This window comes from Chryseobacterium sp. WLY505 (assembly GCF_030846215.1).
In the GTDB taxonomy this organism is placed as follows: domain Bacteria; phylum Bacteroidota; class Bacteroidia; order Flavobacteriales; family Weeksellaceae; genus Chryseobacterium.
In genome coordinates this window covers 1-57,671 of the sequence record NZ_JAVCWI010000003.1, presented here as the reverse complement: position 1 = coordinate 57,671, position 57,671 = coordinate 1, and the positions used below count along the sequence as shown (strand labels likewise).

Annotated in this window: 47 protein-coding genes (1 of these 47 running past the window's edge); 20 read left to right on the top strand and 27 right to left on the bottom strand. The window is 36.8% G+C overall.

Going from position 1 to position 57,671, the window contains the following annotated elements; translation table 11 throughout:
* The 3 genes from RAH34_RS08720 to hemA form a co-directional block, all read right to left on the bottom strand.
* On the bottom strand, positions 1-458 hold the 5' portion of the coding sequence (locus RAH34_RS08720; RefSeq protein ID WP_306595865.1) for a uroporphyrinogen-III synthase. The gene continues 226 nt to the left of window position 1, outside the view; the window shows 458 of its 684 coding nt (coding positions 1-458); the start codon lies at positions 456-458; its stop codon lies off the left edge, out of view.
* Positions 459-522: 64 nt separating this feature from the next.
* Positions 523-1,431, bottom strand: coding sequence for a hydroxymethylbilane synthase (gene hemC, locus RAH34_RS08715; RefSeq protein WP_306595864.1), 909 nt, complete (start codon positions 1,429-1,431; stop codon positions 523-525).
* The gene (gene hemA, locus RAH34_RS08710; protein ID WP_034691745.1) at positions 1,418-2,692 is read right to left on the bottom strand and encodes a glutamyl-tRNA reductase; all 1,275 of its coding nucleotides are present in this window, start codon (positions 2,690-2,692) and stop codon (positions 1,418-1,420) included. The genes hemC and hemA overlap by 14 nt, the downstream gene beginning before the upstream one ends.
* A gap of 404 nt (positions 2,693-3,096) precedes the next feature.
* On the opposite strand from hemA, the gene RAH34_RS08705 reads away from it, so the two are divergent.
* The 6 genes from RAH34_RS08705 (at position 3,097) to RAH34_RS08680 (ending at position 9,443) form a co-directional block, all read left to right on the top strand.
* Positions 3,097-4,122 carry a rod shape-determining protein gene (locus RAH34_RS08705; protein ID WP_002982450.1) on the top strand — a complete coding sequence of 342 codons (1,026 nt, stop codon included), beginning with the start codon at positions 3,097-3,099 and terminating at the stop codon, positions 4,120-4,122.
* A gap of 28 nt (positions 4,123-4,150) precedes the next feature.
* The gene (gene mreC / locus RAH34_RS08700; RefSeq protein WP_114819765.1) at positions 4,151-5,005 is read left to right on the top strand and encodes a rod shape-determining protein MreC; all 855 of its coding nucleotides are present in this window, start codon (positions 4,151-4,153) and stop codon (positions 5,003-5,005) included.
* Entirely contained in the window at positions 4,998-5,504 is a 507-nt protein-coding gene (locus RAH34_RS08695; protein ID WP_114819766.1) for a rod shape-determining protein MreD, read from the top strand. Before mreC ends, RAH34_RS08695 begins: the two co-directional genes overlap by 8 nt.
* A complete protein-coding gene (locus RAH34_RS08690; protein ID WP_114819767.1) occupies positions 5,501-7,546 on the top strand; it encodes a penicillin-binding protein 2 in 2,046 nt (681 codons plus the stop codon). Before RAH34_RS08695 ends, RAH34_RS08690 begins: the two co-directional genes overlap by 4 nt.
* Positions 7,543-8,772 (top strand): rod shape-determining protein RodA, encoded by a 1,230-nt coding sequence (gene rodA / locus RAH34_RS08685; RefSeq protein ID WP_114819768.1) that lies wholly within the window; start codon positions 7,543-7,545, stop codon positions 8,770-8,772. Before RAH34_RS08690 ends, rodA begins: the two co-directional genes overlap by 4 nt.
* 89 nt (positions 8,773-8,861) lie before the next feature.
* A complete protein-coding gene (locus tag RAH34_RS08680; protein ID WP_114819769.1) occupies positions 8,862-9,443 on the top strand; it encodes a pentapeptide repeat-containing protein in 582 nt (193 codons plus the stop codon).
* A 174-nt stretch (positions 9,444-9,617) separates the two neighbouring features.
* Here the strand turns inward: RAH34_RS08680 and RAH34_RS08675 are convergent, their stop codons facing one another.
* The 4 genes from RAH34_RS08675 to RAH34_RS08660 all read right to left on the bottom strand — a co-directional run bounded on the left by RAH34_RS08675 (position 9,618) and on the right by RAH34_RS08660 (position 14,823).
* On the bottom strand, positions 9,618-10,328 hold the full coding sequence (locus tag RAH34_RS08675; protein ID WP_114819770.1) for a C40 family peptidase: 711 nt from the start codon (positions 10,326-10,328) through the stop codon (positions 9,618-9,620).
* A gap of 339 nt (positions 10,329-10,667) precedes the next feature.
* Complete coding sequence (locus RAH34_RS08670; RefSeq protein WP_114819771.1) at positions 10,668-12,863, bottom strand: glutamine synthetase III; 2,196 nt, start codon at positions 12,861-12,863, stop codon at positions 10,668-10,670.
* A 240-nt stretch (positions 12,864-13,103) separates the two neighbouring features.
* Entirely contained in the window at positions 13,104-13,508 is a 405-nt protein-coding gene (locus RAH34_RS08665) for a hypothetical protein (protein WP_114819772.1), read from the bottom strand.
* On the bottom strand, positions 13,498-14,823 hold the full coding sequence (locus RAH34_RS08660) for a hypothetical protein (RefSeq protein WP_114819773.1): 1,326 nt from the start codon (positions 14,821-14,823) through the stop codon (positions 13,498-13,500). Before RAH34_RS08660 ends, RAH34_RS08665 begins: the two co-directional genes overlap by 11 nt.
* A 171-nt stretch (positions 14,824-14,994) precedes the next feature.
* Between RAH34_RS08660 and RAH34_RS08655 the strand changes: the two genes are divergently transcribed.
* The 3 genes from RAH34_RS08655 to RAH34_RS08645 all read left to right on the top strand — a co-directional run bounded on the left by RAH34_RS08655 (position 14,995) and on the right by RAH34_RS08645 (position 19,393).
* Positions 14,995-16,686 (top strand): hypothetical protein, encoded by a 1,692-nt coding sequence (locus RAH34_RS08655; protein WP_076596443.1) that lies wholly within the window; start codon positions 14,995-14,997, stop codon positions 16,684-16,686.
* 193 nt (positions 16,687-16,879) lie between these two features.
* Positions 16,880-17,350: a DUF1572 domain-containing protein gene (locus tag RAH34_RS08650; RefSeq protein WP_306595863.1), complete on the top strand. Its 471-nt coding sequence runs from the start codon at positions 16,880-16,882 to the stop codon at positions 17,348-17,350.
* Positions 17,351-17,554: 204 nt separating this feature from the next.
* Entirely contained in the window at positions 17,555-19,393 is a 1,839-nt protein-coding gene (locus RAH34_RS08645) for a M1 family metallopeptidase (RefSeq protein ID WP_306595862.1), read from the top strand.
* A 46-nt stretch (positions 19,394-19,439) separates the two neighbouring features.
* Here RAH34_RS08645 and RAH34_RS08640 read toward each other — a convergent pair whose 3' ends face one another.
* Complete coding sequence (locus RAH34_RS08640) at positions 19,440-20,042, bottom strand: hypothetical protein (RefSeq protein WP_306595861.1); 603 nt, start codon at positions 20,040-20,042, stop codon at positions 19,440-19,442.
* A gap of 191 nt (positions 20,043-20,233) precedes the next feature.
* On the opposite strand from RAH34_RS08640, the gene RAH34_RS08635 reads away from it, so the two are divergent.
* Together RAH34_RS08635 and RAH34_RS08630 are read left to right on the top strand one after the other, a co-directional pair.
* Positions 20,234-20,992 (top strand): type III pantothenate kinase, encoded by a 759-nt coding sequence (locus RAH34_RS08635; RefSeq protein WP_114822315.1) that lies wholly within the window; start codon positions 20,234-20,236, stop codon positions 20,990-20,992.
* 68 nt (positions 20,993-21,060) lie between these two features.
* Positions 21,061-21,591, top strand: a complete 531-nt coding sequence (locus RAH34_RS08630; protein WP_114822260.1) for a GNAT family N-acetyltransferase — start codon at positions 21,061-21,063, stop codon at positions 21,589-21,591.
* A gap of 109 nt (positions 21,592-21,700) precedes the next feature.
* Here the strand turns inward: RAH34_RS08630 and RAH34_RS08625 are convergent, their stop codons facing one another.
* The 12 genes from RAH34_RS08625 to RAH34_RS08570 all read right to left on the bottom strand — a co-directional run bounded on the left by RAH34_RS08625 (position 21,701) and on the right by RAH34_RS08570 (position 36,982).
* A complete protein-coding gene (locus tag RAH34_RS08625; RefSeq protein ID WP_114822261.1) occupies positions 21,701-22,132 on the bottom strand; it encodes a nucleoside deaminase in 432 nt (143 codons plus the stop codon).
* A complete protein-coding gene (locus RAH34_RS08620; RefSeq protein ID WP_228412052.1) occupies positions 22,132-22,749 on the bottom strand; it encodes a hypothetical protein in 618 nt (205 codons plus the stop codon). Before RAH34_RS08620 ends, RAH34_RS08625 begins: the two co-directional genes overlap by 1 nt.
* Positions 22,750-22,802: 53 nt before the next feature.
* On the bottom strand, positions 22,803-23,723 hold the full coding sequence (locus tag RAH34_RS08615; RefSeq protein WP_114822262.1) for a YafY family protein: 921 nt from the start codon (positions 23,721-23,723) through the stop codon (positions 22,803-22,805).
* Between the two features lie 111 nt (positions 23,724-23,834).
* Positions 23,835-24,389, bottom strand: coding sequence for a hypothetical protein (locus RAH34_RS08610; protein ID WP_306595860.1), 555 nt, complete (start codon positions 24,387-24,389; stop codon positions 23,835-23,837).
* An 8-nt stretch (positions 24,390-24,397) separates the two neighbouring features.
* Positions 24,398-27,130: a hypothetical protein gene (locus RAH34_RS08605; RefSeq protein ID WP_306595859.1), complete on the bottom strand. Its 2,733-nt coding sequence runs from the start codon at positions 27,128-27,130 to the stop codon at positions 24,398-24,400.
* Positions 27,131-27,192: 62 nt separating this feature from the next.
* The gene (locus RAH34_RS08600) at positions 27,193-31,005 is read right to left on the bottom strand and encodes a hypothetical protein (protein WP_114822265.1); all 3,813 of its coding nucleotides are present in this window, start codon (positions 31,003-31,005) and stop codon (positions 27,193-27,195) included.
* A gap of 7 nt (positions 31,006-31,012) precedes the next feature.
* On the bottom strand, positions 31,013-33,196 hold the full coding sequence (locus tag RAH34_RS08595) for a hypothetical protein (protein ID WP_306595858.1): 2,184 nt from the start codon (positions 33,194-33,196) through the stop codon (positions 31,013-31,015).
* A gap of 12 nt (positions 33,197-33,208) precedes the next feature.
* The gene (locus RAH34_RS08590; RefSeq protein WP_306595857.1) at positions 33,209-33,967 is read right to left on the bottom strand and encodes a leucine-rich repeat domain-containing protein; all 759 of its coding nucleotides are present in this window, start codon (positions 33,965-33,967) and stop codon (positions 33,209-33,211) included.
* Positions 33,968-33,975: 8 nt separating this feature from the next.
* Positions 33,976-34,617 (bottom strand): leucine-rich repeat domain-containing protein, encoded by a 642-nt coding sequence (locus tag RAH34_RS08585; protein ID WP_306595856.1) that lies wholly within the window; start codon positions 34,615-34,617, stop codon positions 33,976-33,978.
* 227 nt (positions 34,618-34,844) lie between these two features.
* Complete coding sequence (locus RAH34_RS08580) at positions 34,845-35,015, bottom strand: hypothetical protein (RefSeq protein WP_162800971.1); 171 nt, start codon at positions 35,013-35,015, stop codon at positions 34,845-34,847.
* 237 nt (positions 35,016-35,252) lie between these two features.
* Positions 35,253-36,290: a patatin-like phospholipase family protein gene (locus RAH34_RS08575; protein WP_114822269.1), complete on the bottom strand. Its 1,038-nt coding sequence runs from the start codon at positions 36,288-36,290 to the stop codon at positions 35,253-35,255.
* Positions 36,291-36,481: 191 nt separating this feature from the next.
* Positions 36,482-36,982: a M15 family metallopeptidase gene (locus RAH34_RS08570; protein WP_114822270.1), complete on the bottom strand. Its 501-nt coding sequence runs from the start codon at positions 36,980-36,982 to the stop codon at positions 36,482-36,484.
* Positions 36,983-37,217: 235 nt separating this feature from the next.
* Here RAH34_RS08570 and RAH34_RS08565 point away from each other — a divergent pair, with 235 nt between their 5' ends.
* Positions 37,218-38,801, top strand: coding sequence for a Na+/H+ antiporter (locus RAH34_RS08565; RefSeq protein WP_306595855.1), 1,584 nt, complete (start codon positions 37,218-37,220; stop codon positions 38,799-38,801).
* An 81-nt stretch (positions 38,802-38,882) separates the two neighbouring features.
* On the opposite strand, the gene RAH34_RS08560 is transcribed toward RAH34_RS08565, so the two are convergent.
* The gene (locus RAH34_RS08560; RefSeq protein WP_306595854.1) at positions 38,883-39,683 is read right to left on the bottom strand and encodes a LexA family transcriptional regulator; all 801 of its coding nucleotides are present in this window, start codon (positions 39,681-39,683) and stop codon (positions 38,883-38,885) included.
* Positions 39,684-39,744: 61 nt separating this feature from the next.
* Between RAH34_RS08560 and dinB the strand changes: the two genes are divergently transcribed.
* The 6 genes from dinB to RAH34_RS08530 all read left to right on the top strand — a co-directional run bounded on the left by dinB (position 39,745) and on the right by RAH34_RS08530 (position 47,161).
* A complete protein-coding gene (dinB, locus tag RAH34_RS08555; RefSeq protein WP_306595853.1) occupies positions 39,745-40,893 on the top strand; it encodes a DNA polymerase IV in 1,149 nt (382 codons plus the stop codon).
* 16 nt (positions 40,894-40,909) lie between these two features.
* The gene (locus RAH34_RS08550; RefSeq protein ID WP_306595852.1) at positions 40,910-43,966 is read left to right on the top strand and encodes a DNA polymerase III subunit alpha; all 3,057 of its coding nucleotides are present in this window, start codon (positions 40,910-40,912) and stop codon (positions 43,964-43,966) included.
* An 87-nt stretch (positions 43,967-44,053) separates the two neighbouring features.
* Complete coding sequence (locus RAH34_RS08545) at positions 44,054-44,329, top strand: hypothetical protein (RefSeq protein WP_306595851.1); 276 nt, start codon at positions 44,054-44,056, stop codon at positions 44,327-44,329.
* A 224-nt stretch (positions 44,330-44,553) separates the two neighbouring features.
* The gene (locus RAH34_RS08540) at positions 44,554-45,414 is read left to right on the top strand and encodes a hypothetical protein (protein WP_306595850.1); all 861 of its coding nucleotides are present in this window, start codon (positions 44,554-44,556) and stop codon (positions 45,412-45,414) included.
* 11 nt (positions 45,415-45,425) lie between these two features.
* Positions 45,426-46,238 (top strand): hypothetical protein, encoded by an 813-nt coding sequence (locus RAH34_RS08535; protein ID WP_306595849.1) that lies wholly within the window; start codon positions 45,426-45,428, stop codon positions 46,236-46,238.
* Positions 46,239-46,249: 11 nt separating this feature from the next.
* The gene (locus RAH34_RS08530; protein WP_306595848.1) at positions 46,250-47,161 is read left to right on the top strand and encodes a hypothetical protein; all 912 of its coding nucleotides are present in this window, start codon (positions 46,250-46,252) and stop codon (positions 47,159-47,161) included.
* Here RAH34_RS08530 and RAH34_RS08525 read toward each other — a convergent pair whose 3' ends face one another.
* The 3 genes from RAH34_RS08525 to RAH34_RS08515 are packed head-to-tail and all read right to left on the bottom strand — an operon-like array spanning position 47,162 to position 50,484.
* Positions 47,162-48,721: a helix-turn-helix domain-containing protein gene (locus RAH34_RS08525; protein WP_306595847.1), complete on the bottom strand. Its 1,560-nt coding sequence runs from the start codon at positions 48,719-48,721 to the stop codon at positions 47,162-47,164. It lies immediately after the preceding gene.
* 12 nt (positions 48,722-48,733) lie between these two features.
* Positions 48,734-49,345 (bottom strand): YdeI family protein, encoded by a 612-nt coding sequence (locus RAH34_RS08520; protein ID WP_306595846.1) that lies wholly within the window; start codon positions 49,343-49,345, stop codon positions 48,734-48,736.
* A 5-nt stretch (positions 49,346-49,350) separates the two neighbouring features.
* Positions 49,351-50,484: a serine hydrolase gene (locus tag RAH34_RS08515; RefSeq protein ID WP_306595845.1), complete on the bottom strand. Its 1,134-nt coding sequence runs from the start codon at positions 50,482-50,484 to the stop codon at positions 49,351-49,353.
* Between the two features lie 99 nt (positions 50,485-50,583).
* On the opposite strand from RAH34_RS08515, the gene RAH34_RS08510 reads away from it, so the two are divergent.
* Positions 50,584-51,912, top strand: coding sequence for a M48 family metalloprotease (locus RAH34_RS08510; RefSeq protein ID WP_306595844.1), 1,329 nt, complete (start codon positions 50,584-50,586; stop codon positions 51,910-51,912).
* Between the two features lie 67 nt (positions 51,913-51,979).
* On the opposite strand, the gene RAH34_RS08505 is transcribed toward RAH34_RS08510, so the two are convergent.
* From RAH34_RS08505 to RAH34_RS08495, 3 genes are all read right to left on the bottom strand, one after another.
* Positions 51,980-53,509: a hypothetical protein gene (locus tag RAH34_RS08505; RefSeq protein ID WP_306595843.1), complete on the bottom strand. Its 1,530-nt coding sequence runs from the start codon at positions 53,507-53,509 to the stop codon at positions 51,980-51,982.
* A gap of 104 nt (positions 53,510-53,613) precedes the next feature.
* A complete protein-coding gene (locus RAH34_RS08500) occupies positions 53,614-54,447 on the bottom strand; it encodes a hypothetical protein (RefSeq protein WP_306595842.1) in 834 nt (277 codons plus the stop codon).
* Positions 54,448-54,555: 108 nt separating this feature from the next.
* A complete protein-coding gene (locus RAH34_RS08495) occupies positions 54,556-56,097 on the bottom strand; it encodes a glycine--tRNA ligase (protein ID WP_306595841.1) in 1,542 nt (513 codons plus the stop codon).
* A 301-nt stretch (positions 56,098-56,398) separates the two neighbouring features.
* Between RAH34_RS08495 and RAH34_RS08490 the strand changes: the two genes are divergently transcribed.
* On the top strand, positions 56,399-57,106 hold the full coding sequence (locus RAH34_RS08490; protein ID WP_306595840.1) for a pseudouridine synthase: 708 nt from the start codon (positions 56,399-56,401) through the stop codon (positions 57,104-57,106).
* The last annotated feature ends 565 nt before the right edge of the window (positions 57,107-57,671 follow it).

The following is a 57,671-nucleotide window of genomic DNA, read 5'->3' as shown; positions in this document are numbered from 1 at the left end:
TTGATTTCCTCAGTATTATAAATGGTAACTTTTTTGTACTTAATGTTTTGTAATGGAAGGTCTTTGTCCAGAACATTGATGGCAAGATTGCCGCAGAAGTGCAGGAACTGCTCGTGCTGGCACTTCCCGATAATGAATCTGGAAAGAGTTTCAGCATTTTTCAGTACCTTAAATGTCCCAAAACCATGTTTCCTCAGCTCTCTTTTGGTCTTTTCTCCTACACAATAGATCTTGTTATAATTTTTGGCTGTAAAATTCTCATTGGGTTTGAATTTGTTTTTAAAAAAAGCAGCAACTCCATTGGTACTGGTGAAAATCAGAGAATAGTTTTTCAGCTCAAAAGGACTGATCATGATGGGTTTGGTCTTAATTACCTCAACACAGTCAACCAAAATATCCTCTCCTAATTCTTTGGATATAATTGTCTGGTCTATATTTTTGGTAAATAAGATTTTCATGTCTGTAAAATTAAGAAAATGAAAAAGTGTGGCTAAAGGAAGGTAAAAATGTAAATCTGAACTATCAGATCTGGCTTTTGATTTCAGCCATTAATTCTTTTCCTCCGTTTTCAAGAACAACTTTTGCAAACTTTTCTCCAAAATTATCTGTTGGAGTGTACACAAAGTTCTCATCTACAGCAATGCAGTTTTTCCCATCCAAAGAACAAAGTGCAGCTTTGAAACGGATCTGATCGCCGATGATTTCTGCAAAAGCTCCGATAGGTGCAGTGCAGCCTCCTTCTAGAGTACTCAGGAAGTTTCTTTCAATCTCTACACAGATTTGTGTCTGTTGATGATTGATCTGTCTTACAATTTCGTTTATTTCCGGTTTGTCAGTATGTCCGGCTACAGAGATTACCCCTTGTGAAGGCGCAGAAATCATTAATGGAAGCATTTCGTAATCAATTTCCATTTTCATTCTTTTGATGCCTGCCAAAGATAAAATCGTAGCATCGAAATCTCCATCTTCCAGTTTTTGAAGTCTGGTCTGAATATTTCCACGGATATCCGAAAAATCAGTCGTCGGATAATTTCTCAGCCAGAAAGCTCTTCTTCTCAAACTGCTGGTAGCAAGTTTAAGCTCATGGAATTCTTTATTCCTTGCAGATTCTTTTCTGATCAGGATGTCCTGTGGATAATCTCTTTCCAGGTAAGCGATCATCTCAATATTTTGAGGCAATTGAGTGGGAACGTCTTTTAAAGAATGTACGGCAATATCAATTTCATCATTCAATAGGGCAATATCAAGGTCTCTTGTGAAAACCCCGGTAATTCCTAAAGAATAAAGCGGTTGATTAAGATTCTTATCGCCAGAAGATACGATAGGAACAATTTCCGTTAAATAATTGTTGTTCTGAAGGTGCCTCGCAACCTCTCTAGCCTGCCAAAGTGCAAGTGCGGAATTTCTCGTTCCGATTCTAATGCTTTTCATTGAATTCGTTGTTTGGTTGTTCAACTAATATTTCGTGCATTAATTTACTAATTTCTTCGGCTTTTAAAGGATTATCGATGATATATTTTGCAAAACGGTTGGTGATTTTCTGGATCATTTTATCAGAAAGTTCCATGTCCGTGATGTTTATGTATTTATTCTTTTTGTAAAAATTATGCATTTCATTGCGTTCCATATTCTTCAGAACTGCTTTGAAATGATGAATATTGGGTGCCAGCTTTCTCTTTTTCTCCCACTCAATAAAGTCTTTCATCAGTTCCTTAATGATTTTTTCAGCTTTCGGGATTTCTCTTTCTCGCTGTTGAATCGTTTCCTGAATCTGTTTTGAAAGCTCATCTACATCAATCAGTGTTACGTTTTTATTTTCGGTAACATTCTTTTCAACGTTATGAGGAATAGAAAGATCAATGATCAGTGTTTCTTTTCCGTTCGGGAAGTGAGACTGGTTAACAATAGGATGCTTGGCTCCTGTTGCCACAATAAGAATATCTGTGTTTTTTAATTCCTGGTCAAAATCAGAATAATCAACGTGAGGAATATTATATTTCTGGGAAATCTTTTCAGCTTTCTCCTGAGTTCTGTTGGCGATTTTAATTTTCGGCTGGTAGACATGTTTTACCAGATTTTCAACGGTATTCTGCCCTATCTCACCTACACCTAAAAGAAGAATGTTTTTTTCAGTAATTCTTTTCTGGCTGTTTAAAATATAATGAACTGCAGCATAAGAAACAGAAGCTGCTCCATTGGAGATGCCCGTTTCATTTTTTATTCTTTTCGAAATCTGAATAGCTGCATTGATGGCTCTTTCCAGATAAGGATTAGAATTCTGTCTTTCTTTTTTGAAACGGCTGTATGCTTTTTTTATCTGCCCAATAATTTCAAAGTCTCCGATAATCTGACTTTCAAGACCTGCCGCTACTCTGAAAAGATGAATTAAAGCTTCCTCTTTGGTAAGAATATTGGCGAACTGAAGAAAATCCGTAAGCTGTACTCCAATGGTTTTGCAGTACTCTTCCGCGACTAAAAGGTAATTGGGAGACGTGGTATAAATTTCGGTCCTGTTACAAGTGGAAACAACAAATGCATCACCCAGGTCTTCCTGATGGACTCTGGAAACAAAATTTTTGATGTTCTCATCAAAGAATGCAAACTTTCCTCTCGTTTCTACGTCGGCTTTCTCGTAGCTTATTGAAAGCACGGCAAAATTTGACGTCCGATGAATGTTGGAATACTGTAACATAAGCAGTCGCAAATTTACGATTTTTTTAATTAACCTCTCTCAGATAGTGTATATGATAATTATCGTAAAAAACTATAAAAGGAAAGAAAAGGCGTTTCTGGCAGAAAGACAAAACGGTACAATGATAAAATTCCATGTTGGAAAATATTTTTTGGCGTTTCTAGGTTTTTGTTTTGATCTTCAATGCCGTATTTTTTTAGTCTTTTTACCCTTTTGTAATTACCCTTTTTTGCCTATTTAACACGCCATTAATTTTAGTTGAAATCAAACTCTGTAAATATCTAAATTGAAAGTTAATAAAGAATTATAAATTTTAATAAAATTTTAACCAAATTAAGTTGTTGGGAAATTTCTTTAGTACTGTTAAATTTATATCTTTGTAAACTTAAAATCAGAAGAAAAATATGAGTTTATTTGATATGTTTACGCAAGAAATTGCGATAGACCTTGGAACTGCTAATACCCTAATCATCCATAATAATAAAATTGTTATTGATCAACCTTCAATTGTTGCAATTGAACGTTCATCGGGTAAGCCGATTGCCGTCGGAGAGCAGGCCAAGCATATGCAGGGTAAAACTCACGAGGATATCAAGACCATCCGTCCACTGAAAGATGGGGTTATTGCTGATTTCCACGCTTCTGAACATATGATCAAGGAATTCATCAAAAAAATTCCTGGAATCAAAGGTAAATTCATTCAGCCAGCATTACGAATTGTAATCTGTATCCCTTCTGGTATTACTGAAGTTGAAAAAAGAGCAGTAAGAGATTCTGCTCAGAAAGTAAACGCAAAAGAAGTAAGATTGATCTACGAACCAATGGCAGCAGCAATTGGGGTTGGGATTGACGTTCAAAAGCCTGAAGGAAATATGATCATCGATATAGGTGGTGGTACTACGGAAATTGCTGTTGTAGCTTTAGGAGGTATCGTATGTGATAAATCTGTGAAGATTGCAGGAGATGTTTTTACCAATGATATTGCTTATTACTTAAGAACTCACCATAACCTTTATATCGGAGAAAGAACTGCTGAAAGAATCAAAATTGAAGTAGGTTCTGCAGTAGAAGATCTTGATGTAGATATCGAAGACATTCCGGTACAAGGTAGAGACCTTATTACAGGTAAGCCTAAAGAAATCATGGTTGGATACAAAGAGATTGCCCGTGCATTAGATAAATCAATTATCAGAATTGAAGATGCCGTAATGGAAACATTATCTCTTACACCACCGGAATTGGCTGCTGATATTTACAAAACAGGTATTTATCTTGCTGGAGGAGGAGCGCTATTAAGAGGTCTTGCGGACAGAATTCACAAGAAAACAGGTCTTCCTGTATTTGTAGCTGAAGATCCGTTGAGAGCTGTAGTTCGCGGAACAGGTATTGCCCTTAAGAATATGGACAAGTTCAATTTCTTAATTAAATAATTTTAACTTTTTACGACTTTATATCTGAATGGGATTTTTGCTGAGATTATTTTCGAAGAATACTCTTTTCGTCTTCTTTATATTCCTGCAAATTATTGCTCTGGTTTTGATATTCTCAAGAAATGCCATGCAGAGATCCTGGGTTGCGGGCCAAACGGCTGCGTTCAATTCCTGGGTTTCCGGATATATTGATGAAGGAGTTTCTTATCTGAAGCTAAAACAGATCAATGAAGATCTTGTGGTTCAGAATAAAGCCCTTATGACTGAGCTCTATGGAAAAGACGGAGGCAAAAATCCCGTTTTTAAAAGAGTTCATGATACCATTGGTGGAGGGCAGATCTATACTTTTGTTGATGGAGAGATTGTTTTCAACAGTATCAACAGAAGAAACAACTATTTTACAATCAACCGCGGCCGTAGAGATGGAGTCTTTCCTCAAATGGGAGTGATGGCACCAAGAGGTATTGCGGGAATTGTAATCAATTCTACAGATAGTTATGCATTGGTTCAATCCGTGTTAAGTGTTAACAAGATCAGAATTAATGCAGCACTTAAAAATTCAGGGTATTTTGGTACTTTAACATGGAATGGAGATAACTCCAGGGTAATGCACCTGGCGGATATTCCGAAATATGTTGCCTTAAAAGTAGGGGATACCGTCGTTACAGATGGTAAATCTGCTATTTTTCCTAAAGGAGTTACCATTGGTACCATTGCAGGATATTCTGTAGACAATAAAACCGGCTTCTGGGATATTTCCGTTGAGCTGAGTGAAAAAATGGGAGCGTTGAATAAAGTGTATGTAGTGAAGAATCTTAAGAAAGCAGAAGTGCAGAAGATTCAGGACACTATGCAAGCTGTAATAAAAAAGGAAAATGATTAGCAGGACTTTATTTACCGATATATTGATCATGATCTTTCTTGTTGCATTACAAATATTTGTATTGAACAGGATTACGCTTTTCGGGAAATATACTCCGGTATTATATCCTGTGTTTGTCATGTTCTATCCGTTTTTCAGAAATAAATTTCAGTTCCTGGCATTGAGCTTTTTGATAGGGCTGGCTATTGACGGCTTCCTTAATTCATGGGGGATCAATGCATTTGCAACAACGTTAATCGCCTACTTCAGAACGTTGATCTTCAGGACTTCCACAGATACGTCTACGGACTTTTTCTCATTCCAGTCCCTTCAATGGGCGCAGTTTTTGCTGTTTTTATTTTCAAGTATTTTCCTGCATCAGCTTTTAGTACAGTATATCGAGTTCTTTAAGTTTAGCAGGTTTTTTGAAATATTATTTAATGTGTTGGTGACAAGTGTAATTTCATTTATCTTTATAGTCATCTACGCATTAATATTTAAAATCAAACAAAAAGTTTGAACACACGTTATTTAAAAATTTTTTCCATACTCGTTATCATCGCCCTTATTTTTGTGGCGAGGCTTGCTTATTTGCAGTTGTTTACAGACCGTTATGCCTTAAACGCGGCCAATACCTCCATTAAAACAGAATATGTTATTCCACAGCGTGGAGTAATTTTTGATAGAAATGGTAAAATCATGGTAGGTAACCAGCCTGCTTATGAAATTTCATTTACCCAGGCATTGATGAAACCTGATTTTGATACGCTGGCTTTTTGCAGTTTAATGAAAATTACAAAGCAGGATTTTATCAATAAAATCAATGTGATCAAAAAGGAAAAATATTATTCCAAGCTGACCCCGATGACTTTCATCAAAGACCTCAGCAGAGAAGATATTGCAAGAGTTCAGGAAATTATTTTTAAGTATCCCGCATTTAATATCGTATCAAGACCTCAGCGTCAGTACGAAGTTTCCACATCCGGAAACCTTCTTGGATATACCAGTGAGGTAAATGAAAGAGATATTAAAAAAGATTCTCTCTACTATTTACCGGGAGATTTCATTGGGAAAACAGGGGTTGAAAAATCCTACGAAAAAGAACTCCGGGGAATAAAAGGAGTGAAGTATATCCAGAAAGATATCAGACTCAGAAATATCGGCTCCTATAAAAACGGATCTTTGGATAAAGATGTGATTACAGGTAAAGATATTACTTTAACCATTGATTACGATCTTCAGAGAACAGCAGAAGAAATGCTTGTCAACAAACACGGTGCAATTGTCGCTTTAGATCCTAATAATGGAGAAGTTTTAGTGGCTGCAACCGGTCCGGATATTGATCCAAACCTTTTTACCGGACCTAATAAATCAAAAAACTTATACGCCCTTTCAAAAGATACGCTTTACGAAAATAAACCTACTTTTGATCGTGCTTTACAGGCGGGATATCCTCCGGGATCAACGTTTAAATTGTTGACAGCTCTAGCTGCTATGCAAATGGGAGTAATGGATGAAAAAACTATTTTCCCGTGTGGAGGAGGATTCTTCTATAAAGGAAAAAGAATTAAGGGTCATGGTGGAGCAGATCCGCTTATTCCTTCCATTCAGGTTTCCAGTAACTGTTTTTTCACCTACGCCTTTATTGCCATTATCAAAAAATATCCTGGAAACCCTTCAAAAGGAGTTGATGAATGGAAAAAAATCATGAGCAGTTTTGGAGTGGGAGAGTTTTTAAATAATGATTTTGCCGTTGGTGCAAGAGGTAGAATACCTTCCGGAGATTTTTACGAAAAAAGATTTAAAGCCATCATGAAGGCAAGCGGTTCTCAGAGAACTGATTTTAAAAACTGGGATGAAATGTCCACCGGTGCTATTTATAATGGAATGGGACAGGGTGATGTTTTGGTAACTCCTATTCAGCTGGCCAACTATGTAGCTGCTATTGCTAATAAAGGATGGTATTATACACCTCATATCGTAAAAGGAATTGACGGAAAACCTAATCCTGACCCGAGATTTAAAGTGAAACATAAAACTCTGGTAGATCCAAAGCACTTTGAACCTGTACTTAAAGGTATGGAAGCTGTAGTGTTGAGAGGAACAGCAAGAGGACTGAAATCCAATGACTTTACACAATTGGCAAAAACAGGAACAGCACAGGTTCCACAAGGGAAGGATAACTCTATTTTTGTATTGATTGCGCCTGCTGATAAACCCAAGATTGTTGTAGTAGCCGTAATGGAACATGCCGGATTTGGTGCTACATGGGCAGGGCCAGCCTGTACCGTGATTGCTGAGAAATATATTACCGGAGATTTGAAAAGGGAAAATCTTTACAAAAAAATGATTACCTCGAGTTTCATGCCTGAATATAAAAGACAATGGATTGCAGATTTGAAACGTAAAGGACTATATGTTGATCCTAAACCTGATTCCATCAAACAAAAAAGAATAAAGGATAGTCTGGAATTGGTAAAACAACAAAAGGCTAAGCTGCAAAAGAAAATAGAAGAGGACGCTAAAAAGAATAACACTGCTAAAAAACCTGTAAAGCAATGAAATGGACAGAAGGAATAGATAAACTGGGCCTTGGGCTGTATTTCCTGCTTTGCATTTTTGCCATTGCAAATATTTACAGTGTAGACCAGAAACTAGGAGAGAAGCAATTGGTTTTTTTCTGTATTTCTGTATTTGTAGGGCTTGTTATATTCGTAGGAAGAAGCAAATTCTTTGAGAATATGGCTGGTATTATTTACATTGGAGGAGTTTTACTTTTGATAGGTCTTTTCCCGTTTGGTAAAGAAATTCTGGGCCAGAAAAACTGGTATAAGTTTGGAAGTTTTACGATGCAGCCCGTTGAGTTTGCAAAAATAGGTACCGCCTTGATGCTCGCCAATTTCGTTTCAAGCCCGGATTTTAATATTAAAAATAAAAAATCTATCTGGACTGCCCTTGCTATTATAGGAATTCCGGCGGCAGTCGTTCTGGCTATTCCGGATGTAGGTTCTATGCTTGTGTTCATCGCATTTTTCATCGCATTATATAGAGAAGGATTGAGTGGTCTTTTATTCGGTATCGGATTTATTTTTGCCGGAGTTTTTCTGATTTCCCTGGCAATTCCTCCTATTTATGTTGCGATCGCAGTTTTAGTGATTGCCGGAGTTCTGATTGCTATGAATTATCATAGAATGTCATGGGATGTGATTTCTATTTCAGGAATTGCAGGTTCTATCCTTATATTGTGCGGACTGGCTTTCGGGTCACCTTATATTTTAGAAAAACTGCCAAAACACCAGAGAGAAAGAATTGAGGTCCTTTACAAGGGTGAAAAGGCATTCAGAGATACTTCCGGGTACAACTTATTATATTCAAAAACAGCCATCGGATCAGGTGGAATCTGGGGGAAAGGATACCGTGAAGGATCCGTTACCCAGGGGAAATTTGTTCCCGAACAGGAAACAGATTACATATTTTGTACCGTAGGAGAAGAATGGGGCTTCGCAGGAAGTGCAGTTCTTATCCTGTGTTACATGGTCTATATCGGAAGAATCTATTATCTGGCAGAACAGCAGAAGTCTACTTTTAACCGGGTGTTTGGATATTGTTTTGCCTCGATCCTGCTGATGCACTTTTCAATCAATCTAGGGATGGTTATGGGGCTTTTTCCTACCGTAGGGATTCCGCTTCCTTACTTCAGTTATGGAGGAAGTTCTTTATTGGCTTTCTCGATGATGACTTTTATCTTCTTTAAACTTAATTATTCAGATAAGAATAGTTTGGTGTAAAAGAGAAAGGTTGGAAGCTGGATGATGGAAGTTTATCATTGTTCTGCTGATCATTCGTCTTTAAAATCAACTTCATCAACACATTTTTTATGAAACAATCCTATTTCTCAGACGAAGATTTCGAGAGCAAAGACTTCACGCAACTTCCTTTAGAAAAAAGTGAGTACGAAAACTGTACGTTCAGAAACTGTAATTTTGAATACGGAAATCTGTCCGGCTTCAGCTTTACAGATTGTGAGTTTATCGAATGCAATCTCAGTATGGTAAAATTGGTAAAAACAGCTTTTCATGAGGTTGTTTTCAAAGAATGTAAAATGTTCGGTCTTCAGTTTAATGATTGTAATCCGTTCGGACTCTCTTTCAAATTTGATGGAGGTTCTTTGAATAATTCAGTTTTTTATCAGACATCCATTAAGAAAACACTTTTCAAAAATACCCAATTAATTGAGGTTGATTTTAGCGAATGCGATTTGTCAAATGCAGTCTTTAGCAACTGTGATCTGTCAGGCGCTGTTTTTGACGCTACAAACCTCGAAAAGGCAGATTTCCGGACATCGGTTAACTACTCGATAGATCCGGCTTTAAATAAGCTTAAAAAGGCCAGGTTTTCACTTTCTGAAATCTATGGACTATTGTATAAACTGGATATTGAAATTGATAAGAACAGTTGAGATCCGCAGTTGTTTAACAATTGGCATATTAAAATATCAATATTGAATCAATAGGAGCGGGTTTTAACCTGCTTTTCTCTTATTTTGGATTGTGTTGAAATAGCCCAATTAAAGTATATAAAAAAGCCATCAGATGTCTGATGGCTTCATTATTTAAATCAATTATTTATAAAATTAAAAATTTGCGGGTGTAGGAAGAGTAGCTGCTGCTAAGTTATTGTAAGCTTCTCCTTCTTCGTTGATCACTCTTTTTGCGAATCTGAATTTAGGACCCCAATAAGAATCATTCAGTGAAGAAATCATTACTCCTTTTGATGTTGCTGCGTGGATAAATTTAATCTCACCCTCTTCAGTAACACTTTCTACAATACCTACGTGAGAAATTCTTCTTCCGTGAGAAAAGAAGATTAAGTCTCCTTTCTGTAGCTCTCCTTTTTCAATTCTTTCCCCTTCCTGAGCCTGAGAAGCCGCTACTCTAGGTAAGCTAAGACCTGCTGCTGCTCCGAATACAGAAAGAACAAAAGCTGAACAATCGATACCGTTTCTGGTTGTTCCTCCATATCTGTAAGGAGTTCCAAGGTATGTTTCAGCTTCTTCAAGGATACCGTCAATGGTTTTATTATGTTTGATTGCTTTTGCAATCTCAGAATTCTTAACTGCTTTTTTAGCACTAGCGATAGATGCAGCCTTTTCCGCAAGGAAAGAGTCGATAAGTTTTTGCTTATCCTGCTCCATTTTTTTATTATCTATAGAAGCTAGTTTGGCATCTGTTTTGTATTCTTTTGTGTAAGTTGCTGGTTTTGAAACCACATAATTTGTAGCGCACGATTGCAATGAAACTGTAGTAACTATAGCAACTAAATAAAACAAAACTCTTTTCTTCATATATATTTGATTATCCGTGTTAAAAAGGAATATTTATTTTCAAAAGCATTACAAAAGTAGAGATTCCGAGCAAAAGACCCCTGATATGATAATTGTCAGGATCTTATTTTAACACATTTTAACATATAATTTACATATGTTAAAGAAAAATAAACCGCAACAGCCTGTTTTTGGTAAGTGTGCGGTTTTTTTTATTAAGATTCTTTAACAAACCTAATCGACTTTCTTCTATATATCAGGGTTTATGATTTAAAACTCTAATTTTCAGTATTGTTAACAAAACAAAAAAATTCCCCGGAAAACCGAGGAATTTAAACTAATATGGAACTTTACAGGACGTTATTTTGTAAACAACATTTCTCTGTATTTTGTCATCGGCCAAAGCTCATCGTCCACCATCATTTCCAAAGCGTCAGAAGCTTCTCTGATCGGGTCGAATAATGGTTTTACTTTATTACAATAGCTTTCTGCCTGTTTTTGGCTGTCTGAGATACCTTTTGCAGTTTCTCTGGCTTTTAGAAGTTCTTCAACCCCAAGTTTAATTTTAGAAACATTTTCAGAAATGCTTGTAATTAAACTCATCTGTTCTTTTGCCAAAGATTTGAACTCTTTATCACCGAAGATTTCTTTAAGACCTTTTACATTTTCAATTAATCTGTTCTGATAATTTAATGCAGAAGGAATGATGTGGTTTCTTGCAATATCACCCAACACTCTTGATTCGATATCAATTACTGTTGAATATTTCTCTAATTTGATTTCGTTTCTCGCTTCTACTTCTCTGTGGTTGAAAATTCCCATTTCTTCATACAGATCTAAGAACTTTTTATCCATTTCCTGTTTTAAAGCTTCAGGAGTGGTTTTAAGGTTGTTTAATCCTCTTTTCTTAGCTTCTTTCGCCCAGTCATCAGAATATCCGTCTCCTTCAAACATAATGCTTTTACACTGCTTGATGTATTCTCTCAATACGTTGAAGATGGCTTCGTCCTTCTTAAGGCCAGTTTCAATTAAAGCATCCACTTCTTTCTTGAAATCGTTAAGCTGTTTCGCAGCAATTGTGTTCATTACCGTCATAGACTCTGCACAGTTTGCTGAAGAACCTACCGCTCTGATCTCAAATTTATTTCCTGTAAATGCAAAAGGAGAAGTTCTGTTTCTATCTGTGTTATCTAATAGAATTTCAGGAATCTTTCCAACTACATTTAATTTTAATTCTGTTTTTTCTTCCGGAGATAGTTTTCCGTTGGTTACCTTTTCAAGTTCTTCCAATACGCTGAACAACTGACTTCCGATAAATACGGAGATGATTGCAGGAGGAGCTTCATTGGCACCAAGTCTGTGGTCATTGCTTGCAGAAGCGATACTTGCTCTTAAAAGATCTGCATATTCGTGAACCGCTTTAATCGTGTTAACAAAGAATGTTAAGAACTGTAAGTTTTTCTTAGGATTTTTTCCAGGGCTTAAAAGGTTTTCACCAGTATCTGTTGCTAAAGACCAGTTGTTATGTTTTCCGCTTCCGTTTACTCCAGCGAATGGTTTTTCGTGGAAAAGAATATGGAAGTGGTGTTTGTGTGCTACTCTTGCCATGATGTCCATCAACAAAGAGTTGTGGTCTACAGCAACGTTTACTTCTTCAAACATTGGTGCAAGCTCGAACTGGTTTGGAGCCACCTCGTTATGTCTTGTTGTTGCAGGAATACCCAATTTCATACATTCGATTTCCAGCTCTTTCATGAAGTTCATTACTCTTGTAGGAATAGAACCGAAATAGTGGTCATCCAATTGCTGTCCTTTTGCAGGAGAATGTCCTAATAAGGTCTTACCTGTTAATACAAGATCTGGACGAGATTGGTATAATGCTGAATCAACAAGGAAATATTCCTGCTCCCAACCCAAAGTAGGAGTTACCTTCGTTACGTTTTTGTCAAAATACTGCATTACATTAGTAGCCGCTTCATCTACAGCATTTAAAGCTCTCAAAAGAGGTGCTTTGTAATCCAGTGTTTCTCCTGTATAAGAGATGAAGATGGAAGGGATGCATAATGTAGTTCCCATAATGAATGCCGGAGATGTAGGGTCCCAAGCTGTATAACCTCTTGCTTCAAAAGTATTTCTGATACCTCCGTTAGGGAAAGACGATGCGTCTGGCTCCTGCTGGATAAGCATGTTTCCACTGAATCTTTCAATGGCTCTGCCTCCTTCGATTGGAGTGAAGAAAGAATCGTGCTTTTCTGCAGTAGTACCTGTTAAAGGCTGGAACCAGTGCGTGTAGTGTGTTACGCCTTTGCTCATTGCCCAGTCTTTCATGGCTACAGCTACCTGGTCTGCAATATGTCTCTGGATCTTAGTTCCTTTTTTAATCGCATCCATGATAGAACCGAATGCTTCTTTTGTTAAATATTCTCTCATGGTTTCTTCTGAGAAAACATTTTTACAGAATAGCTCTGATAATTTCGCAGGGATCTCAACTGAGTTGTCTTTTCTGAAATCCTTAAATGGAAGGGTTTCTAATGCTTTGAATCTTAAGGTTGACATAATTGGGTTGATTTTTTACAGGGCAAATTTACAAAAAAAATGAATTGAAAACATTTTACCCCTAAAAAAAATAGGGGTGTTTTGAAAATTTATATAATTCAAACAAATGTTTAGCGTTTTTTAAGAGGGGCGTGGTGGCTCCTATTTGAAATATTGCTTAAGTAGAGACACAAATTGCGCAATTTGTGCAAAAAAATCTATGTGTATGTACACCAAATAAATATACAAAATTATTTTAAACTAATTTTTGAGATTCTTTCTGAAAATAAATAAAAAGATAGGCAGAAAAATAAAAAATGAATAAAGAAAGGGTTTAAAATAATCCATATCATAAATATCAAATACATAGAACAAAACGTGAGTTCCAAAAGTTATGATAAGATAAGGGATTACTTTTTTAGAAGAAATTACTTTGTTTACAAAGAACATGACAAGCATTTGAAGGAGAATTACCAAAGGAAACTTATCAAATAATCCATAAATTCCTGCAAAAGGGGATATTAAAATTGATTTAATAATTTGGGTAAGGTCTGGTGCTTCATCAAGCTGAAACAAAAAAAATAAAGCTCTAACAGGAAAATATATAAAGATATGGCAAATCCATATTTTCCAAAAAAGAGAAATTCTGCTTAATTTATTTTTCATAAGGTTTAATAATTTTTACAATTTCATTATTCACGGTTCCATCAGAATTTAGTTTGCCTTTAAATCCATACCATTTTGGTTTATGCTTGTATAAATATAGCATTAATAATGGTAAGTCTATTCTAAATTGTGAATCTGTTACTTTAGCATTAGGTGTAAAATCATCGAATGCCGGAACAATGTCATTAAACCAACTGATTGCCTGAGCTCCGGCTCCATGCCATCCCCCCTGAGGGTCTTTGTCTGCCATATTCTGAAATCTGGATATAGTAGATGAACTTGTTTTTCCATAAATAGGCGGTGCGACAACCCCTTGCTCATGTTGGATAAATTCTTTATCCCAGAGGTAAGCGGCGTCTCCCTTTAAAGGAGTTTTCGCATATTGACCATACATAAGCTCATGAAATTTGGTTATTGCAAAATCACAGATCCCTAAATTTAATTCATTTAAAATAGTTTCAACATCATTTGCTAGAAAACTATTCCCTCCTTCCAGTGAGTTTGATAATGCTTTTACCAATCCCTTAGCGCCTTTGCACCATTTTACATCATGCCCGAATCGATTTTTGATATTCCAGTCCACGCCTTCATAAAAATCATAAATTTGTTTGAAAGGCGCAAGCCTTCCTGGTATTTTGTGCTCAATAATATAAGAATAGGCTCTTCTCCAGGTATCATTATTTTCTGCCCTGTCTTTTGTCAGCCATGAACCATCCTGTCCCTTCCAGTCTTCTATTTTTATAGCTTTGTTTCGTAAAGCAAGTTTGTATGTTTCATAATCGGGAAATTCTCCTCCGATATATTTTTCTACAGAATTTTTGTTGGTGAGGAAATCATACATCAGCTGAGGAAAATTATTACCAACATAATTCTTGGGAAGGAGTATTTTAATTTTGCCCCCATCAATATTAATGTATTTTGAATGATGTATGGCAGAATCAAAGTATTTTACTCTAGAAGATCCTTCTACAATTTCTATAACAAGTGGATTGATGTTTTGCTCCACATCTTTTACTCCTGCATAGTTGAAAAGAATATTAATTACCGGAAATATTTTTCCTACAATAAAGACTCTTTCTTTTGGGAAAATATCTGTAGAATAATCAGATAACTGAATGGGCTTAATATATTTTCTGTAATGATTTGCATTACGAATCTGAAAAAGAGTTTTTACCGTATTAAGTTCTGTTTTATTGAGAAAGAGAACATCTGCTTCTTCCTTGTCTTTTACTGTTAATATTTCCTGTTCTGCAAGACTTGAAATACTCATCGATGGATATTGGGTATGTAACCCTAATCTTTTTGGATAGCTCATCTGTATATGTTTTAATATGAATATGACAAACTTAGCCTTGGAAGACGCCAAATCTCGACGTATTAAAAACAAATAGGCATCAGCCTGAAGGATATGTTTTTAAACGACTTGTTAAAAGACAGTTAAAATAAAGTGGGCAAAGATTTTGTATATTTGTGTGAAATTTATTTTATGACAAATTCTAGAGCAAGAGAAACCACAGAGGCTATTGAAAGACTATATATCTCTATGAGACACCTATTTTATAGAGGATTTTTCAAGCCGGGCGGAGTTTCAGGAGAGAGTATCAGAAGTTTGTTGAAGACCATCAATCCGGAAATCTACGGAACCATGAATATTCCAAGCAAATTGGAACTTGACGGTTTGATGTATGTACTGGACAGACTTCCGGAAGGAATTGAAGAATGTGCTTTTATTCATCTTACATCTGATGAAGGGTTTGATAAAGGAAGTTTCGAACCTATTGTTCCCAAGAAAAGAAGAAGAAACTGCTATAGAATAGACGAACACCAGATGAATATTGAGGTTCTTTTGGGCCGTTCCGAAATTTATGACATTCTTACCCACCTTACCTTCCTTTTTATAGAAGCTGATAAAATCCGTAATCTGGCATTCATCCAGGACGAGAACTGGAAGCCGACACGTGCCTTCAAAATTATTGAAGAAGTGGTGAAGGGAGAAAAGAAATTCAGCAGAAAAGAAAAAGAAGTGGCACTTATTCATCTTTCTTCTTTAATAGGAAGATCTTTTGATGAAACTTTAAGAGCTTATAATACTTTTGGCGATGATCACAACCCTGACCGTCTGTTCAAAATCATTTACAACTTAGCAAAAGTAAGTCTTGATGATGCAAAGGGAAGCAGAGAAAGAGAGATTCATTTCAGTTCTATATTAAAAGAAAGAGTAGGTCACCATTATTTTGGAGAAAAATGGGCGAACAAAGTGAAAGAAGTTTTATTTGAAAACAATCTTCACATGCGTCCGTTACATATTATTTCAGCCAATATGCACTCGGTGAAAAATATGCTGTATGCTAATAATGCTCTTAAAAAGAAGCAGCATCATGAGGTGGATTATAAACTGTACGAAGAGATTTCAAATAAGAAAGAACTTCGTGATAAAGTCTTAAAATATGCTTTGGAGGAAGGGATGATTCATATTGCAGATAAGAGTGGAAGTAATATTGATGTTCAGATCATAGACCTCAGCAAAACAGACCTGAAGAATACACCTTTTGCAGACTGCAAGTTCGGAGGAGATGATGTAGTAATGGTTTTTGACTACGCATTCGGAGAGCAGGCTTTCGAAGTAATGGATGAATTACTCAGACCTTTTGAACATAAAGGAGAAGTGTATATGATGCATGTAAAATCTGTTTCCATTATGGGGAAAGCAGGTATTCTTACGGGAGAGAAAGGTGATATCATGATTCCTACTTCTCATATCTTTGAAGGAACTGCAGATAACTATCCTTTTGAAAATGCTTTAAAACTTGAAGATTTTAAAGATGATGAATTAAAAGCTTTTGAAGGGCCAATGATTACTGTTTTGGGAACTTCTCTTCAGAATAAAGATATTCTATTGTACTTTATGAATACTTCATGGAAAGCAATTGGTCTTGAAATGGAAGGAGCACACTATCAGAAAGCCATTCAGGTAGCATCCAAGATCAGACACCATATTTCACCGGATTTGTTTGTCATGTATGCTTATTATGCATCGGATAATCCGTTGGAAACGGGAAGCACACTGTCTTCAGGAGGCCTGGGTCTTACAGGAGTAAAACCGACGTATCTAATCACTTTAAGAATCCTTGAAAAGATTTTAAGAAGTGGTAAAAAAGAAGCTTCTGCTAAAAAATAATTGTAATTCAATATTATAATATCAACCTCAGATGTATTTTGCATTTGAGGTTTTTTTGTAATTAGTTAAACACAAATATCACAAATTTATTTGCACAAATTGCACTATTTTATTGTGTTTAAAATAGTGGTTTTCATTGGTGAAATTTGTGTTTAAATAAAAACCTATCTTTAGGAAACATAAATAAATATCCATGAGCTCAGTTTCACAACTTGCCAAAAGATTCAGAGAAGTACTGCTGGATGGTTTCTGGATCGCCAATACCAATTTTAAAGATCAGCTTTCAGAGGTGAGCTGGGAGCAGGCGGTAGCAAAAGTAGATGCTTTAAATACCATTGCGATGCTCACTTTTCACATTGATTATTATATTGCAGGAATTGTCAATGTCTTTGAAGGTGGAGCTCTTGAGATCAAAGATAAATTCAGTTTTGATCTTCCTCCCATAGAATCTCAACAACAATGGGAAGATTTGTGGAATAAACTCTGGAGAGATTCTGAAAAATTTGCTGTATTATTAGAACAGATGCCGGATTCCAAACTGGATGAGGTTTTCGTTGATGAAAAATATGGAACTTACCGAAGAAATATCGACGGAATGATTGAGCACAGCTACTATCATCTGGGGCAGATTACTTTAATTAAAAAACTTTTGAAAAACAGCTGAAATTACATATCCTATCCTCAAAAAATATCCTTGTCAAGGTTTTAAACCTTGACAAGGATTGTTGCAAAAGAGCTCAAAAAAGAATTTAACCATCCGTATTAAAATCCATCTAAAAACATAACAAACAGAATAAAAACCTCAAAATAACTCCTATTTGAGGTTCTTAGTTAAATTACCTACCTTTAAAAAAAAATAAAATTTTAAATGAGAAAATCGGCTGCAATCATTTTTGCGTTTATCATTTCACAATTTCAGGCTCAGCAAGGAGCTTATTATCAGCAGGCTGCGAAGTACAAGATGGATATTGATGTCAATGCTGAAAAATTTACCTATCAGGGAAAACAAACTTTAGAATACACCAATAATTCTCCGGACGAGCTGAATGTGGTTTATTTCCACTTATACTGGAATGCTTTCAAACCAAATTCTATGATGGATCAGAGAGTGGCTTCACAAGGGAAAAATGGTGATGGAAGGCTGCAGAAAGATGGGATTTCAAGACTTGCTTCCATTCCTAAAGATCAGGAAGGAACTCAAAATATTCACTGGATTAAACAAAATGGGAAAGACCTGAAATTTGAAGTTCAGGAAACCATTATGAAAGTATATCTGGCAGAACCTATCAAGCCAAATTCTACGACTACATTTACCATGGATTGGGATGCTGTAATACCTCAGCAGATCAGAAGAAGCGGAAGAAACAATAGAGAAGGAGTGGATATGACCATGACCCAGTGGTATCCTAAAATTGCGGAGTACGATTATGACGGCTGGGCCACTTTCGATTATCTGGGAAGAGAATTCCATGCGCCGTTCTCCGATTTTGATGTTACCATTAAGATCAACAAAGATTATGTCGTAGGAGCAGGAGGAATTCTGGAAAATCCAACAGAAGTAAAAGGCTACGATGCCAATGCCAAAATAAAAACAGAAAAAGACAAAAAAGCAATCTGGAAATGGACAGCAAAGAATATTCTTGATTTTGCATGGAGCGCAGACAGAGATTATTCTGTAGAAAGCTTCAATGTTCCGGAAGGTCCAAAAGTATATCTGGTTTATCAGAAAAATGATAAAACTAAGGCATGGGGTGAATCTCAGCCTTATATTACTAAGTATTTTCAAATCATGAATTCCCACTTCGGAAAATATGTATATCCAACTTATGCATTTATCCAGGGAGGAGATGGAGGAATGGAATACGGAATGTGTACCATGATTTTAGGAGAAGCTAAAAGCGTTAAAGATTTAATGGGCTTAATGGCTCACGAAGGAGCTCACTCATGGTATCAGCAGATGCTTGCTACGAATGAATCTGTACGTCCGTGGATGGATGAAGGTTTCACAAGCTATGCGGAAGGATATACGATGTATCAGCTATTTCCTGAAGATTTACCAAATCCTTTTGTTGAAAGATTAGATGCCTACAGAAACTTTGTTAAAAAAGGAATTGAAGAACCTGCCGTTTGGCTGGGAGACCATCATGATAACGGTACTGCTTATACTTATGCATCTTATGTAAAAGGGGAATTGTATCTGGTGCAGCTTGGGTACATTATGGGGGAGCAGAAACTGGCAGAAACCTTAAAGCAGTATTATGATCAATGGAGCATGAAGCATCCTTCAGACAGAGATTTCCTTCATATTGCTCAGAAAGTTTCGGGGATGGATCTGAAATGGTTCCATAACTATTGGATCAATACCACAAAAACAATTGATTACGGAATTAAGGATGTGAAATATGATGCCAAGTCTACCACCATTACCTTAGTCAACAATGGCCAGGTTCCGATGCCTGTTGATTTTGGAGTGATGACTGCGGATAAGAAAGTAATTACTTATCAGATTCCAATGAATATGACGCATACATGGAAAGAAAAGGATGTGTATGGAGAGTTTAAAACAATGCCTTACTGGCCATGGACTCAGAAAGAATATACGCTTACCATTCCTTACACAAAATCTCAATTATCTGTTCTGGGAATTGATTTCAGCCAGAGAATTGCAGATGTGAATATGGAGAACAATTTTGTTGAAGTGAAATAACAATAAATAGATATAAATAAAATCCACAGATAAGTCTGTGGTTTTTTTATTTTATTCCAAATTGCTGCACCATCCAGTGATACGGATGATTTTTGATAAGGTCCTGCCTTAAGGTTTCATCTTTGGTATTTAAATAACTGTAAACTTTTAAAGGAATAGAATCCGGATATTCTTTTAAGCCGTTTGCAATCGTAATTTGTGCTTCTTCTTTTTTTGAGCCGCTATCTAAGGCCTCTGCTTTAAAAATGTGAATGATTGCCGGGAGTTTTCCATATACTTCTTTTGTTTCACTTTCCAGAAGATGCATAGTTTCTATCTGAAACACAGGATTGGGACTTTTCCCTTCTGCTACTGCCTGGCTGATATGCTGCTGATACATCAGAAAAAGATAAAGCAGATGTATATTTTTGGTATCCGGATCAGAAACTGCTTTTTGAAATTTTTGTGTAAACTCGGGAGTCATTTCATCACTATCTGCCTGAAGATTTTTTTGATAAAACTCATCCATCAGATCATACACCATTCTATCCTTAGTGTCAATTTTTGACTGACTCTTTATTTTTTGTAAAATGTTTGCCATTGAATTCCCGGATTGTGCAAAAATGGAGACGCTGAGGCATAGTAAAGTACCGATGATCAGTTTTTTCATGATATGTTTTGAATAATTGTATTGTGAAATTAAATATACAGATTTGTTCCCAGGAAAGAAAAAATAAGTGAGTCATTGTAATTTAGTTTGATAATGACAGGTTCTTTTTCTTAAAATTATTAAATTTATTGCCTCAAAATTAAGCGGAAATTTCAATTATATATCGTGAATTTCTTCTGAAAAATATGTCAATGAATTCAATTGTAATAAATGTAGGAAACAGCAATATCAGATTTGGTCTTTTCAATGGTGATAATTGTGATATTTCGTGGGTAATCAATACAAAGCCTTACAGAACGGCAGATGAACTTTATGTACAGATGCTGATGCTATATCAGACCTATAAAATTGATCCCAAAGAGATTGATAAGGTAATTATCGGATCGGTAGTACCTCAGCTTACCAAAGTAATGAGCTCAGGGATCAAAAAAATTCATGGAAAAAATCCTGTCATTGTGGACCGGAATACCCCTTCCGGAGTGCAGGCAAAATCCAAGCAGATGGGAACTGATATTTATGCAAATCTGGTAGCTGCACACAATTTGTACCCGAACAGAAAGAAAATTGTCATAGACTTCGGAACAGCCCTTACCGCAAGCTGTGTGGCTGAAACAGGAGAAACTTTAGGGGTAATTATCGCTCCGGGAATTGTAACGTCTCTGAATTCACTGATCAACCAGACTGCACAACTTCCGGATATTGAACTGAAGAAACCCAAATCTGTTTTGGGACTGGATACGGTAACCTGTATGCAGAGTGGGATGGTATATGGCTTTCTTGGCATGGTAGAAGGTTTTGTAACCCGCATCAATGAGGAAGTAAATGATGATTGTTTTGTAGTAGCAACAGGAGGTGTTTCCCATGTCTACAAACCTCTGACGGATAAGATCCATGTGATGGACAGGCTTCACACCCTGAAAGGTCTTTATTTTCTGGGGAAAGATTTATAAATTTAAATAATTATGGTTGAGGTTGAATCCAGCTGATACTTTAGTTTCTCAATCTTACTATTAACATAATGGAAAAATTTCCCGTACTACAAACCGAAAGACTGATTCTTTCACCACTGCAAGAAAAGGATATCCCTTTTATTGTTGAACTTCTTCAGCATAGGATTTTTTCTGATCTGACCTCCAATATTCCTTATCCCTACATGGAAAATGACGCCCGATCCTGGGTGAAAATGTCAAAAGAAGCTTTTGATAACCATACCGGATATACGTTTGCGGTCCGGAATAAAGAAAATCAGATCATAGGAGCTATCGGGCTTCATGACAGGGATGATGATAAAGCCGAACTTGGCTACTGGATAGGAATCCCTTACTGGAATAAAGGCTACGTTACGGAAGCTGCAAAAGCAATAGTAGATTTTGGTTTTAATGAAGTGAAGTTTAACAAAATTTTTGCTACTCATTTCCTTCACAATCCCGCTTCGGGGAGAATTATGGAGAAAATAGGAATGGAGAAAGAGGCTGTTCTGATAAAGGAAGTGAAAAAGGACGGAGAATATTTTGATCTGGTGAGATATTGTATTTTGAAAACGGACTAGAAAGAATTGTAACATTTATAAAAACAAAAGCCAGAGAAATTTATCCTCTGGCTTTTTATATGTTATTATTTCAACCCAAATACATTTGATTTTTTCGAATGACTCCGGGTTATCTTTTACTTTTAAAAAATTCTTTAACGATAGAAGAACATTCGGTTTCCATAATTCCTGTAATCACTTCTGTTTTCGGATGGAGAGAAAGATGTTTATTGATAAAACCTCTTTGTTCATCCCGCGCTCCAATCACTACTTTCGAGATCTGAGACCAGGAAAGTGCACCTGAGCACATCACACAGGGTTCCATGGTTACATAAAGCGTGCAGTCTTTCAGATATTTTCCTCCCAGGAAGTTGGCTGCTGAGGTGATGGCCTGCATTTCAGCATGGGCGGTCACATCATTTAATGTTTCGGTGAGGTTGTGGGCTCTTGCAATAATTCTGTTGTTGGAAACTACAACGCACCCGATAGGAACCTCATCTTTTTCTAAAGCGGCTTCTGCTTCCTGCAGCGCCATTTTCATATAATATTCGTCGGTAAACATTAATCCGTTATCGTTAAAGTTAAGGGAAGTGTAAAGCGGTAAGTAGTAGGGTCACCTTTCAGCATTGCCGGGGAAAACTTTTCTGCGAGAGAATATAAAGCTATTTCTGCCTGTCTGTTGAAGGTGAAATTATCTCCCTGCGCATGAACATTACTGACTGTTCCATCTTTCTCAACAATAAAATCCACATCCGTCTTTATCAATTTTTCCTGAGAATAGACGCCATCAACATAGAGCAGATTGGCTACTTCCTGTCTCAAAGAATTGATACCTCCGGGATAATCTGCAATCTTTTCAGCATCTGCAAACTTTTCAGATGAGGTAAAGCGAGGACTTTTGATGGTTTGAAGGTCTTCCAGATTTCTGACTTTTAATAAAGCCCCGATCAGGGCATTGTTTTCAATGCTATCCATTTTTTTCATAAAAAAAAGGAAGTCCCCTTTTATTGCAGCTTTTTTTACCGTATTGGGTTCGGCATCAAATTTCTTTTTGAACTCCTTATTCAACATATTTCTGTGTTGGTTATAGTAGCTCTTTACAAGTCTGAACTCTTCTTTCTGCTGAGCAAGAAAAAAGGAAGAGATAAAGCAACAGATGCCAATGAATAAAGTTTTCAATAAGGGTATATTTATGTAAATATAACAAAAAATATGAAATACTTTCTCTATGATCAGTTTTCAAGATAACGGTTTAAAGATTCCTGCAAATGATTGCGGATGTCATCAACTAAACCTTTCGGTTCCAGAACAGTAACTTCTTTTCCAAAAGAAAGAATTTCCTGCATGAAATCATAAGTAGGGTGGAGGAAGAACTCAAAATAGATCTCTTCGGGAGTCTCTTTGGTTTCTTTCTGCGACTGATGAAGAGGAAAACTTCTGATGTATTCTCCCTGATGGCGGCTGCATTTTAATACAATGTTCTGTGGTTTCTGTTCTGCCAGGTTCATCACCCCAAATGCATTTTTGAAATGCTCTCTGAAGTTGTATTTGTACTTTTCCCTGAACTGATTTTTGGCTACATCCAGATAATTAATTCTGTCCAGCCCGAATGATTTTAAAACTTTGTCTTTGGTATCAATAGCAATAAGATACCATCGGTCTTTAGATTCTTTTAAAGCCAAAGGATGCACTTTTCTGGAGGTCATCAGTTTGTTCTTGTAATTGTAGTGTTCAAAACTTACCACTCTTTTATTTCTGATGGCGAAGAACAGATCATAAAAATGTTCTACACCGGTAGGTTTTCTACTTTCAAAAAAGATAAAATCTGAAAAATCAGGGTGGGTATTCATCGCGTTACTCACCTGAAAAGATTCGAGTAACTTTTGGTTGTATTCATCCACTTCCATAATGGGGCGGCTTTCAATATAATACCGGTTGTCGCCCTTTTTTTTGTTGTGGATAGAAAGGTTGAAAAGATCGGAAATCTCCCGGATATCCCTCTGCAGGGTACGGATAGAGTAGCTCTTGATTCCTGCATCCTGGAATTCAAAAGAGTTTAAAAGATAGTCCTCCAGCTGTGAATAGGTAGCCGGAGAACTTTCTAATCTTTTAATTATTAAGGCATATCTTGTCAGATAAAAATCTTTCTTCATTTCTCTATTTTTAGGGTGCAGCAGCGCTGCGTTTCATGGTAAAGTTTTATAAGACAAATATATGCGGTTCATGCGACAAAACGTGTCGTGTTTTATTTTAATATATCTTTTTTAAAGAGATATATTTTCTTGGTCTTCAATAGGAGCTACTGTAATATATAAAGGGTAACCTTCCTCGAAACTACTTTTTAGATGATTATAAAAAAGCTGGAAATAATATAAATTTTTATCTCTGACATTTTCCCGAATATTATAATGATATAATTCACCAAGAAATTCTTTAATATCCTCATAAAAAACAGAACGATTTGTCATCGGGTCAAAGTGCTCGTTTTTATAAGTTTTCAGATATTCCATAGGATTTTTGGTATGCTCTTCCGGTACTTTCTTCATTGTTTTCAGCACATCTCTAATTTTATTTTCGAGTGCATCAACAACAAATTCCCATGTGTTGGGTTCATAGTAAAAGTCTTTCTTCCCAAAGTCTTCTCCTAAAAGTTCTTCAAAAACTTCTTTTTTGAAATCAAATTCATTCCATTCAGGATTTTCTTTATAGTCCTCCGTGCGTATATCAAAGCCTACATAGGTTCCATCTGGATTATACAATCCATTTTTTTTTACATCTGTTAATGAAATTATGATTTTATCTATTTTTTCTTCTTTCATAATAATGGTTATTTGTGATATATTACTTTTAGTTCTTCTAATTTATTAATATCCCCTAAAAGATCATTAAATTCATTCATAGGAGTTTTCAATTCAATCTTATCAAAGCCTTTTTCTTTTGCCCATTTATAAGGTGTAATTTGTTTTACGGCCTCTATAATATTATCTTTTGTAATAGGTTTTCCTTGCATGGCTTTTTTAAATCGGGTTAAATTTACAGATTCTCCTCCATATGCAGCATAAGCAGAATTCTTTTGGTAAAGACCATAGATTCCGTCAAACTCCTTTCCAAGGTCCATCTGTAGTGAGACAAAACCGTCATCATACATCGTTTTCCCCAGGCTAATGTCAGAAAGGTCTGCTTTATTAGCCCTTAAAGTTGCATTTAGAGCTGGAGGAATAAAGAAGTCACCTGAATATAAGTTTTTACCATTATCTTTTACTACATATACATCACATAAGAATTGATCTTCTTTTATTTTATCATATACGGTCCAATTTTTCTTGTAATGTAATGTAGGATTTAATTCGTGAAGTTCATAGAAATATCCTTCTCCATTTTTCTTTTTAATTAAATTCCCTACATGTATATCTCCTGGTGGTAACTGGGAATGTAAAATTCTTGTTCTTTCGGAAGCTTGTTTTGCAAAGAAGAAATTTTCCATGGCTGCTTGCCCTTCATTTTTATAAACTACTACCGCGGCATCCATAAATTCTTTCGCAGCAGATTTACTACCTGAAAAAATTTCAGCTCCTTTAAAGAAAATGGTAACATCTGTTATTGATTCCTTTATTCCTTGTAAATAAAATAACAGCTTCCGTCCTCCTTGTGCTACATAAAGTGCTGGAATAGCAGGTGGAATAACACTAAGCAATCCAATAGAAAGCGGTTGATATGTTTTTTTTGTTCCTTTTACAACTCTTACTCCATCTATTGTTGCTTCATAGGGCTCAAAATTAATTTTCTTTGCATTCATGGAAGCTCTGAGTTCTTGTGATAATCCTTTTACATTAATGAAATCGGTTGCTAAACGTGCCCACATTGCATAATGGATGTATTTTGTAATTACAGGATGGTCTTTTTTAAATTCTTTAAACAATGTAGCTCCAAAGCCAGCGTCTATTACTACACCCGCTGCAGAATAAGCCACACCAATAGTGCTTCCTGCTTCTATTGCTGCCATAATTTCTCCTACACCCAGAAGACAGAATGCTAGCTGTATCGTAACTTCTGCGGCAAGTATATTGGTTTCCCATGTTTCTTCATTATATAGGAGATACACAAAACAAGCAGGAAGTAAATAGATTTCACCTTTTTTCAGTTTATATTTTTCAATATCTTCTACAGGAGTGATGCTTATAATATCAAGAGGATTACAGGAAATAGGTTTTTGCAAATCTTCTCTTGTCATATTTGATAGAAAAGGAGCAGCAAGACTCATTTTTCCAACTTTTATAAAAAGATTGAGATCTGTTGTGAATTTTAATTTGTTGTGTTTTGTATCAAATTCTTCAATATTACGATTCCCGAAAGTTCTGTTATCAAATAAAATCTGTCTGCCAAATTCAAGGGAATCTGCATACTTTTTGTACATCTCTCCCTTTTTAATGTAAGTCATATAGACCCCTGTGATAATAGTACATACTTGGGAAAATGCCTGAAATTTTAAGTTATTAAGCAAATGAAAGAGTTTTCCATCTTGCTCTAAACAGATTATAATATCAAAAAGCTCCTGCTTATTAGAACATGTTTTAAATAATGCGGCAACAATATCTCCATTAGAGATTCCTCCTGAAATACTGAATCTTGGGAAAGCTGATTCTTCTCCACAATACATTTCGATGTATTTTTTCCTGGTTTCCATATCCAAACTGAAGAAAGGAGTATCAATGAACCATTTGAACATACTTCCCCCAGCAGTAAGATTTTGCTCTACAAAGGAATTCATATCTTCAATATTGGTGATTCTTCCGTCTTTAAGCTCCCCCATATTCTTTTTATAATCTTTCAGTTGGGCAATGAGCTGTTTCAGGTCTTTTAGAGAAATATCTTTATTATTGTTCAAGTGAATTCCAAAATAATTGTAGGGATCTGCTTTAGAAATGATCCACTCATTATAGGCATGTTTTTCTTCCGCTCTCATTTTGGCAATGGTTCTGTTTACTTCCTGTAAAGCCTTTATAGTACCTTGCTCTTTTAAATTTACTTTGTTTTTTAAAACCTGGCTTGGAATGGCGAATCTGGATTCCTGCTTAGTATTTTGTTCGCTTATAATAAATTGATAATCTGATATCGCATCATCAATAGCTGTTGAAATTTCATCGTGAGAAAAAGAAAATCCTTGTTGTCTGTCATTAATGATATTATTGATAACATATTCTTTAAATGTTATATGATCCTTAAATCCTTCATATTTAAATTCTTGTTGAGAGCTTAATAATTTATTGTAATCTTTTGATCTCCCGGTAATGGTAATATATAATTCATTTTTGCTTCCAAGTAAGTAAAATATTAATAGATCAGTATCGTTATGATCTTTTAGAAATTTGGGATCATTATATTCTTCCACCAATTTATTTATATCTCCATAAGCTAAAAATTTGTGGTAATAGGTAAGGCCACTTCCATTTAAATGACCATATTTATTTTCAGGCGAAAGTCCCAAGCCACTTATTTTGGTGATTTTAGGCATCTTTAATGAAGCTATGTCATGAGTTCCTAATGCTTTTATTGATTTCATTTTATAAGTGTTAAGTGTTTAAAAAGAAATGGCGGCTTTATGCCACCATTTCATTGAATAGTTTAATCTAAGGTGCTTGTTTCCTTATCTCCATGCTGTAATTGTGCATCTTCATCCAATCTGAAGCTTGTTTCAAACTCCAGTTCTGATGGATTTTCGCAATTCTTAGGATCATTTTCCGGGAAAATCGGTAATGGCTGATTTACTGGAAGTCCTGTGGATTTATCCTGAAGAATCGTTAGGGTAGTAGGGATTCTGGTAATCCAGTATTTACCCTGAGGTTCTCCGGTTGGCTGTCTCATTTCGTCCACGATACTCATGTACATTGGATCTCCGATTACCGGAACAGAACCGCCATTCCAGATGATTCCTGTTTCAAGGAAGAACTGAACGGCTGCTTCGAAACCTGGTTTTACGGTAACGATAATTCTTGCCATACCTGCCTGCAAGAAACTTCTGAACAATGGATCCATACTTTCGCTGATGTAGAATTCCTGCCAGCTCTTACGGTTGGCCCAATAATATGGGTAGAAGGTATAATCCATAATTTCCCATTCAAATGCCTGTTCCATAAACTTGGCAAGGGCTGTATATCTGTCCAGATTTTCATTCAGGTATACCTGGAAATTATCCATGGTTGTTTTCTCATCGGCACCGTTGGTTGTTTCCTGGCCTAATGTATAAAGGTAATCCTGTAATAAATAAGCGATACAGTTGTGCTTTAAGACATCATGTTCCATATATCGGTAGAAAGTATCCTGTCTTTCTTTAAGCTGAGCTTCTTTTTCTTTTTGCTCTGCGTCTAATCTTGCCTGATCTTCCTGGAATTTGGCATAAGCAGCTTCGTAGGCTTTAATAATATCGTTGAAACTGTCCGTTTTCCACTTGTTGATAAAGGCATCGCTCAGTTCACAGTTTACCACTACTTTGATGGTATAACTTCTTACGTTGTGGCCCTTCACCTGGAAAGTTATATTACCTGTAATATTGAAACCAGATGATCCATCGTCAAAATTAAGGTCTCCACCACGTTCAGAACGGCCAATCATATCTCCTTTTAAGTTAGAGAACATCACTTCAGAATAACGTGACCCTGACCATCCACCACCTCTGTTTCTTGTTGATCTGCAGGCGAAACTTGCATTTTTACCAGCATAATTGTCTGGGATGGTAAATTGTGTATGATCAATTCCAAAATCATCATTTGTCTGAGGAACGCTGGAAGCAGTATGAATTACTTGTTTGGTTGCTTCCGGGAATGCCTCTAAAGTTACTCCGTATTCCTGAGCCCAATGCTGGATCTGTACAATCGTTGCCGATTTTGGATCTGCCATTAACCATGGTTCTGGTGCCTTTCTTGGATCTACAGGAGCCTTAAGTACCTGAGCTTTGGCAACAGTAAGAGCCAGACGGTGTAATCTTGAAGGTTCAGGAACCATAAATTCAAACATCGTACGTTTACCATAGTTGTAGATCTGGTTTTTCATTTTCTTGTCGATCCATCTGTAAACTCCGGTAATGTGCTTAGGTTGTGCTGCTTCAGCGTTATCAGTGTTGGTTACTTTTCCTCTGTTGTCATATTCATGAACATTGGTTTCTGTATATTCCTTGATGATTTTCTGTACTCTTTCTTCTGAAATTTTAGTAAGAACTCTTTCCATTGCTCTTTCTGTAATTTCCTGAGATTTCATTACGGCTTGTCTTGTACTGTCGTGCTGTGCAGTATTATTGGCATAGTCTGCCCCAATTTCAAACTTCATAGCACTGTCATTTCCATAGCTGAATCTGGTGTATGCAGAAATACTTTGCTGCTTCTCAATTTCTTTGGCAACTTCAGTTTGCATATCTGTTCTTGAAGTTTTGGAAGTGTCTGACATCTTCTCTGTTTCCTGAGATTTGGAAGTTGTGTCTGTTACTTCAGAATATTCTCTGGAAACGGAAGATTTGTGTCTCAATTCGCTGGCCATAACGTTCTCAATATTGGAAACTTCTCCAGGAACGTAAGCATGAACACTTTGCACTACTTTCATATAATCTGCTACTCCCAATCTTTTGATCCCGAAATTTTTACGTTTTTGGGTGGTGCCTGGTTCAGGTGTACCCGGGTTTTCCACTGCAGCACGCTTCAAAGTCAGCATTCCGGTAAGGTTTAAGTCTTCTTTCAGATATTGTGTGGCAATTTCTCCATACGCCTGGCTTCCGTTATCAAAAATGATTTCTATTTTGAAACTAAAGCTGGTTCTGAATCGGTCTACCAAGGCCGCAGGTAAAGTAATCTTATTATCTACCACAGGAATATTGCTGTAGTTTTCCTCGAAGGTTCCGGCTGCATCTGTTGTGGCTGTAATTTTAGCATTGGCAACGCTCCATGACACATCTTCAACTTCAAAAGAAAAATTAACAAATCCTCTGCTACCAGAGACCCTGTAAGCACTGTGCGCATATAAGCTGTATGCCATTGGTGTTCTGGCTGTATTTTGGATAAGAGGCACTGAAGCTCCGCCAATATTGGCATACTGCTGTTCCGGGAGAGGGCTGTTTTGAAGAGCGGTCTCCATAGAAGAAGAAATATTGTTTCTTACAACAAGTAAAGCATCAGTGTAGCTTTCTATCTCATCATCAAGAATAATGGTCTGGGCTCCTATTCTTAAGGTGTCATGTGAAAGGATCTGAAGACTGTCTGTATCTTCCGCCACAGAAGTTAGGCTGGTTGTAGATTCGCCGAAGAGTTCTACAAAAAGGTCGAAAGATTCCGGAGAAAGCTTTGCCTGTAAATCTTCTAAATTAATTTCATTTTTGTATGTAAATACAAACGGAGCCACTTCATACTCTTTCAAAGTGCTGTAAAGACGTTCTTTTTCTTCCTCAGACATGTCCGGAGTAATTTTACTGTCTATTTCAGCCAGCTTTCTGTCATACAGTTCTAAACGCTCTTTGTTTTCTGCCATATATTTGGAATACTCATCCTGGTATGCCTGATGTCTGGATTTATGGAATTTTTTCTGAAGTTTTTCCAGTTCAGAATTCAGTTTGTTCAAAGATTCTTTTCTATGGATGGCTTTGCTGGATACAAAAGATGCTCTTGCTTCAGATTCTAGTCTTTGAATCGTTCTTGCCCCCAAAACTGGTTCAGAACCTTCAGCACTTCTTGAAGCCACTGAAGAAACGTTTTCAATATCTTCTGAAAACAGGACGGAAGGCAATATAATTTTCCCATCCAATGCTTTTTCCAATGGTTTTTCTCCATTAATTTTGATGATCTCCTGATCCGTAAGATCCTGATTGCTTGCAAAACCAAGCTGAATAGCCATTAGAACGTGGCTGATTGCCTCCTTGATATAGAAATCGCCCTGGGTAACAATCTGATGAATATAATTATTCCAAAGCTGTGAAAATATTGCAATTCCTTCTGCGTTCAGCTGTCTGTTGGTGTTAATAAGGCTTTTGTAATAATCTGTAACGAAAGCCCAGTCGGTACTTTCTAATGTTTCTTTTTTAGAAAGCTTTCTTCCAATCACAAGAAGATCTTTAAATGCTCCTTCTTCGATTTTCTTTTCGCTTTCGAACCCAGCATTGTTAAATTCGCCGGCAGCTCTTTTCATGGCTGCAAATTTTAAGGTTTTGGCAGGTCTTCCTGCTACAGCAGTATCAAAAACACCGGTTACTCCTTTTGGTCTGTGGATAAATCCTAAGTTTTTATCTTTAATTTCTGTTAATTGCGGGTTTCTAAGACTTACAAATCTGAAAAGTGATTGTGATGCGTTATTGGTTGTATTCATAGAGTTTGTTTCTTTGTAGTTAATAATTCCTTCTCCTATTAAGGATTTTCCGACGGTGAATGCGGATTTTGCTGTTGATGTATTGTTTGTTGGCATTTTGTACTTATTTTTTGGTGTATTCAAGGGTTAAAGTAAACGAGTTGATCACAGAATAATCATAATCAGGTGTACCTAAAAGTTCTATAATAGCTCTTTCTTTTTCGATCGTGATGTAAACTTTTGTTCTCCATTGATTCCCGGCAAATGCGGTTTTAAGATCATACCATTCTGTAAACATTTCGTTGGAGATAATGGTTTCAAGATCCGGGAATTCGGCCTTCAGATCAATTTCACCTGTTCTCGGAATCTGATCCAGATACAGGGTTTTTTTATAAACAGGCTTTCCGTTGATCCATTTTCCTCCTGTCAGCTCTTCTTTAGTGCTGTAGGAATGCTGTTTATCCGCATATTGTTTCTGGATATAATCATTTTCCTGTGCATTATCTCCGAAATAAGTTTTAGAACTTAATCCTCTGGCATTTGATACCTGATGCTCTAGCATAACAGGTTCATCAGGATAATTACTTACCATAATTCCTTTTCCATCAGAATGATCGGTAAAGCTTGTTAAAGAGGCTCCTGCATTGCTTAAGCTAAGTTTTGCACCATAAGCTGTTGCCAGTACACCGTAATCTTTACTGACATCCAAATTCGATTGTATAGAATTATCTACACTGCCTGATGTAATCAAAACTCCACTTGGAAAGAAACCAACCTGGTTTTTAATTCCATCCTGAGTATTGAGTTTATAAAGAAGGGATTCTATTTCCGGTGCTTCGGCATTTTCAAATTGGATATGACCGGAAACAGGATTGTTTACTTCTGTTCCTGTGAGGGGAATGTAGTTCTGGAAGTCGGAAAGGTTTTTATATCCAAATACATTACCGGCATTCAGAACTGCAACTTTTGTATAAGTGTTGTCAGCTAAAGGCGTTCTTCTTGCAGAGACAACAGCATCAAAATCAAGGGTTCTTGCGGCAAAGTCTCCACCAATTAAAGGTGTTACAAAATCATGGCGTCTTGCTACCGGATTGGATTCAATCACCAGTTTGTTGAAGGTTGAACCTCCTAGCGGGGCATTACAGCCGATTACAACATTGTTGTCACCCCAAACTCCCATAGCATGAGTAGTAGATGCGGCATTATATCCAATGAAAGTATTGTAACCCCATGCTCCTGAACCTGTTGCTTTACCATGAATATTTCCGGCAAAAGCACCTAAAAAAGTATTCTGGGTTCCATTAGTTAAGGAATAAGCGGCTCCCAGGCCAAGTGCGGTATTATTGGTTCCGGCAATATTTTTGTTTCCTGCCTCATCACCGATGTACGTATTTCCGTTTCCTGTTGTTGTCTCAGTTCCTGCCTGTGTTCCGAAAAAAGCATTGAAATTCCCGGTTGTAAGTTTAGTTCCGCTTGAAACACCCGTTGCAGTATTCCATCTTCCTGTGGTGGTTTCAGTTAAAGAATAAGAACCTAGTGCTACGTTATTTGAACCTGTAGTTAATTTTGATAATGTATTATAACCAATTCCTAACCCGTAAGCTCCGGTATGATCCGCATTCAAATTTCCAAACCAAAATGAATAAGTGGTAGGACTGAAGTTTATTTCAGCTGCTCTGCCCTGGCTTGGCTGGAAAATGATAGGCTTGGTTGTTCCGTTACCTCTGTCGATGACATTCTGTAAGTTATCATTCCCGCTAAAAGTTGGCTTATCGGAAAGGTCATTGTAACTGCCGGTTACAGCTACTTTTTTTACTGTAACTTTTTCCTGTCCTTCCTGTGATAATGTTACACTTCCATCAGCATTGGTCGTAGGAATAATGCTGAATTCCGAGAGGTTGATGTGAAAAGCCGATCCGTCATTCTGGGTAATGGTAATCATATTTTGAGAGGCATCATATACTGCGTTTTCAATGCTGATATCACGGGTTACCAAACTGCTTAAATCTACAGATTTACTTTGCTGAACACCATTCTCTCCTGTATAAAATACCGTTAAGACATTTCCATTTAACTGGGGAGCCTGAATAGATGTTTGAGTTTCAATTTTCTCTTTCCAAAGCTGAGCATTCTGCGGGTTTATATTGGATGCATTTGCCTCTGCTTTTTTAGACAGATCATAATCTAATTGATCTGCAGGAATCTTTTCGTCTTTGTGCCAGTATGAATCATGCCACTCCCAGAATTCTTCCTGTACCGGAATATCTCCGTTTTCGAAATATTTTTTTAATTCTTGTTTTGTTTTCATTTTTCTAAAGTTTTAATTGATCTGTTTTCCTCCCACGATTTCCACAGTACTGTCAAAAGAATAAGGGGTATAGGTTGTATCAGGTCCTAATGTTACTTTTGTAAGCTGGTTATCTCTGAAAGCATTGTTTTCAATCTTGAGAACACTATCGGGAATAATCACTGAGGTGAGCTGATTACTGACAAAGGCATCAGATTGAATTTCCGTTACTCCATTGGGAATCTCAACAGATGTGAGTTTATTGACAGAGAAGGCACCTTGTGAGATAACTGTTATTCCTTTAGGAAGGCGGAGCTGTGTCAGCTGATTGGCTGTGAATGCCTGTATTCCAATGTTGATAATGCTGTCCGGAATAACTAAAGACGCCAATCTGTTATTATAAAAAGCCCAATTGGGAATTTCGGTTACCTTTGGAGGAATTGTAATGGTCGTTAAGCCTCCGTTACTAAATGCTCTTTCCTGGATACTTGTTACAGAGTCAGGGATTTCTACATCAGTTACCTGCAGACCTGCGGTGAAATTTTGGGGAATAGTGAGTGTTCCTTCTTTTATCACAATTTTTCTCTTTGAAAAGAAAGCTAATGAAGCATTTTTATCAGCATCTATTTCAGCATAGAGTATGTTGAATGTACCATTCTCCAGACCTGCAATCTTGCGCATGTCAATTTTCTCATCCTTATGCCAGTAAGCGTCCTGCCATTCCCAAAAATCTTCCTGTTTTGGGATATCTCCGTTTTCGAAATAGAGTTTTAATTCTTGTTTTGTTTTCATAATGTTATTTACATGTCAATGATTAAACTTCCACCCACAACTGTTGTTTGGGCATCAAAAGCATCAGCGTAATATAGGGTTGAGTGCTCCAGCCTTACATACCGTAAATCAGGATTGTTGTTAAATGCTTTGGAGCCAATCATGGCAACCGAAGAGGGAATAGACAAAGAGCTGATTTTGTTATAGCTAAAAGCTGAATTTTTAATTTCTATAAGACCTTCAGATAAGGATAATGTTGTGATCTGATTGTTAGAAAATGCATTATCATAGATGGTTTTAACCTGAGCGGGAAGATGTACTGATTTAATAAGGTTATTGCCGAAGGCATCTTTTCCAATGGTAGTAACGCTGTCAGGAATTGATATTTCTGATATTCCTGTATTAAGGAGAAACCTATCAGGAATGGATAATGTTCCTGCTTTAATAAATACTCTTTTGACTTGTAAATGAGCCAGAGAAGCATTTCCGGTTTCATCGATCTCCGCATAAAAGTCATTAAAACGTGGTAATCCATTTTCCAGACCTGCGATTTTTGCCATATCGATTTTCTCATCTTTATGCCAATAAGAGTTTTGCCATTCCCAAAAATCTTCCTGTTTTGGGATATCTCCATTTTCAAAATAGAGCTTGAGTTCTTCTTTTGTTTTCATAAAACATTGTGTGATTGGTTAATAAATTGATTGCTGTGATCTGCCCTTGTAAAGAACAGGTTCACTTTTGTACTTTATTTTTAAGACATAGTTCTGGCTGTTCAGCATTTTGTGAATGGTGAATTCAAAGGTGTTGAGATTATTTAATGAGATTGCTGTACGGGTATTATAGAGATTTCAAAAGTAATGTTGAACAGCGCCAGAACTTGTCGTATATTAATTTTTAATTAAAAAATATCTTCTTCAGGTATTCCTTTTTCAAAATCTTCTCTGAAAAAGTTTTCAATGTCATTGAGATAGTTTTCATAATCCATCTCAGCATTTTCGATATCGCTCCATTCTATCGTATAGAGGTCTTCATCGAAGAGTATATCTGTATTGTGATCTGGTGTTTCCATGTTTTGTGTAATAAGGTGTTGGTTATAATTTTTTGAACATATTTCAGGCTGTTCAGCATAAGGAAATGTTGAATTCAATGGCTTTTTAAAAGTTTTTTAGGATTGTTGTTCTGTGTCTTTTCTGATACTCCAAAGGTAATGGAGCGGAACGACAAAACTTGACGTGTTTAAAAAAGATTTTTTAATTTTTAAATATAATCTTAGTAGCTTATATAAGGTATTTATAAGGTAAAAAGCTTATATTTTATTTTTGATGAGCTTCTGAACTATTTGATTCAAAGTTTCTCTGTTGTCATCAATATAGCTCAATCCCGCTTGTATCAGATTCTCGATATTGGATCTTCTTACATTATCCATAGCGGGAGACGCATTTTTCAGGGAAGGGTTCAAACGGTAATAATTTTTTTGATTTCTAAGTCCCAGAGTCTGAAACATCTGTTCCAACTGATAATCCACTGTTTCTGCGTTGGCAGACATTAAAATATCGACGATTGGATTAACCCAGCCAATTTTTCCTGCTTTTTGCAGTCTTTTAAAAGAATAAGGTCTTGCTTCAATTCCTGTCCCGATAGAAACCATTATCATATCGTTTACACTTGGATGATTGGCTTTCTGATGATTTTTTAAAACTTCCGCAAAAGGAATCTTTCTTGCTTCTGCATAAGCACAAAGCGCAGGATTATTAGCAAACATTCCTCCATCAATTAAGCTGAAAATCTGGCCATACATGGATTTAATCTGAACAGGACTGAAATACGTAGGAGCCGCTGAAGTCGCTCTGCAGATATCTCTTACATAGAAATTGTCTGTGCTGAGGCCGGCTTTCCATGAATTGAAAAGCTTTGCTCTTCTGTTTTCTATATCATAACTGGTTATTAAACAAGGTTTTATTAATTCTTTTAATTCTAAATTTCCAAAGAAATCATTTAAGTTTTTTTCAAGAGCTTCCTGGGAAATTCTTTCATTCAATAATCCGAATGGATTAACCAGTTTTTCCCAAAAGGAAACCTGGAAAATGTCGCCGCCCTTTTCAGCATATAATTCCAACCCTTTTTGAATGGAATACTTTGCTTTTCGGGTTTCATCAGGAGAGAGAATAATAGAAGCAATCAGACCTCCGGTGCTGCTGCCCGCTACCAGATCAAAATAATCTCCGAGCTTGGCGGCAGGCTTATCATAATACTGGAGCTGTTCTTCTATGTAACGCAGAATAATGCAGGTAACGATTCCCCTTATTCCACCTCCGTCCAAAGAAAGAATGGTTGTCTTTTTCATGTGATATTTTTAATGGTTTGTTAAAAGGACACATGCAATCTTAAATCTACAGAACCCCATTAATTGGTTAGAAAATATTGAGATTCCATACTGAGATTTCATTGCTTTTTTTGTTGTTTTCTTACAAAGCAAAGGTAGTCTGGGGAAGCGACAGAACGTGTCGTATTATATTTAATTTCAAATAAATGACACTAAAAAATAACGTAATTCTGCTGGTCTTTTGGCATCTTCAAAAGCGTTCTCCAACTGGTTTTTACAGGGCCTTTTTTAGAGGGAATCATCTTTTTTTCGAAGTGGGGAAGATCTTTAAATGTTTTCCAGTTTCCACCCCAGTCCCAGCCGTAGCGGGCAAAGATTTTTACACATTCGTACCAGTCTGCTACTTGATCATTATCCCAATCTTTTGCAGTATCCCAACTTGCTGTTTTTCCGTCAATCATCAGACAGATATCTACAGCAAATCCATAATTGTGAATACTTTGTCCCGCCTTGGCATTGGTTACTTTTTTTCCTGAAGTAATTCTTCCAATGGCATAAAGCTTTTCCTGCTCTTCAAAAGATCTTAATCCCTGAGTGATTCGTATCTTGGCTTTTCCGGTAAGAGCTTCATCACATTCCTGTATAATTTCCTTCACTTCATCTCTTACCAACGGGTGAAGTTTCTGAATTCTTTCTAAGGTTACTTTGTCCATATTTCTTATTTTGTTATAGGACAAAAGTATAGCGCAGATGCGACGAAACTTGACGTGTTTTTATTTAAATTTTGTTTAAAATTCTATAGCATTCAATCCGAGGTTAAAAACATAATGCCTAAGCTTGTTTTGGGATATTTAAATTAATCTATACATGAAAAATAATAAAAATTGCTTTTAAATTTTTAAAAATCAAATAGAAGTAGTAAATATGATGGATAAAACACAATAGTAAATGCATACCATCTTACCTTTCTTACTGGCCATGATTGCAGCCATTGTACTGCTCAACATGTGGGCTGCAAAGTTAAAAATCGCTTATCCTATTTTACTCGTTGTATTCGGGCTGCTTGTTAGTTTTGTACCGGGTCTTCCGGTTGTAAAGATCAATCCGGATCTTATCTTTTTTATTTTTTTACCTCCCCTTTTATTTGAGGCCGCATGGTCAATTTCCTTTAAAGAAATGAAACGATGGTGGCGTATTATCGGAAGCTTTGCCTTTTTAGTTGTCTTTTTTACAGCGCTGGCAGTGGCAGTAACGGCCAATTACTTTATTCCCGGATTTACACTGGCCCTTGGGTTTTTGCTGGGTGGTATCGTTTCCCCACCTGATGCAGTGAGTACAGGAGCGATCATGAAATTTGTAAAAATACCCTCCACTACCTCTGCTATTCTGGAGGGAGAAAGTTTATTGAATGATGCTTCTTCATTAATTATATTCCGTTTTGCTTTGATTGCTGTAGGAACCGGACAATTTGTATGGCAGGAAGCTTCGCTGGATTTTTTATGGATGATGATTGGAGGATCAGGAATCGGGCTAGTACTCGCATGGTTTTTTGTACAGGCTCACAAACGGCTTCCTACAGAAGCCTCTTCAGATATTGCATTAACGATTATTGAACCTTATCTGATGTATTGGATAGCAGAACAATTTCATGCATCAGGAGTTTTAGCCGTTGTTTGCGGAGGTCTGTATATGTCAGGTAAACGCTTGATATTTCTCAATAGTACCAGCCGTATTATGGGCTATAGTGTATGGCAGAGCTTCGTATTTATCCTGAATGGTATTGTTTTCTTAATTATAGGGCTTGAACTTCCTGAAATTGTAGGCGGACTGAGATGGGAAGGTATTCCTTTAGGAACAGCCATTCAATATGGAGTATTAGTAACCGGTATTCTGATTGCCGCCAGAATCATAAGTTCTTATGCTGCGATGTTGGCTACATTGATCTTCCGGCCAAGTGTTGCTCCCCGTGCTTCTTCTGCAAGAAGACGCCTGTTGATGCCTTTGATGCTTGGATGGACGGGGATGAGAGGTGTTGTCTCATTGGCTGCCGCATTGGCAATTCCGATTACCCTTGAAAACGGGCTTCCTTTTCCCAATAGAAATCTTATCCTCTTCATTACTTTCGTCGTAATTCTTCTTACATTACTTGTACAGGGACTTACCTTGCCCTACTTCATCAAATATGGGCATGTATTTGATGATTTTACAGATGAAGAGAAAGATAAAAAGGCCAGAGAAGAAATAAAACATCAACTGAAACAGCATGTTTATCATTTTCTTAAAACCAAACATGAAACTGAACTGAACAACCATGCAGGATTAGAAAGAATGCTGAAACAATGGGAGGAAAAGATCCAGAACAATAATACTGAATGGATGAATGAAAAGACCAAAGATATCTTTTTTGAAATGCTGGAAAGCCAGAGACAGTTTCTTTCAGAATTGAATAAAGATATTTCTGTCAGCGAAGAAATTATCCGCCATCAGCTCTATCAGCTCGACCTTGAGGAAGAACGGTTAAGAATGATTTAATCTATACCATAATTTGTGTTTTTGAAAACAAAATTATTGCGCTAATACGACAAAACATGTCGTATTATGTAATTTTATTCATTAAGAATCAACTACATTTGTTTGATTTTTTGTATTAAAAACTTTATTTTCTAATTCCGTAATAGTATTTCTCAGCTCTGAGAACACCTCTTTAAAATTATAATTTTCAAAATTGGTGGAATCAAAATCTTCAGGAAAAATTCCTGAGGCATATTGCCATATTTCTACAACTTCTCCCAAAGGAATATCATAAGGTTGGTAAAATGAGTTGTCAGCAGCAACAGTTATAGATTTCTTATTTCTGGAGATCAATCTTTTATAAGAAATACCATCATTCAAAGTCACAAAAACATAACTTTTATTCGGTTTCAGGTCATCAATATTTTCAAGATACTTTCCGATAATATAAGAGCCGTCTTTAAAAGGAGGCATTGAGTCTCCCTGAGCTGGAAAAGCTCTATATTTTCCGTTGGTTAAAAAAGGAAGTGAGATTCTTTGCAGACTTTCAATGTATTCGGGATCACTGTAGCCGGATAAATAGCCCATTGATGCTTTCTGCGGGACGATTTCGATACTGTTGTTTCCTAGTTGATCCACAACAACAGGTAACACAATCCGATTGTCAGGAAGCTTCAGAATATCTTCCAACGGGTACTTTCTGATGTCAACAGATACAAGAAGGTCAATACTGAGATTGAAAAACTTAGAGATTTTGATGAGTATTTCGATAGGCGGCTCCGATCTGCCATCTTCATAAGAAACGTATCTGGAACGGGTAAGTTTCAAAGTATCCGCTAACTCTTGTTGAGTTTTTTCTTTTTTACCTCTTAAAAAGCGTATGTTATCTGAAAAAATTGACATTGTTACAAATTGTAACAACAAAAATACGAATTTTGTTTAAAAACGTAACTAAATTTGTAACGTGAATCGTGCAATTGTACATATGGACCTTGATACATTTTTCGTATCCTGCGAGAGGCGTAATAACTCGCAGCTTCAAGGTATTCCTCTCATCATAGGAGGGGGAGACCGTGGAGTAGTAGCCTCATGTTCTTATGAAGCCAGAAAATTTGGGGTTCGCTCTGCAATGCCTATTCGTATGGCGCTGAGACTTTGTCCTGATGCAAAAGTCATTAGAGGCGATCACGAAATGTATTCCAATTTATCACATACTGTAACCGAAATTATACAGGGAAAAGTTCCGGTGATGGAGAAAGCAAGTATTGATGAATTTTATCTGGATTTATCGGGAATGGATAAGTTTTTTGGCTGTTATCAATGGACCAAAGAAATTGCTGAGGCAATTACCAAAGAAACAGGACTTCCGATAAGTTTTGCGCTGTCAACCAATAAAACTGTTTCAAAAATTGGAACCGGAGAAGCTAAACCTGTAGGGAGAATGGAAATCAAGGAGCTGGAAGTGCAGTCATTTTTAAATCCTTTATCCATCAAAAAAATTCCAATGGTGGGAGATAAAACCTTTCAGTTGTTGTCAAGGATTGGAATCCGGACCATTCATACCTTATCTGAAATGCCGGTACTTGTTCTGCAGCAAATGATCGGACTCAACGGAAAAGAACTTTGGAAAAAAGCCAATGGAATTGATGAGAATCCTGTTGTTCCTTATTCTGAAAGAAAGTCTATCTCAACCGAGAGAACTTTTACCAATGATACTATGGATATTATCGAATTAAAACGGCTGATATCGGGAATGGCAGAGCAATTGGCTTATCAATTGAGACAGGAAAAATGGCTTACTTCAACTGTGGCCGTAAAAATACGCTATGCTAATTTCGATACGGAAACCAAACAGCATAAGGTAGCTTATACTTCAGCTGATCATACGCTTTCAAGAGTGGCATTGGAACTATTCAACCAGGTATATACAAGAAGAATGAGACTGAGATTGGTAGGATTACGTTTTACCGGACTCGTGCATGGCAACCATCAGATGAATCTGTTTGAAGATACAGAAGAACAGATGAGCCTATACCAGACAATGGATTATATCAAAAACCGCTTCGGGTCTGATGCGGTAGGGCGTGCCTCCGGTTTTGACTTCGGAAAATAATTTTAAATCTTTCAACATGTTTATTAATTGTCATTCTTTCCACAGCCTTCGTTATGGAACATTATCCGTAGAAGAATTGGTACAGCAGGCACATTCATTGGGTATTAAAGAGTTGGTATTAACAGATATCAATACGATTACTGCTATTTATGATTTCAAGAAAGAATGTGAAAAGGCAGGAATTAAACCTATTGCCGGAATTGAGGTCAGAAAAGAAAACAGGCTGCTTTATATTGCTGTGGCAAAAGAGTTCTCCGGGATTGGTGAAGTTAATAAAATGTTGACAGATCACAATTGCTATGGAGGGGAACTTTCTGAAACAGCTCCTGTATTTAAAAATGTTTTTATTGTTTATCCGATAGATAATATCCCTTTAACGCTAAAAGATAATGAGTGTATTGGAATCCGGGAAGAAGAACTGAACCTATTGATCCGTCCTGAATTTAAAAGGTTGATTCCGAAAATGGTGGTTCTTCATCCGGTTACATTCAGCACTAAAAAAGAATATAATCTTCATAAAATATTAAGGGCTATTGATAATAATACCCTGTTGTCGAAACTGAATGAACAGGATATTTGCGGGAAATCGGAATATTTTACATCCGAAGATTTAATCATCAGCACTTTTCAAAGGTATCCTGAGGTGATAAAGAATACCAGAAATTTGCTGGAAGCCTGCAGTTTTGAATTTGATTTTGAAAAAGTTAAGAACAAACAATACTATACTAAGTCCAAAGACTCTGACGCTAAACTTTTAAAAAGGTTAGCTTATTTAGGACTTGAAAAACGTTATGGTAAAGATCATGAAATCGCAAAAATAAGAGTAGAGAAAGAACTGAAAGTAATTGATGAACTCAACTTCTGCTCTTATTTCCTCATTACCTGGGATATTGTAAGATACAGTAACAGAATGGGGTTTATGCATGTAGGACGTGGAAGCGGAGCCAACTCCATTGTCAGTTATTGTATCGGTATTACAGATATATGTCCTTTGGAGCTTGACCTTTATTTTGAAAGATTTCTCAACCTTAACAGGAAAAGTCCTCCCGATTTTGATATCGACTGGAGCTGGCAGAACAGGGATACAATTTTGGAATATATCTTTAACAGATATGGGAAGGATCACGTTGCTTTTTGTGGAACAAACGTTGAATTCAAATATAAATCCAGATTCAGAGAGGTTGGGAAAGCTTTTGGGCTGCCTAAAGATGAGTTGGATGAACTGACGAAAAAGCCAATGGAAGTTCACGAAACGAATTCTGTCGTACAAACGATCCATACATACGTCAGGCTGATGGAAAGGTTTCCCAATCAAAGGAGTATGCATGCCTGCGGAATTTTAATCTCGGAAGAACCTATTACAAACTATTCAGCCCTCGAAATGCCACCGAAAGGATTTCCAATTGTTCAATTTGATATGAATGTGGCAGAAGATGTTAAATTAGAGAAATTTGATATTCTGTCTCAAAGAGGTCTGGGAACAATAAAGGATACCGTAGATCTTATTAAAAAAACAAGAGGAATTGATGTTGACATTCGTGATACAAGCATTTCCAAAGATGAAGAAAAAGCCAATGAATATTTGGCAATAGGAAAAACGATCGGCTGCTTTTACATAGAATCTCCCGCCATGCGTGGGCTTTTAAGAAGATTGCAATGTGACAATTACAGAATCCTCGTTGCTGCTTCTTCTATTATCAGACCTGGAGTAGCACAAAGTGGTATGATGCGGGAATACATTTTCAGGCATAATCATCCGGATCAGTTTGAATATTTTCATTCTGTTTTTGAGGAAAATCTAAAAGAAACGTATGGCATTATGGTATATCAGGAAGATGTAATTAAAATTGCACAATATTTCGGAGGACTTACTCATGCTGACGGTGATATTCTGCGTCGTGCGATGAGTGGAAAAGAGCGATCAATTGAAAAATTGAATGAAGTAAAGGTCAACTTCTTTAAATCCTGTCAAGAGCAGGGGCATTCTGAAGCGCTTACTGCTGAGGCTTTTCGTCAGATTGAGTCTTTTGCCGGCTATTCCTTCTGTAAAGCACATTCGGCTTCTTATGCGGTGGAAAGTTACCAAAGTCTTTATCTGAAAGTATATTATCCATTGGAGTTTATGGTTTCTGTGATCAATAATCAGGGAGGATTTTACCGCACCGAAGTCTATATCCATGAAGCAAAAATGTCAGGCGGAAATGTTCAGGTTCCTTGTGTGAATTCAAGTGAATTCCAGACTACGTTAAAGGGGAAAGATATCTTTTTGGGATTAATGCTTTTGGAAGGATTAGAAACAAAAATTGCCCACGGAATTGTGGAAGAACGGGAAAAGAATGGGGATTATAAATCACTGGAAGATTTTATTAAACGTATTCCGATCGGTATTGAAACAATCCAGATCTTAATTTTTATTGGAGCATTCAGGTTTACGGGGAAACCTAAAAATGAGCTTTTGGTTGAAGCCCGGTTGTTATTGGTCAATTTTAAACCGGAACAAAGAGGGCTTATGCTGATTGAAGAACCCGTTCAGGAGTTTAAACTTCCGCAGTTAAAAAGAGAACCGTTTGAAGATGCTTTTGACGAAATTGAACTCATTGGCTTTCCTGTTTCATGTAGCCCTTTCGACTTGTTACAGACCCGATACAGAGGTTCTGTGTTTGTAAAAGATTTATTGAAGTTTCATAAAAAACAAGTGAAAATGTTGGCTTATCTGATTGCCAGAAAACATGTCCCAACGAAGAAAGGAGAAATGTATTTCGGAACCTGGATTGACGCAAATGGAGATTATTTTGATACCGCACATTTTCCGGACAGTCTGAAACAATATGGTTTTCAGGGAGGAGGATGCTATTTGCTTTTGGGAACAGTAGAAGTAGATTATCATTTTCCCACAATTACCATCCATAAAATGGCAAAAATGCCGATGATTCCCGATCCGCGTTACTCTTATGATAGAGAAAGACAATATGATATTCATCAACAGATTAAGGAAGATGTAAGTATGACTCATAGGAAACCTTATCCACAGACACATGAGATTGGGCTGCCAAGGCATCGGATAGTAACATAATATCTTTTATATCAATTTTAGATTTCATTGACGTTATTTTAATTCAAAAATTCTGCTTATTTTTCTCCTTTTATTATTTCTTATTGAATGGAAAATAAAATACCTGAGATCAATAATTTAGTACACAAATTTGCGCTGGAAGATCTTTCCGGGTATGAATTTGTGGATTATTGGGATGCAGATACTACAGCTTTAGGACTGAAGAAGGGTAATGTTCTCATCTATATTTCAGCATACGACTATTATAAAACCAATGGCTATGATATCATTATTGAGGAACTTGAAACAGGAGCAATATTGAAATCGGAAGATAATAGATCATACGATGAACTTATTAATGACATTCAATTTTTTCTGAAATAATATTTTTCTTCAAAAAACATAGATTCCTTAAAAATTTCTATTGAAATAAAGTTTTGATTTTATTTTAAATAGTAAAATTCCGTATTTTGGTAATGTAAAACATTGTGTTATTTTATTGTTTTTCAATTGATTATGTGTTTGTGGTGAATGTGGGGCTATTGCAGGAGATCTGCTTTTACATTTATCTTTGGCCAAGAATTGTACACGTTAAAACCACAAATTACATGAAAAATCTAAGTATTTTGATGAAGGGAATACTGTTTCCTTTGTGCTTCTCGATAAGTTATTCAAAAGCGCAGGTAGGTATTAATACATCAAACCCTCAAACCACTTTCCATGTAGATGGAGCAAAAGATAATCCCTCATCCGGAGCTCCATCTTCTATCCAAATAGCCAATGATGTTGCTGTCACTTCTGCCGGAGAAATAGGGATTGGAACCTTAACGCCAGCTGCTAAAATAGACACCCGTTCAGCATCAAATTCAGACAACTCAATCGGAATAGGAGAGACCAGCCAGACCGCCTCAGCGGCAGGTGGAGGTGCTGTAAGATATAATCCGCTGAATGGTGGAAAAATGCAGTATTCTGATGGTGTGATATGGCAGGACCTTATTTCTTCCCCTACCAAAGCGGTAGTTGTTGCCAATCTTCAGGCAGCCAACTTTGCCGTAAAAATTCCCTATCAGGTTTCTACAGGTGTTGCGGGATGGACGGAAGTTTCCGATCCAACAGGGAATTTTACTCCCGGAACAGGTGTTTTTACAGCGCCAAGAACCGGAGTGTATCTTATTTCTTTTACCTATGACTTTGTAAGAATCCCTATCGTTTCAGGCTATTTTTCAGAAGCAAGATATGTTGTGAATGGAAACACTACGGTAAAGAAATGCGTGAAATCTTACTCGAATATTTCAAAACAGGCACAGGTGGCGGGATCGTGTGTTGCCGGAGTTCAGCTGAATAAAGGAGATACGCTTCAACCCTATATCTATCAGTCTGTTTATAACGGAAACCTGAGCCTGAGAACAGATACATCTTCTGCAAGCAATGAATATGGCTTTGTAAATCTTTCTATTTTAGAACAATAACACATTTGAATATGAGAAAAATATTAGGACTGGCTTTGGTCATTTGCTGTGGCATAGGAATGAAAGCACAGATAGGAATCAATATGTCTTCTCCGGAAGCAACTGTACATATAGACGGGCAAAAAAATACCACTGTTTCTATACCTTCCAGCTACTACGATGATGTTGTCATTACCCAATCTGGAAATGTAGGGATAGGAACAAAATCTCCCAAAACAAGGTTTGACCTGAGATCAGGAGAACGTTTAAATGCAATAGGAATCGGAGGAACTTCACAGGCTGCTTCTGCTGCAAAGGCCGGAGCGATGAGGTATAATTCCGGAACTCAGGATCTGAGCTATTCTAACGGAACAACTTGGGTTGCATTGGCTCATAAAGCTCCCAATGATTTTGTGGATGCTGAAAATGCTTCTACACAAAACTTTAGCGATGGAGTGCAGTCTACGATTACCGACTGGACTAAGAAAACAGATGTGAATAGCAGTTTTAATGCAGCTACAGGAACTTTTACCGCTTCAAAAACGGGGGTGTATATCGTGTCATTTACCTTTTCACTGGCTTCCGGAAGCATTACAAATGATTCAAGGTATGAAACGCTTATCCAGACTAATTCAGCCTCTTCTTCAACCAATAAGGTATTCAAATGTGTAGGAAGTTACCCTGGAAGCAACACCATCGGAAATCGTGTTGCAGGAAACTGTTCCGGGATTTTTAACCTGAATCAGGGAGATAATATTACCGTAAGCCTGAATCAGAAACTGGGAAGTTCAAAAACACTGGACACAGATTCTACGCTAACTTCTTTAAGTATTTTCGGATTATAAAAAGATACATGATGAAAAAGAATTGTTTACTGATTTTAATGACTTTAAGTTTCCAGTGTGCATTTTCACAAATTGGAATCAATACTCCAAACCCGCAAGGCATTTTACATATTGACGGGCAGAAAGATAATCCTTCTTCCGGATCAATATTTACTCCAGCTCAGCAGGCTAATGATATTCTTGTAAATAATGCAGGCAAACTAGGAGTAGGAACTTTGAGCCCGGCCGTAAAAGTAGACGCCAGAAATTCCGGAAACGGAGCGATTGGTTTTGGAACTTCTACTTTAACAGCTGTTGCAGCAGATGAAGGAGCAGTACGATACAACAACGGAGTGGAATATTCCAACGGGAATGAATGGCTTCCTTTGCTGACAGCACAGCCTGCCAGTAATAAAGTAATTGTGATTGCAGCTAAAACAACGAATAACGTGAAGCTTGCAACCCCAGCCACACCAACGGTAACTGCCGGTTTGCAGAACAGGGCGAGTAATTATCTGGTAGACTGGAGTAAAACCTTTGAAAGTAACTCCGGCACGACTTTCAATGCCGGAACGGGTATTTTTACAGCACCCAGAAACGGAATTTATGTAGCCACTTTCACCACGGATCTGGCTCCGCTGGCCATTAATTATACTACTGATCCTTTAAATCCTATTCAGATAGAAGCCATCTGGCAGCTTTATGATAATACCGCAGGATTGGCTGCCACCAATATTGTCAATACAGTGAAATGCGCCAATACCATGTCCTCAAACAGTGTCGGAAATATTGATGCCGGAAGTAACTGCACCGCTTCATTCTATATGACGGCAGGACAGAGACTAATGCCTTACATCTGGTTTAATTTAAATAACTCAAACGTTGCGAATTTCTCGCTTAATAATACGGGAGGTTATAATAATCTGACCATAGCAGAACAGTAATCAGGAGATCTCATCAAGGGTTTTAATAAAAGCCGAAGGATGCAGCCCTGTGATCTTTTTGAACTCAAGAGAAAAGGCACTGTGAGAGGAATATCCCGTGATTTCAGCAAGATGATTGATCTTATATTTTCTATATTGAGGTTCGTTTTTCAACTGGGTGATAATATAATTGATCCTTAGATGATTAATGTACTGATTGAAATTGAATTTTTTATGTTTCTTAATAACCGTTGAAAGGTATTTTGTATTGATATTCAACGTGTTTGCAAGATTGTAACGAGAGATGTTTTTGTTGTTAAACTCAAGGTTTTCTTCAAAAATTCTTAATCCGTTTAGTATGTTTTCCTCTACTTCAGGCGAAATTTTTATTTCTATCGGGGTAGAGGTGTTTTTTGTCTGAATATCTTCAGAAGCTTCCTGTGGATCTTCCTCATAAACAACAGGTGAAATCCCATCTTTGTAAATTTTAGCAACTGCTTCTTTATGTATTTTTCGCAGTCGAAGGGTATTGAAAATAACGGCTCCTAAAACAATAATCAGAGTAAGACAGACAATAATAAGCCCTTTTGAAATGCTGTGGCTTTTGTTGAGCTGTTGATGAAAGCTTTCCTCTTTTTTGGATAAAGTTTTGTTGACGGCCATGGCTTTGTTGTAAGCAATGCTGTCTTTTAAGGTAAGGTTTTCAATTTTATATTTTTCGGTATTAGAATCGTCGTGGAGCTGGGCATATGCTTCTTCAAGGTTCTTGGTCACCTCAATCTTTTTTTCGTTGAAACCATACTGATCTACAATGGCCAGAGACTTCTGAAAGTACAGCACTGCACTGTCTGGTTTATTCTGTTTTGAAAAAGAAAATCCGATATCATTAAGAATGTTGGCCTGAAGATAATAATTACTTTCTCCCACTAATGAAAGAGCATTGGCAAAATAATATTTGGCTGCCCTGAATTTTTTTACTTCAGATAAATTATAACCCATATTGGTGTAAGCAGAAATCAGCAATTCATTTCGCCTGGCAGTATTTTTTAGCTTCTGAAATTCCTGAATGGCACTTTTAGAATAAAACGCCTTCTCTTTATACTGATCTTTATTGAGAAGAATCAAAAAAGAATTAAAGATCATGCCTTTCAGTTCATGTCCTTCTTCCGTATTATTGGTTTTTACTTCTGCCAGCGCATTTCTAAGACTTGTAGAAGATTCTTTAAGCAATCCGAGCTTTGCATACTGAGTTCCCTGCATTCTGTACGCCAGTGCCTTCCCAATGCTGTAATTGCTTTTTGTAGCTATTTTAAGCGCCTTATCTGCAAAATCAAGACTTTTTTCAGCATCTGATTTTAAATAGCTGTTGAAAGACTTCAAATAATAAGCCTTTGCAAGAAATTCCTGGTGGTTTCTTCTCTGGGCAGAATCAATGATCTTATTCAGAATAATTTCTGAGCTGTCAGGATTTTTAGAAGAAAGTATGCGGGCATACTTGTATTGTCCCTCAAAATCAAATGATTGAGCGAGTGTAAAAATTGAAATAATAAGGAAGAAAAAGAGAATAATTTTTTTCTTCATTGTGTGTGTTTTTTATTTTTTCTGGTACTTCCAGTTGCGGCTTTTACCTTCAGCAATCCATTCCAAAGACTGTTCCAGTCTCTTATTTCTGGTAGCTTCTGTTTTAGCTTCGGAAACCCATGCAATATACTCTTTTCTGAAAGAGGGTGAAGCTTTTTCAAAAAAATCTTTTGCTTTTGGCTGGGCATTTAATGCATCCTGAAAATAATCAGGAGTTTCCATTTCTGTTTTGGAAGGTGCCGCTTTTTTCATGGTAACGCCCATATTCGTAAGCTCCATCGCTTCTTTAATTGCTTTTTTCAGCTGAGGTTTGGAAGGAAGATCTCCGACCTGCGTAATTTTTCCTAAACTGAACATCGAATTTTTCTCAATATCCTGAGTGATCTCCTGCATGGTTTTCATTTCCTTTTCCAGCCAGAATCCAAAAGTACAGTGCTGTTTGAAAGAAGCCATAGCACAAAGATTTTTCCCTTTATAGATAAAATGCGGAAAGCTCCACTTCATGGTTTCTTCAGCATCAGGGCAGAATTCATGAACGATTTCACGAATGTAATGCAGGATAGGTTTCGCAAAATCCTGTGATTTTTCAATATAGGCATCAATTTTTGGACTGTATTTCTCCATCGTTTTTATTGGAATAATTGTACAATTTCATTAACAAGGAATTTTACCTGATCAGGTCTTCCTCTGTCATTTTTAGGGTTGTTGAAATAACTTCCGGTTTTTACAATAACCATATTATGCTCCGGAACCATAATGATATATTGGCCCTGTAATCCCAGGAAATAGTAATGTTTGATAGGGTTGTCATGATTAATCCAAAGTCCCATTCCATAAATGTTTTCAGACTTTTCTGTAGGAGTTCTCATCTGCTCAACGAAATCTGCATTAAGGATTTGCTGGTTTCCGGCTTTTCCGTCATCCAGAAATAACTGTCCCAGCCTGGCAAAATCTCTTGCATTGGAATGAATACAGCAATAAGCTTTTTCCATACCATGATTATCTGTAGTCCATTTAGCATTCTGTTCCATTCCCAAAGGAGCCCAGAACTTTTCTGATAAATAAGTTGCCAATGGCTTATCCAGTGCTTTTCGAAGAGCAAAACCAAGCAGTTGGGTAGAACCGCTCTGATATTCAAATCTGACTCCCGGTTCTTCTTTGAATTTTCTTGTGAATACAGCTTTTACAAGGCTTTTTCCATAATAGGCTTTGGCATTGGGAAGAAAAGGATTGTTGTAGTCTTCATTCCAGTCAAGCCCGGCTTCCATTTGAGCTAAATTTTTAAGGGTAACCTGATTTCCGAAGGGTTTGTTTTTAAATTCAGAATAAAAATCGGAGAATTTTTCATTTATACTTGGAATAATTCCTTCTTCCAGTGCTTTTCCCAAAAGCATCACAGTAACTGCCTTCGCCATAGAAAAAGAATTGGTTTGGGATAGCTGGTTATAGCCGCCCCAGTATTGTTCATGAAGAATTTTTCCATTCCTTATCACCACTAAAGCTGCTGTTCTGGAATGTTTTAAGTTGTCAACTAAATATTTAGGTAAGTCTGCTTTGTTGTAGTCAGCATCCTCTTCCCAGAGCCTTGGCTCTTCTGTTGCAATAGGGTTGCTGGGGAAAAGATCTCCGTCGTCGATGTATGCGCTTGACTTTCCTTTAAGGTAGGTTTTGGAAATACCACTAAATAAATAATCATATCCAAAAAAATAAGCCGCCGCTGCACCTGCTACAGCTCCACCTATCATATACTTTAGTATTCTCATTTTTTCATGAATGGGTCTTTAACAAATTTATAATAATTTGGTTATAAAATTTAAAATGAAGCAGCAAATAAGTTATTTTTGTTCTTATTGAAGAAAACTATGACCAGAAAACTTTTTGTATTGGGGTACTTCCTATTTTCAATCATGGGAATAGCCCAGATTTATAAACCGATAGATACCGCAGATTATATACAGAGAAAAGCATTTTTAAAGAGTTTTGAAGGAAATAATGAAGCAACTGTAAAGAGATTAAAGTCCCAATATTCCGGGAAAACAGGTTCTGAATTATCCAAAATTTATAAAGAATTCGGAACTGATTTTGAAAAGCAGGTGAAGAATAAGGATTTTATCTTTAAATCTGAATTTGAAACCAGTATACAATCTATGATTCTGCGTCTTAAAAAGAATAATCCTACCATTCCTCAGGACCTGAAAATTCTGATTGCAAAAGACAACACACCCAATGCTTATTGTCTTGCTGATGGAACCTTTGTGATCAACATGGGGCTTTACAGCTGGCTGAATAATGAGGAACAGATTGCTGCGGTGATTGCCCATGAGCTGGGACATAAAATAGAGGAGCATTCCCTGAAGACTTTTTTGAAAATTATCGAACAGGATAGACAGGATAAAGTGTTGGTACAGAATATAAAATCTACTACAACAAGCAGAAGCCAGGTCCAGAATCAAAAAGCTTTCGATATTTTTAAAAATACGGCCTACAAGAAAGGAATAGAAAGGAGGCAAAACGAAATGCAGGCGGATTCTCTGGGGTACGTCATCTTTAAAAACAGTGATTTCAAGAAAGCAGAATTTGTCAACGCTCTTCAGAGATTGCAGGATTTTGATACGATCTCTCCAAGAGAATTGAAGGTAGAAACGTATAAAAAAATATTTAATCTTCCCAGGCAGGCATTCAATGAAAAATGGATGAAGAAGGAAGATTTCTCTTTGTACAATTATAATTTCTATAAAGAAAAGCTGAACAAAGATTCTCTTGCTTCTCATCCTGAAGTTTCCAGAAGACTAGAAGTGCTTAAAAAGACTTTTGCAGAGCTTACAACTCCTGCTGGTTCGGAAAAACCCTCAGATCTGTTTTTAACATTAAGGAAAACAGCGAGGATGGAGATTTTACCCAATTATTTCCATTCTGAAGATTATGGACTGGGAATCTATGCTGCTATGCAGTTTTTACAGGATGAAGAGGAGGAAAAATACTATAAAAGCTGGTTGGGAAGATGCTTTTCCAAAATATATGAAGCAAGAAAAAACTATAACCTGAACCGATATCTGGACAGGATAGAACCTAAAAATCAAAGCGAGAGTTACCAGCAGTTTCTGAACTTTATGTGGAACTTAAGCCTTGATGAAATAAAGAATATCGCAGACTTTTATCAGGCCAGCGAGTCGATAGCAAAGGTAAACTGATTTTTCTATTGGCTGTAGCCAAAAACCTAAAATAAAATCCTGATGTTTAGTCAGGGTTCTTTTTGTATTAATAATTTAATTTCTCCAAACGGATCTTATTGAATTTTTCTTTCTCGTTATACTCCCGCAGCAGGATGTATCCTTCTTTTCCAACGTATGGCGTTACTGCATAATTGTCTTTTTCAGAAATTGGAATAATCTCCTGTTTGAATTTTCCATCAATAATGGTATTGATAAACAAATTCCATCTTTTCTGCCTGGTTACTTCGTCTTTTTGATAGTCACGATAGAAAAACACTACGTCTTTTCCGCCGTTGAGGTATTGTGAGAAGAGATAATCGCTGTTGACCCATTTTGATTTTTCCTTTTCAAAAACCTGAACATTTTTCACTTTAAAATCTTTATCCGTGTAGATATACACAAGATCTGTAGTCTTTGGAGCGTTGTATTGCCCTGCCGGTTTGTATTTTTCGGATAAAATACCCACACTTCCATCGTTCATAAAGTACATATCTTTGGCCTGAAGCATATAACCGCTTTCTACCATTCCATATTTGTCGACCTTGGGAAGAAAAGCAGAAATATTGGGTTCATAATTGATCGCTTTCATATCTACCGAAAAATCAGATTTGTTGAGGATCATTCTTGCAAATCCTACTGATTCTGAATCATCGTAGTTTCTTCCCAGCAGAACTATTTTATCATCAAAAGTTTTATCATTATCAAGCTTTCTGTAATTGGAGTAGAAGGATTCAATATTGTCTATTGTATCATCAGATAATCCGGTAATCGGTTTGTTGGATGTTTCTTTTCCGGTTTTCATGTCAAGAACCATCAGATTGAAGGTCTTCTGTTTGTCATTCACTTTCTTCAGGATACAGTACATATAATTTTCGTCTCTTTCCAGAACGGATAAAGTCGTGTACAGTTTTTTACTTCCGTCAGTGTTGTATTTGTATCTCCAGATTTCCTTTTTGTTGTCATCAAACCTCATGAGGCTGTTGCTGTTTTCATACTTCCCATAATCTTTGTATTCAACAGCAAAATAACCACCTTCTTTCAGTTCTCCTACCGCAGAAACGTAGTTGTAGCCTTTCTCTTTTTTCTCATCACGGTTTTCCTTACGTTGTTCTTTCCAGCTCTTCGGTTCGTTGATCTCTTTGAAAGTACCGTTTTCCAGATAATCATAATATATTTTTCGGGTAATAGAGTTGGTTTTCGGATCGATTACCATAGAAACCGGAGTAAAGATTTCTTTGCTCTTCACAAGAGAATAATCCATCATGGAAGGCTTTAAAATAATCTGACCTTTAAAATCAACATATCCCAAATAAGAAGCAGCCGTGATATCTCCCTCAAACTCTTTATTGGCAACAGGGTTGAGGTTTTTATCGAGGATAACATACTCAAACTTCTTGGTCTTATCACCGGATTTACCGTAAGAGTATAGAGAAACGTAGCCGTACAAATTATCTTTATCATCAAATAGAGCATTCATTCCTACGTGATCGCCTGCAGCGAGTGTTGTCAGGTCCTGAGTTTGGGAAAAAGCAAATGTCTGGATCAGCCCAAACATCATCAGCGTTATTTTTTTCATGGTTAAAATTTGAGGGATAAAAGTAATCAATTAACCCATATGTTGCGAAAAATAAAAAAGCCCTGAAAATAATTCCAGGACTTGCTATCTAAAGTATAAAATAATTAATAGTATTCATAAAGCCAGTTATGAGTACTTGTTCCATAACCTGAACTTTCATAAGTAGTAACAGCTTTGGTAGGATAGTTATCTCCGTTAAGCGTGTAAACTGCAGTGATTTTGTTGGTTCCATTGGATGAACCTGAATAACTCTCGGTTTGATTCAATAGATTATTATAACCTATCTGACCATCACTCACATCAAATAAATTGATCTTTACAAAACCTTTAATCCCTTTCATAGGATTATTGAAAGTGTCATAAGTATTCGTAATATTGTAGGTAACTCCGTTATAAGTATATTTGGCTGAAGCCACATTTCCTGCATTCGTTAAATTAACATCCACCTGTGCAAATACAAGATTGGAATATGTTCCTGTCGTAGGATTATAAGTTCCGCTTTTATACTCATCAAACTGAACATGGGTATCACTGAGATACTGATAGATTTTGGTATAGATAAGCGTTCCTTGCTCTTTATCAGTAATTTTCTCCGTTGAAAGCCTTCCATTAGAATAAGTGAATTCTCTCATCAGAACCAGTGTGCCCCCAATGAACTCTTCTGTTTTAGCAATATAATCTCCACTGTAAGTATAAACAACTCTATCATCATCCAGAGCATTATAAGTTTCTACAAGTTTATCGCCATTATATTTGAACTCAACCACATAGGGCTGACCTCCCGGATTGACGTCAGTTGCTTTTTTTAAGAGGTGAAGAGGACCGTTATTATTGTTATGAGAATTATTGCTGTTGTCTCTGTGGTCGGCCGGATTATCATTAGATACACAGCCTGAGAGCACTGCCACAGCCAGTGATGAAAGCATCAGTTTTTTCATGGTTATTATTAGTTTAGTTTTTTAGTCCGCTAAAAATAATCATTTTTGTGGTAGGTTGATCCGGAATGTATGAAAAATAAAAAAGCCCTGAAAAACAGGGCTTTTAAACTATAATTGAGAAAGTAAATTTCTGAAGTTTGTTTTCTCATCAATGATTCTTCTCAACTCTGAAACAGGAACTCTTTCCTGCTGCATCGTGTCTCTGTCTCTGATGGTTACGGTGTGTTCCACTAAAGAGTCATGATCCACAGTGATACAGTATGGAGTACCAATGGCATCCTGTCTTCTGTAACGCTTTCCGATCGCATCTTTCTCCTCGTAGAACAAGTTGAAGTCGTATTTCAGATCATTGAAGATCTTTTCTGCATATTCTGCTAAACCGTCTTTCTTCATCAATGGAAGAATAGCTGCTTTAATTGGTGCCAATGCCGGAGGTAATGATAAAACTGTTCTTTCTGAACCATCTTCTAACGTTTCGTCTCTTAAACAATGAGAGAATATGGAAAGGAATAATCTGTCTAAACCTACAGAAGTTTCCACTACATAAGGAACATAGTTTTCGTTTCTCTCAGGATCAAAGAACTGAAGTTTTCTTCCTGAGAATTCTTCATGCGCTTTTAAGTCGAAATCCGTTCTTGAGTGAATACCTTCCAGTTCTTTAAATCCGAATGGGAAGTTAAACTCAATATCAGCCGCAGCATTCGCATAGTGAGCAAGCTTTTCGTGATCGTGGAATCTGTAGTTCTCATCTCCCAAACCTAATGCTCTGTGCCAGTTCAGACGTTTTTGTTTCCACTGCTCGTAGAATTCAAGTTCTGTTCCCGGAGCTACAAAGAACTGCATTTCCATCTGTTCAAATTCACGCATTCTGAAAATAAACTGTCTTGCAACAATCTCATTTCTGAAAGCCTTACCAATCTGAGCAATACCGAAAGGAAGCTTGTGACGTGAAGTTTTCTGTACGTTTAAGAAGTTAACGAAAATACCCTGAGCCGTTTCAGGTCTCAGATAAAGATCCATAGCACTGTCAGCAGAAGCTCCCAGTTTTGTTCCGAACATCAGGTTGAATTGTCTTACTTCCGTCCAGTTTTTAGAACCTGTATCAGGATCTGCAATTTCAAGCTCTTCAATCAAAGCTTTTACATCAGCAAGGTCTTCATTTTCCAGAGATTTTGCCAGTCTTGAAAGAATAGCCTCTCTTTTGGCTCTGTATTCCAGAATTTTTGGATTTGTAGCCACAAACTGATCTTTATCGAAAGCATCACCGAATCTTTTCGCTGCTTTTTCGATTTCTTTATTCTCTTTATCTTCAATTTTAGCACAATAATCTTCCACCAAAACGTCTGCTCTGAAACGTTTCTTGGAATCTTTATTATCAATCAATGGATCGTTGAAAGCGTCTACGTGGCCCGATGCCTTCCATGTTGTTGGGTGCATAAGGATCGCCGAATCAATGCCGACAATATTTTCGTTAAGCTGTACCATAGCTTTCCACCAATATTGTTTGATATTATTTTTTAGTTCGGCACCGTTCTGTCCATAATCATAAACAGCGGATAAACCATCATAGATCTCACTCGATGGGAAAATAAAACCATATTCTTTAGCGTGAGAAATCACTTTCTTGAAAACATCTTCTTGCTTTGCCATAATTTTTTTACGTCTGAAATGCAAAAATAGCAATTTGGATCCAAAATCATGAGATTCAATAAAAAAAGCATTCATAAACAGACAAATATTTACAATTTAATTTTTAAGGAGCCGGGAACCCGCTCTCCGTTACAATTCCTCGCTCGGCGGCTCTGCTTCGCGCCGCCGCCTCACTGCGGGATTTTCTCTCAGATCGGGGCTATTGATAATGGAATGTCTAAACCTAACAGGTTTTGAAAACCTGTTAGGTTTACAAAGAAGGCAGCATATAATATCAGTCGAAAATCTTTACTTTTGCCGGATGTTAGAAATTCTTTATCGCGACGAGTATCTTATTGCCATCAACAAACCCAGCGGATTACTGGTTCATAAATCTTTCTATGCGGGGGAAGCCGATACCTACGCTATTCAGGAGTTGAAGAAGCAGATTGGGCAAAAAGTGTATCCTGTACACCGTTTAGACCGAAAAACTTCGGGCGTTTTGCTGTTTACTTTAGATAAAGATACCCTTAGAACCATGAGTGAGCAATTTGCATCACGGGAAGTGGAGAAAAAATATCTGGCCATTCTTCGGGGCTGGACAAAAGAAGAAGAAACCATTGATTATGATTTGGTTAATGAAAATGAAGTTAAACAAAACGCCGTTACAAACTATCGTCGTTTGCAGACTTCAGAAATAGATTTACCTTTTTTAAAACACCAGACTTCGAGATATTCTTTAGTAGAAGCAATTCCTGAAACCGGAAGATTTCATCAGTTGAGAAAGCATTTTAAACATATTCTCCATCCTATTTTAGGTTGCCGGAAACATGGCTGCAACAAGCAAAACAAATTGTGGCTTCAAACATTTGAGATCAATAAAATGACACTTCATGCCCATCAATTGATTTTCAATCATCCTGTTTCTAACGAAAGAATTACCGTAAATGCTACTATAGATGATGAATTCAAAAGAGTAGGGGATATTCTGAAATTCGATCTGAGTGCGTACTCTTCATTAAAGCCTTAAGATTTTAAATATCCTTGTCAAGGTTTTAAACCTTGACAAGGATGATGAAGGTATTTCTCTGTACCTATTGTTTTAACGCAATGCTCGCAAAGTTATTGATAAATAACTTTTATTTCCGATCGCAAGGGCACTTCGTTCAGCAAAGCCAGATAGTACGTACTTCGCTTAGTGAAACGCCCTTGCGAACCAAAATGTTTTCAGGATGGTAATATTTCTTTGCGATCGTAGCGTTAAAAAATCTCACTCATTTCAGCGTACACAGATTGTACCTATTGTTTTATCGCATTGTTCGCAAAGTTTAATTATTTCTGCTTTTTATTTCCGATCGCAGGCACTTCGTTCAGCAAAGGCTGATAGTGTGAACTTCGCTTAGTGAAACGCCCTTGCGAACCAAAATGTTTTCAGGATAATCATCTTTCTTTGCGATGGTAGCGTTAAAAATCTCACTCATTTCAGCGTACACAGATTGTACCTATTGTTTTAACGCAATGCTCGCAAAGTTATTGATAAATAACTTTTATTTCCGATCGCAAGGGCACTTCGTTCAGCAAAGCCAGATAGTACG

What these genes read in the sequence shown, in the direction of transcription:
- hemC (WP_306595864.1), bottom strand. Translation starts at nt 1,431, where the DNA reads ATGAAAAGCATTAGAATCGGAACGAGAAATTCCGCACTTGCACTTTGG.
- hemA (WP_034691745.1), bottom strand. Translation starts at nt 2,692, where the DNA reads ATGTTACAGTATTCCAACATTCATCGGACGTCAAATTTTGCCGTGCTT.
- RAH34_RS08705 (WP_002982450.1), top strand. Translation starts at nt 3,097, where the DNA reads ATGAGTTTATTTGATATGTTTACGCAAGAAATTGCGATAGACCTTGGA.
- mreC (WP_114819765.1), top strand. Translation starts at nt 4,151, where the DNA reads ATGGGATTTTTGCTGAGATTATTTTCGAAGAATACTCTTTTCGTCTTC.
- RAH34_RS08695 (WP_114819766.1), top strand. Translation starts at nt 4,998, where the DNA reads ATGATTAGCAGGACTTTATTTACCGATATATTGATCATGATCTTTCTT.
- rodA (WP_114819768.1), top strand. Translation starts at nt 7,543, where the DNA reads ATGAAATGGACAGAAGGAATAGATAAACTGGGCCTTGGGCTGTATTTC.
- RAH34_RS08680 (WP_114819769.1), top strand. Translation starts at nt 8,862, where the DNA reads ATGAAACAATCCTATTTCTCAGACGAAGATTTCGAGAGCAAAGACTTC.
- RAH34_RS08675 (WP_114819770.1), bottom strand. Translation starts at nt 10,328, where the DNA reads ATGAAGAAAAGAGTTTTGTTTTATTTAGTTGCTATAGTTACTACAGTT.
- RAH34_RS08670 (WP_114819771.1), bottom strand. Translation starts at nt 12,863, where the DNA reads ATGTCAACCTTAAGATTCAAAGCATTAGAAACCCTTCCATTTAAGGAT.
- RAH34_RS08665 (WP_114819772.1), bottom strand. Translation starts at nt 13,508, where the DNA reads ATGAAAAATAAATTAAGCAGAATTTCTCTTTTTTGGAAAATATGGATT.
- RAH34_RS08660 (WP_114819773.1), bottom strand. Translation starts at nt 14,823, where the DNA reads ATGAGCTATCCAAAAAGATTAGGGTTACATACCCAATATCCATCGATG.
- RAH34_RS08655 (WP_076596443.1), top strand. Translation starts at nt 14,995, where the DNA reads ATGACAAATTCTAGAGCAAGAGAAACCACAGAGGCTATTGAAAGACTA.
- RAH34_RS08650 (WP_306595863.1), top strand. Translation starts at nt 16,880, where the DNA reads ATGAGCTCAGTTTCACAACTTGCCAAAAGATTCAGAGAAGTACTGCTG.
- RAH34_RS08645 (WP_306595862.1), top strand. Translation starts at nt 17,555, where the DNA reads ATGAGAAAATCGGCTGCAATCATTTTTGCGTTTATCATTTCACAATTT.
- RAH34_RS08640 (WP_306595861.1), bottom strand. Translation starts at nt 20,042, where the DNA reads ATGAAAAAACTGATCATCGGTACTTTACTATGCCTCAGCGTCTCCATT.
- RAH34_RS08635 (WP_114822315.1), top strand. Translation starts at nt 20,234, where the DNA reads ATGAATTCAATTGTAATAAATGTAGGAAACAGCAATATCAGATTTGGT.
- RAH34_RS08630 (WP_114822260.1), top strand. Translation starts at nt 21,061, where the DNA reads ATGGAAAAATTTCCCGTACTACAAACCGAAAGACTGATTCTTTCACCA.
- RAH34_RS08625 (WP_114822261.1), bottom strand. Translation starts at nt 22,132, where the DNA reads ATGTTTACCGACGAATATTATATGAAAATGGCGCTGCAGGAAGCAGAA.
- RAH34_RS08615 (WP_114822262.1), bottom strand. Translation starts at nt 23,723, where the DNA reads ATGAAGAAAGATTTTTATCTGACAAGATATGCCTTAATAATTAAAAGA.
- RAH34_RS08610 (WP_306595860.1), bottom strand. Translation starts at nt 24,389, where the DNA reads ATGAAAGAAGAAAAAATAGATAAAATCATAATTTCATTAACAGATGTA.
- RAH34_RS08605 (WP_306595859.1), bottom strand. Translation starts at nt 27,130, where the DNA reads ATGAAATCAATAAAAGCATTAGGAACTCATGACATAGCTTCATTAAAG.
- RAH34_RS08600 (WP_114822265.1), bottom strand. Translation starts at nt 31,005, where the DNA reads ATGCCAACAAACAATACATCAACAGCAAAATCCGCATTCACCGTCGGA.
- RAH34_RS08595 (WP_306595858.1), bottom strand. Translation starts at nt 33,196, where the DNA reads ATGAAAACAAAACAAGAATTAAAAAAATATTTCGAAAACGGAGATATT.
- RAH34_RS08590 (WP_306595857.1), bottom strand. Translation starts at nt 33,967, where the DNA reads ATGAAAACAAAACAAGAATTAAAACTCTATTTCGAAAACGGAGATATC.
- RAH34_RS08585 (WP_306595856.1), bottom strand. Translation starts at nt 34,617, where the DNA reads ATGAAAACAAAAGAAGAACTCAAGCTCTATTTTGAAAATGGAGATATC.
- RAH34_RS08580 (WP_162800971.1), bottom strand. Translation starts at nt 35,015, where the DNA reads ATGGAAACACCAGATCACAATACAGATATACTCTTCGATGAAGACCTC.
- RAH34_RS08575 (WP_114822269.1), bottom strand. Translation starts at nt 36,290, where the DNA reads ATGAAAAAGACAACCATTCTTTCTTTGGACGGAGGTGGAATAAGGGGA.
- RAH34_RS08570 (WP_114822270.1), bottom strand. Translation starts at nt 36,982, where the DNA reads ATGGACAAAGTAACCTTAGAAAGAATTCAGAAACTTCACCCGTTGGTA.
- RAH34_RS08565 (WP_306595855.1), top strand. Translation starts at nt 37,218, where the DNA reads ATGCATACCATCTTACCTTTCTTACTGGCCATGATTGCAGCCATTGTA.
- RAH34_RS08560 (WP_306595854.1), bottom strand. Translation starts at nt 39,683, where the DNA reads ATGTCAATTTTTTCAGATAACATACGCTTTTTAAGAGGTAAAAAAGAA.
- RAH34_RS08550 (WP_306595852.1), top strand. Translation starts at nt 40,910, where the DNA reads ATGTTTATTAATTGTCATTCTTTCCACAGCCTTCGTTATGGAACATTA.
- RAH34_RS08545 (WP_306595851.1), top strand. Translation starts at nt 44,054, where the DNA reads ATGGAAAATAAAATACCTGAGATCAATAATTTAGTACACAAATTTGCG.
- RAH34_RS08540 (WP_306595850.1), top strand. Translation starts at nt 44,554, where the DNA reads ATGAAAAATCTAAGTATTTTGATGAAGGGAATACTGTTTCCTTTGTGC.
- RAH34_RS08535 (WP_306595849.1), top strand. Translation starts at nt 45,426, where the DNA reads ATGAGAAAAATATTAGGACTGGCTTTGGTCATTTGCTGTGGCATAGGA.
- RAH34_RS08530 (WP_306595848.1), top strand. Translation starts at nt 46,250, where the DNA reads ATGAAAAAGAATTGTTTACTGATTTTAATGACTTTAAGTTTCCAGTGT.
- RAH34_RS08525 (WP_306595847.1), bottom strand. Translation starts at nt 48,721, where the DNA reads ATGAAGAAAAAAATTATTCTCTTTTTCTTCCTTATTATTTCAATTTTT.
- RAH34_RS08520 (WP_306595846.1), bottom strand. Translation starts at nt 49,345, where the DNA reads ATGGAGAAATACAGTCCAAAAATTGATGCCTATATTGAAAAATCACAG.
- RAH34_RS08515 (WP_306595845.1), bottom strand. Translation starts at nt 50,484, where the DNA reads ATGAGAATACTAAAGTATATGATAGGTGGAGCTGTAGCAGGTGCAGCG.
- RAH34_RS08510 (WP_306595844.1), top strand. Translation starts at nt 50,584, where the DNA reads ATGACCAGAAAACTTTTTGTATTGGGGTACTTCCTATTTTCAATCATG.
- RAH34_RS08505 (WP_306595843.1), bottom strand. Translation starts at nt 53,509, where the DNA reads ATGAAAAAAATAACGCTGATGATGTTTGGGCTGATCCAGACATTTGCT.
- RAH34_RS08500 (WP_306595842.1), bottom strand. Translation starts at nt 54,447, where the DNA reads ATGAAAAAACTGATGCTTTCATCACTGGCTGTGGCAGTGCTCTCAGGC.
- RAH34_RS08495 (WP_306595841.1), bottom strand. Translation starts at nt 56,097, where the DNA reads ATGGCAAAGCAAGAAGATGTTTTCAAGAAAGTGATTTCTCACGCTAAA.
- RAH34_RS08490 (WP_306595840.1), top strand. Translation starts at nt 56,399, where the DNA reads ATGTTAGAAATTCTTTATCGCGACGAGTATCTTATTGCCATCAACAAA.